At 47.1% G+C, this 57,671-nt stretch carries 51 protein-coding genes (2 of these 51 running past the window's edge); 37 read left to right on the forward strand and 14 right to left on the reverse strand.

The window, feature by feature from the left end; genetic code table 11:
- Nucleotides 1-389: the start of an inositol monophosphatase gene (locus MJ595_RS15290; RefSeq protein ID WP_263078828.1), read on the reverse strand. Its footprint begins 430 nt before the window's first position; 389 of the gene's 819 nt are visible here — the first part of the coding sequence; the start codon lies at nucleotides 387-389; the stop codon falls past the left edge of the window.
- A gap of 296 nt (nucleotides 390-685) precedes the next feature.
- Here MJ595_RS15290 and MJ595_RS15295 point away from each other — a divergent pair, with 296 nt between their 5' ends.
- From MJ595_RS15295 to MJ595_RS15405, 23 genes are all read left to right on the forward strand, one after another.
- On the forward strand, nucleotides 686-1,420 hold the full coding sequence (locus MJ595_RS15295; protein WP_263078829.1) for an RNA methyltransferase: 735 nt from the start codon (nucleotides 686-688) through the stop codon (nucleotides 1,418-1,420).
- Between the two features lie 121 nt (nucleotides 1,421-1,541).
- The gene (gene cysE, locus MJ595_RS15300; protein ID WP_263322519.1) at nucleotides 1,542-2,312 is read left to right on the forward strand and encodes a serine O-acetyltransferase; all 771 of its coding nucleotides are present in this window, start codon (nucleotides 1,542-1,544) and stop codon (nucleotides 2,310-2,312) included.
- 328 nt (nucleotides 2,313-2,640) lie between these two features.
- Nucleotides 2,641-3,129, forward strand: a complete 489-nt coding sequence (gene iscR / locus MJ595_RS15305; protein WP_263078830.1) for a Fe-S cluster assembly transcriptional regulator IscR — start codon at nucleotides 2,641-2,643, stop codon at nucleotides 3,127-3,129.
- A gap of 55 nt (nucleotides 3,130-3,184) precedes the next feature.
- Nucleotides 3,185-4,399 (forward strand): IscS subfamily cysteine desulfurase, encoded by a 1,215-nt coding sequence (locus MJ595_RS15310; protein ID WP_263322520.1) that lies wholly within the window; start codon nucleotides 3,185-3,187, stop codon nucleotides 4,397-4,399.
- A gap of 27 nt (nucleotides 4,400-4,426) precedes the next feature.
- Complete coding sequence (iscU, locus tag MJ595_RS15315; RefSeq protein WP_263078831.1) at nucleotides 4,427-4,825, forward strand: Fe-S cluster assembly scaffold IscU; 399 nt, start codon at nucleotides 4,427-4,429, stop codon at nucleotides 4,823-4,825.
- A gap of 39 nt (nucleotides 4,826-4,864) precedes the next feature.
- The gene (gene iscA, locus MJ595_RS15320; protein ID WP_263078832.1) at nucleotides 4,865-5,188 is read left to right on the forward strand and encodes an iron-sulfur cluster assembly protein IscA; all 324 of its coding nucleotides are present in this window, start codon (nucleotides 4,865-4,867) and stop codon (nucleotides 5,186-5,188) included.
- Between the two features lie 195 nt (nucleotides 5,189-5,383).
- Complete coding sequence (gene hscB, locus MJ595_RS15325) at nucleotides 5,384-5,920, forward strand: Fe-S protein assembly co-chaperone HscB (RefSeq protein WP_263078833.1); 537 nt, start codon at nucleotides 5,384-5,386, stop codon at nucleotides 5,918-5,920.
- Between the two features lie 107 nt (nucleotides 5,921-6,027).
- Nucleotides 6,028-7,905 (forward strand): Fe-S protein assembly chaperone HscA, encoded by a 1,878-nt coding sequence (gene hscA / locus MJ595_RS15330; RefSeq protein WP_263078835.1) that lies wholly within the window; start codon nucleotides 6,028-6,030, stop codon nucleotides 7,903-7,905.
- A 2-nt stretch (nucleotides 7,906-7,907) separates the two neighbouring features.
- A complete protein-coding gene (gene fdx / locus MJ595_RS15335) occupies nucleotides 7,908-8,246 on the forward strand; it encodes an ISC system 2Fe-2S type ferredoxin (protein ID WP_263078836.1) in 339 nt (112 codons plus the stop codon).
- A gap of 16 nt (nucleotides 8,247-8,262) precedes the next feature.
- Nucleotides 8,263-8,463, forward strand: coding sequence for a Fe-S cluster assembly protein IscX (iscX, locus tag MJ595_RS15340; RefSeq protein ID WP_263078837.1), 201 nt, complete (start codon nucleotides 8,263-8,265; stop codon nucleotides 8,461-8,463).
- A gap of 182 nt (nucleotides 8,464-8,645) precedes the next feature.
- On the forward strand, nucleotides 8,646-9,077 hold the full coding sequence (gene ndk, locus MJ595_RS15345; RefSeq protein ID WP_263078838.1) for a nucleoside-diphosphate kinase: 432 nt from the start codon (nucleotides 8,646-8,648) through the stop codon (nucleotides 9,075-9,077).
- Between the two features lie 57 nt (nucleotides 9,078-9,134).
- Nucleotides 9,135-10,292, forward strand: a complete 1,158-nt coding sequence (gene rlmN / locus MJ595_RS15350; protein WP_263078839.1) for a 23S rRNA (adenine(2503)-C(2))-methyltransferase RlmN — start codon at nucleotides 9,135-9,137, stop codon at nucleotides 10,290-10,292.
- A gap of 19 nt (nucleotides 10,293-10,311) precedes the next feature.
- Nucleotides 10,312-11,070, forward strand: a complete 759-nt coding sequence (gene pilW, locus MJ595_RS15355; RefSeq protein WP_263078840.1) for a type IV pilus biogenesis/stability protein PilW — start codon at nucleotides 10,312-10,314, stop codon at nucleotides 11,068-11,070.
- Nucleotides 11,063-12,028, forward strand: a complete 966-nt coding sequence (locus MJ595_RS15360; RefSeq protein WP_263078841.1) for a DUF4115 domain-containing protein — start codon at nucleotides 11,063-11,065, stop codon at nucleotides 12,026-12,028. Before pilW ends, MJ595_RS15360 begins: the two co-directional genes overlap by 8 nt.
- Before the next feature lie 280 nt (nucleotides 12,029-12,308).
- Nucleotides 12,309-13,295, forward strand: a complete 987-nt coding sequence (locus MJ595_RS15365; RefSeq protein ID WP_263078842.1) for an AAA family ATPase — start codon at nucleotides 12,309-12,311, stop codon at nucleotides 13,293-13,295.
- A gap of 367 nt (nucleotides 13,296-13,662) precedes the next feature.
- On the forward strand, nucleotides 13,663-14,940 hold the full coding sequence (hisS, locus tag MJ595_RS15370) for a histidine--tRNA ligase (RefSeq protein WP_263078844.1): 1,278 nt from the start codon (nucleotides 13,663-13,665) through the stop codon (nucleotides 14,938-14,940).
- A 3-nt stretch (nucleotides 14,941-14,943) separates the two neighbouring features.
- Nucleotides 14,944-15,618, forward strand: coding sequence for a tetratricopeptide repeat protein (locus MJ595_RS15375; protein WP_263078846.1), 675 nt, complete (start codon nucleotides 14,944-14,946; stop codon nucleotides 15,616-15,618).
- A 4-nt stretch (nucleotides 15,619-15,622) separates the two neighbouring features.
- Nucleotides 15,623-16,780, forward strand: a complete 1,158-nt coding sequence (gene bamB, locus MJ595_RS15380) for an outer membrane protein assembly factor BamB (protein ID WP_263078847.1) — start codon at nucleotides 15,623-15,625, stop codon at nucleotides 16,778-16,780.
- Between the two features lie 159 nt (nucleotides 16,781-16,939).
- Nucleotides 16,940-18,358, forward strand: coding sequence for a ribosome biogenesis GTPase Der (der, locus tag MJ595_RS15385; protein WP_263078849.1), 1,419 nt, complete (start codon nucleotides 16,940-16,942; stop codon nucleotides 18,356-18,358).
- Between the two features lie 260 nt (nucleotides 18,359-18,618).
- Nucleotides 18,619-19,140: a hypothetical protein gene (locus MJ595_RS15390; RefSeq protein WP_263078850.1), complete on the forward strand. Its 522-nt coding sequence runs from the start codon at nucleotides 18,619-18,621 to the stop codon at nucleotides 19,138-19,140.
- A 141-nt stretch (nucleotides 19,141-19,281) separates the two neighbouring features.
- On the forward strand, nucleotides 19,282-19,755 hold the full coding sequence (locus tag MJ595_RS15395; protein WP_263078037.1) for a helix-turn-helix domain-containing protein: 474 nt from the start codon (nucleotides 19,282-19,284) through the stop codon (nucleotides 19,753-19,755).
- Entirely contained in the window at nucleotides 19,677-20,330 is a 654-nt protein-coding gene (locus tag MJ595_RS15400) for an IS630 family transposase (RefSeq protein ID WP_263322427.1), read from the forward strand. The genes MJ595_RS15395 and MJ595_RS15400 overlap by 79 nt, the downstream gene beginning before the upstream one ends.
- 49 nt (nucleotides 20,331-20,379) lie before the next feature.
- Nucleotides 20,380-21,807 carry a hypothetical protein gene (locus MJ595_RS15405; RefSeq protein ID WP_263078851.1) on the forward strand — a complete coding sequence of 476 codons (1,428 nt, stop codon included), beginning with the start codon at nucleotides 20,380-20,382 and terminating at the stop codon, nucleotides 21,805-21,807.
- Nucleotides 21,808-21,810: 3 nt separating this feature from the next.
- Here the strand turns inward: MJ595_RS15405 and MJ595_RS15410 are convergent, their stop codons facing one another.
- The 6 genes from MJ595_RS15410 to brnQ form a co-directional block, all read right to left on the reverse strand.
- Entirely contained in the window at nucleotides 21,811-23,718 is a 1,908-nt protein-coding gene (locus tag MJ595_RS15410) for a hypothetical protein (RefSeq protein WP_263078853.1), read from the reverse strand.
- Nucleotides 23,719-23,765: 47 nt separating this feature from the next.
- Nucleotides 23,766-25,334, reverse strand: a complete 1,569-nt coding sequence (locus MJ595_RS15415) for a GGDEF domain-containing protein (protein WP_263078854.1) — start codon at nucleotides 25,332-25,334, stop codon at nucleotides 23,766-23,768.
- Between the two features lie 249 nt (nucleotides 25,335-25,583).
- Entirely contained in the window at nucleotides 25,584-26,567 is a 984-nt protein-coding gene (locus MJ595_RS15420) for an alpha-L-glutamate ligase-like protein (protein WP_263322521.1), read from the reverse strand.
- A 69-nt stretch (nucleotides 26,568-26,636) separates the two neighbouring features.
- Nucleotides 26,637-28,175, reverse strand: a complete 1,539-nt coding sequence (locus tag MJ595_RS15425; RefSeq protein ID WP_263078855.1) for an inactive transglutaminase family protein — start codon at nucleotides 28,173-28,175, stop codon at nucleotides 26,637-26,639.
- An 11-nt stretch (nucleotides 28,176-28,186) separates the two neighbouring features.
- A complete protein-coding gene (locus MJ595_RS15430; protein ID WP_263078856.1) occupies nucleotides 28,187-29,365 on the reverse strand; it encodes a RimK/LysX family protein in 1,179 nt (392 codons plus the stop codon).
- Between the two features lie 408 nt (nucleotides 29,366-29,773).
- Nucleotides 29,774-31,111: a branched-chain amino acid transport system II carrier protein gene (brnQ, locus tag MJ595_RS15435; RefSeq protein ID WP_263078857.1), complete on the reverse strand. Its 1,338-nt coding sequence runs from the start codon at nucleotides 31,109-31,111 to the stop codon at nucleotides 29,774-29,776.
- An 898-nt stretch (nucleotides 31,112-32,009) separates the two neighbouring features.
- Here brnQ and MJ595_RS15440 point away from each other — a divergent pair.
- Entirely contained in the window at nucleotides 32,010-34,355 is a 2,346-nt protein-coding gene (locus MJ595_RS15440; protein WP_263078858.1) for a hypothetical protein, read from the forward strand.
- 162 nt (nucleotides 34,356-34,517) lie between these two features.
- Nucleotides 34,518-35,933, forward strand: a complete 1,416-nt coding sequence (locus MJ595_RS15445) for a hypothetical protein (RefSeq protein ID WP_263078859.1) — start codon at nucleotides 34,518-34,520, stop codon at nucleotides 35,931-35,933.
- 78 nt (nucleotides 35,934-36,011) lie between these two features.
- On the opposite strand, the gene MJ595_RS15450 is transcribed toward MJ595_RS15445, so the two are convergent.
- The 7 genes from MJ595_RS15450 to MJ595_RS15480 all read right to left on the reverse strand — a co-directional run bounded on the left by MJ595_RS15450 (nucleotide 36,012) and on the right by MJ595_RS15480 (nucleotide 44,826).
- A complete protein-coding gene (locus tag MJ595_RS15450; protein ID WP_263078860.1) occupies nucleotides 36,012-36,497 on the reverse strand; it encodes a YbaK/EbsC family protein in 486 nt (161 codons plus the stop codon).
- A 224-nt stretch (nucleotides 36,498-36,721) separates the two neighbouring features.
- A complete protein-coding gene (corA, locus tag MJ595_RS15455; protein ID WP_263078862.1) occupies nucleotides 36,722-37,675 on the reverse strand; it encodes a magnesium/cobalt transporter CorA in 954 nt (317 codons plus the stop codon).
- 610 nt (nucleotides 37,676-38,285) lie between these two features.
- Nucleotides 38,286-40,991, reverse strand: coding sequence for a [protein-PII] uridylyltransferase (glnD, locus tag MJ595_RS15460; RefSeq protein WP_263078863.1), 2,706 nt, complete (start codon nucleotides 40,989-40,991; stop codon nucleotides 38,286-38,288).
- 52 nt (nucleotides 40,992-41,043) lie between these two features.
- Nucleotides 41,044-41,841, reverse strand: coding sequence for a type I methionyl aminopeptidase (map, locus tag MJ595_RS15465; RefSeq protein WP_263078864.1), 798 nt, complete (start codon nucleotides 41,839-41,841; stop codon nucleotides 41,044-41,046).
- Nucleotides 41,842-41,998: 157 nt separating this feature from the next.
- Nucleotides 41,999-42,616, reverse strand: a complete 618-nt coding sequence (locus MJ595_RS15470) for a C48 family peptidase (RefSeq protein WP_263322522.1) — start codon at nucleotides 42,614-42,616, stop codon at nucleotides 41,999-42,001.
- A gap of 272 nt (nucleotides 42,617-42,888) precedes the next feature.
- Nucleotides 42,889-44,226: an IS1380 family transposase gene (locus MJ595_RS15475; protein ID WP_263078015.1), complete on the reverse strand. Its 1,338-nt coding sequence runs from the start codon at nucleotides 44,224-44,226 to the stop codon at nucleotides 42,889-42,891.
- An 84-nt stretch (nucleotides 44,227-44,310) separates the two neighbouring features.
- Nucleotides 44,311-44,826 (reverse strand): hypothetical protein, encoded by a 516-nt coding sequence (locus MJ595_RS15480; protein ID WP_263078865.1) that lies wholly within the window; start codon nucleotides 44,824-44,826, stop codon nucleotides 44,311-44,313.
- Nucleotides 44,827-45,193: 367 nt separating this feature from the next.
- Here MJ595_RS15480 and rpsB point away from each other — a divergent pair, with 367 nt between their 5' ends.
- The 12 genes from rpsB to lpxA all read left to right on the forward strand — a co-directional run.
- Nucleotides 45,194-45,970: a 30S ribosomal protein S2 gene (gene rpsB, locus MJ595_RS15485; protein WP_263078866.1), complete on the forward strand. Its 777-nt coding sequence runs from the start codon at nucleotides 45,194-45,196 to the stop codon at nucleotides 45,968-45,970.
- Nucleotides 45,971-46,076: 106 nt separating this feature from the next.
- Complete coding sequence (gene tsf, locus MJ595_RS15490) at nucleotides 46,077-46,937, forward strand: translation elongation factor Ts (RefSeq protein ID WP_263078867.1); 861 nt, start codon at nucleotides 46,077-46,079, stop codon at nucleotides 46,935-46,937.
- 455 nt (nucleotides 46,938-47,392) lie between these two features.
- Complete coding sequence (gene pyrH, locus MJ595_RS15495; protein WP_263078868.1) at nucleotides 47,393-48,130, forward strand: UMP kinase; 738 nt, start codon at nucleotides 47,393-47,395, stop codon at nucleotides 48,128-48,130.
- On the forward strand, nucleotides 48,127-48,684 hold the full coding sequence (frr, locus tag MJ595_RS15500) for a ribosome recycling factor (protein ID WP_263078869.1): 558 nt from the start codon (nucleotides 48,127-48,129) through the stop codon (nucleotides 48,682-48,684). The genes pyrH and frr overlap by 4 nt, the downstream gene beginning before the upstream one ends.
- A 294-nt stretch (nucleotides 48,685-48,978) precedes the next feature.
- The gene (locus MJ595_RS15505; RefSeq protein WP_263078870.1) at nucleotides 48,979-49,782 is read left to right on the forward strand and encodes a phosphatidate cytidylyltransferase; all 804 of its coding nucleotides are present in this window, start codon (nucleotides 48,979-48,981) and stop codon (nucleotides 49,780-49,782) included.
- Nucleotides 49,783-49,784: 2 nt separating this feature from the next.
- Complete coding sequence (gene ispC / locus MJ595_RS15510; RefSeq protein ID WP_263078872.1) at nucleotides 49,785-50,972, forward strand: 1-deoxy-D-xylulose-5-phosphate reductoisomerase; 1,188 nt, start codon at nucleotides 49,785-49,787, stop codon at nucleotides 50,970-50,972.
- 57 nt (nucleotides 50,973-51,029) lie between these two features.
- Nucleotides 51,030-52,406, forward strand: a complete 1,377-nt coding sequence (gene rseP, locus MJ595_RS15515; protein WP_263078873.1) for a sigma E protease regulator RseP — start codon at nucleotides 51,030-51,032, stop codon at nucleotides 52,404-52,406.
- A 46-nt stretch (nucleotides 52,407-52,452) separates the two neighbouring features.
- Nucleotides 52,453-54,795 (forward strand): outer membrane protein assembly factor BamA, encoded by a 2,343-nt coding sequence (gene bamA / locus MJ595_RS15520; RefSeq protein ID WP_263078874.1) that lies wholly within the window; start codon nucleotides 52,453-52,455, stop codon nucleotides 54,793-54,795.
- Nucleotides 54,796-54,915: 120 nt separating this feature from the next.
- A complete protein-coding gene (locus MJ595_RS15525) occupies nucleotides 54,916-55,428 on the forward strand; it encodes an OmpH family outer membrane protein (protein WP_263078876.1) in 513 nt (170 codons plus the stop codon).
- Between the two features lie 3 nt (nucleotides 55,429-55,431).
- Nucleotides 55,432-56,451, forward strand: coding sequence for a UDP-3-O-(3-hydroxymyristoyl)glucosamine N-acyltransferase (gene lpxD / locus MJ595_RS15530; RefSeq protein ID WP_263078878.1), 1,020 nt, complete (start codon nucleotides 55,432-55,434; stop codon nucleotides 56,449-56,451).
- Between the two features lie 225 nt (nucleotides 56,452-56,676).
- A complete protein-coding gene (gene fabZ / locus MJ595_RS15535; protein WP_263078879.1) occupies nucleotides 56,677-57,117 on the forward strand; it encodes a 3-hydroxyacyl-ACP dehydratase FabZ in 441 nt (146 codons plus the stop codon).
- Nucleotides 57,118-57,119: 2 nt separating this feature from the next.
- Nucleotides 57,120-57,671, forward strand: partial view of an acyl-ACP--UDP-N-acetylglucosamine O-acyltransferase gene (gene lpxA / locus MJ595_RS15540; RefSeq protein WP_263078880.1) — the 5' portion only. The gene runs 252 nt beyond the window's last position; only the first 552 of its 804 coding nucleotides appear in the window; it begins with the start codon at nucleotides 57,120-57,122; the stop codon falls past the right edge of the window.

Genomic DNA, 57,671 nt, shown 5'->3' on the forward strand with positions numbered 1-57,671 from the left:
CTGGCACAGAATTCTTCGCCTTTAATGGGATCTACAACAACGGCGTGTTCAAGACGACCGCGGTACTGGCAGGCAATGGAGATGGCAAACTGTGGGATGCCGCGGATAAAGTTAGTGGTGCCATCCAGGGGGTCAATAATCCAGAGGTAGTCTTTACCTTCGCCTTTGCCAGGCTGGTGACCGGATTCTTCACCGTAAAAACCGTGATCGGGATAAGCTTTGCGGAGTGCGTCGATGATGGCTTTTTCTGATGCCCTGTCCACTTCTGTGACGAAATCGTTTCTTTCTTTGCTCTCAACCTTGAGTTTATCAAGGTCTGAAAAAGCGTGAACAATAATATCGCCGGCCACACGCGCTGCGCGCAGGGCCATGTTAACCATGGGTTGCATAAGGCTGGACTACGTCTGAAATGTGAAAGATCTGTTTAAGGGGCTGTTCATGATCGTTTGCAGCTCGCAGAAAGATCGTGGGTAGCCACTAATTAAGGCGGCGCAGTATACCAGAATATTCCAGTGCCAGTTCAACCCTTTCTTACAAAAGGGTTGTATATAAATGAAAAAGCAGGGTTTATTCTGTTGGTGGGTGATGATGATACGGGGTTTTTTGTTATTTATACTGATGGTTATTTTCTGTTTTGTATCGGGTACACTGTCCCGTTGATTCAAGATCATCAGGGAATTCGGTAGTGCTTGATAATCTCTCTATTGTGCTGGTTAAACCTTCTCACCCCGGAAATATCGGTGCAGCCGCACGTGCGATGAAAACCATGGGGCTTAAGCAACTTTGTCTGGTTGAACCTGATGACTTTCCTTCTGGCACGGCCACGGCCCTGGCCTCGGGTGCTGATGATATTCTTGCGCAGGCCCGGGTGGTTTCTTCCCTGGAAGAGGCTGTTGCGGATTGCCAGTTTGTTGTTGGTACCAGCGCCAGGGTGAGAGGGGTTTCTTTGCCGCTGGTTGATCCTCGCAGTTGTGCTAAAACAATTCTTGAAGAGTCTTCCCGGGGCTCTGTTGGTCTGGTGTTTGGTCGTGAAGATAAAGGACTCACCAATGAGCAATTGAGGCTCTGCCATCTCCAGGTGCATATTCCCACCAATCCGGATTTTAGTTCATTGAATCTGGGGGCAGCCGTGCAAGTTATGTGTTATGAGTTGCGAATGTCAGGATTGCTGGCTTCGGGCGATATTGAGCTGCCGCAGGTGAGGAGTCATGACCTGGCCACTGTTGAGGATATGGAGCGTTTTTACAGTCATCTCTATGAGACATTGATTGAAATCGGCTTTCTTGACCATAGCAGCCACGAAAAAATTATGGCGAAGCTTCGCAGGCTGTACGGACGTGTTCGTCCTGACAGGGTTGAGCTCAGTATTCTCAGGGGGGTATTGTCTGAAACCCAGCGATGTCTGGATAAGCGCTCTTGACCGTGATGAGGTCTCAGGCCGCTAGAAGTTTCGGAGAACATTGATGTAGTCGTTCAAATAGTGGCCTTTGTTGAGTGGGGAGGTTTTTCCTCTGCAATGATAACAATTGATGAATAAGGCCATGTTTGAACGAGTAAAAGAAGATATTGCCAGCGTATTTGACCGGGATCCGGCGGCCCGGAATACCTTTGAGGTGTTGACGAATTACCCGGGTTTGCATGCTTTGCTGTTGCACCGCCTTGCCCATGGTATTTGGCGGCGTGGGTTTAAGTGGTTGGCCAGGAGTATTTCTACCTTCAGCCGCTGGTTTACCGGGATTGAAATTCATCCGGGCGCGACCATTGGCAGGCGTTTCTTCATTGATCACGGTATGGGTGTGGTGATTGGGGAAACCGCAGAAATTGGTAATGATGTGACCCTTTATCAGGGGGTGACCCTGGGTGGCACCTCATGGAATAAGGGTAAGCGCCATCCGACCCTTGAAGACGGCGTGGTTGTTGGTGCCGGTGCCAAGGTGTTGGGGCCTTTTACGGTGGGTAAGAATGCCAAGGTGGGTTCCAATGCGGTGGTGGTCAAGGCGGTGCCTGAAGGCGCAACGGTTGTGGGTATTCCTGGCAGGGTGGTTAAAAAGCGGGTGTCTGAGGACGAGCGTTTGCAGGCAATGGCGGAAAAGATGGGGTTTGATGCCTATGCGGTGACCTCTGAAATGCCGGACCCCACAGCCCATGCCATATCCGCCATGCTGAATCATTTGCAGGAAGTGGATTCGAGAATTGAGGTATTGTGCAAAACCCTGAAGGAGCAGGGGGTGGATTGCAAGGTGGGTCCTTTACCTGAGCTCAAGGAAGAAGACTTTGCAGCGGTAAAGGAAGAAGCGGAGGCTTCTGTGTGAATTGAAGGGGGGATAGAAGTGGGAGAATGGAGCTCCACTCTATCTGTTCCCGGTAAGCATACCTTCTTTATTCCGGGATGTGTTTTCCACGGATGACAGGTGTTCGTGAGTTCTATATGATGGCTCACCGCTATAAAAATATTTATTTTTAATTCTTTTCATTTATCCCGCCGAATTGATGAGTAATAATAGTTGACTGTTTTACTCAGGTATTTCATAATTCTTCATAGATGACTGGGCAGGCCAGATACTTTGGTTTGTTGATTAATTCCCGTCTTTAACCTGAAATAGATTGATTGAGGCTTATTGTGCCTGAGAGAGGCCTGGCATGCGATTAACCACTAAAGGACGTTACGCTGTAACCGCAATGCTCGACCTGGCGCTCCACGCAGGTCAGGGGCCTGTGGCACTGGCGGATATTTCGGAACGTCAGGGAATTTCCCTTTCCTATCTGGAGCAGTTGTTTTCAAGGCTGCGTCGTAATGACCTGGTGTCCAGTGTGAGGGGCCCCGGAGGGGGTTACCTGCTAAGTCGGGAATGCGAAAAGATTTTTGTTGCGGAGGTCATTGATGCCGTCAATGAATCCGTAGATGCTACACGCTGCAAGGGTAACGGTGGTTGCCAGCAGGGTGCTACCTGTCTTACACACCATTTATGGCATGATTTGAGTCGGCAGATCCACACCTTTCTTGGGGGGATCAGTCTGGCTGATCTGGTAGGCAAGCGGGAAGTCCAGCATGTAGCGTGCCGTCAGGACCGACAACAGCAAGGGCCTGAGGAACTTATTAAAAAGAGTGCCGCAGATCTTATGCTTTAGGTCTGGCGGAATGAATGACACTCAAGAGTATACAGACCGCTTGGAGAAGTATCAGATGAAGCTACCTATTTACCTTGATTACTCCGCAACAACACCGGTGGATCCCCGTGTTGCTGAAAAAATGAGTCAGTGCCTGTTGATGGAGGGTAATTTTGGTAATCCTGCTTCCCGCTCCCACGTGTTTGGCTGGAAAGCTGAAGAAGCCATCGAGAATGCCCGCCGGCAGGTTGCCGATTTGATTCATGCCGACCCCCGGGAAATTGTCTGGACATCGGGGGCTACAGAGTCGGATAACCTGGCCATAAAGGGCGTTGCTCATTTTTATGCAAAACAGGGTAAGCATATCATTACCTCTAAAATTGAGCATAAGGCGGTTCTGGATCCCTGCCGCCAGTTGGAAAGAGAAGGCTTTGAGGTGACTTATCTGGAGCCTGACAGTGCAGGGTTGATTCAACCGGAAGCGGTGGCAAGTGCCCTGAGGGATGACACCATTCTGGTCAGCCTGATGCATGTTAATAATGAAATTGGTGTGATTAACGATATTGCCGCTATCGGTGAAATTACCCGTGCTCGCAAAGTACTGTTCCATGTGGATGCTGCCCAGAGTGCAGGTAAACTGCCCCTTGATATGGAAGCCATGAAAGTGGACCTGCTGTCCATTTCTGCCCATAAAATGTATGGCCCCAAAGGTATGGGAGCTTTATATGTACGCCGTAAGCCCCGGGTTCGTCTTGAGTCCCAGATGCACGGTGGCGGACATGAACGGGGAATGCGCTCTGGAACCCTGCCTACCCACCAGATTGTGGGTATGGGTGAGGCTTGCCGTATCGCATCAGAAGAGATGGCTGTAGAGAATGAGCGTTTATTAAGCCTGAGGCAACGCTTTATTGATCGCCTGGCCGAAATGGAAGAGGTTCATATTAATGGCAGTCTTGAGCAGCGTGTGGCCGGAAACCTTAATATCAGCTTCGCTTATGTAGAAGGCGAATCCCTGATGATGGCCCTGAAAGACCTTGCCGTTTCATCCGGTTCTGCCTGTACCTCTGCCAGCCTTGAGCCTTCTTATGTCTTACGGGCTTTAGGGTTGAGTGATGAACTTGCGCATAGCTCCCTTCGCTTCAGCTTTGGCCGCTTTACTACAGTTGAAGAGGTTGAATATGCGGTAGATAAAGTGTGGGATGCTGTAAACAAACTCCGTGAGCTATCTCCTTTGTGGGATATGTACCAGGACGGTGTCGATCTCGACAACGTCCAGTGGGCTGCTCATTGACAAAGGTAGGCCTTGGAGGAGATTACAATGGCATATAGTGAAAAAGTGATTGATCATTACGAAAATCCGCGTAATGTTGGCAAACTGGATCAAAACTCATCTTCAGTGGGTACGGGTATGGTTGGAGCCCCCGCTTGCGGTGATGTTATGCGCCTGCAAATTCAGGTCAGTGAGCAGGGCGTTATAGAGGATGCCCGTTTTAAGACCTATGGGTGCGGCTCGGCCATTGCTTCCAGCTCATTGGCTACTGAGTGGATGAAAGGGAAAACCCTTGATGAGGCTTCCAGTATCCGAAATACCGATATTGCTGAAGAGCTGGCACTTCCCCCGGTTAAAATCCACTGCTCACTGTTGGCGGAAGATGCGATCAAGGCGGCTATTGACGATTATCGAAAGAAGCAGGATTCGACAGACGACCAGGCCTGATCGTCAATGGAATAATGGATTCAGATGTTGGAGTAGTGCATGGCAATAACCATGACTGAGGCGGCCGCCAGGCATATCAAAAAGCAGCTTGACAAGCGGGGAAGAGGTAGAGGCATCCGCCTGGGTGTTAAAACGTCCGGGTGTTCAGGCATGGCTTATGTGCTGGAATTTGTTGATGAGCAGCTTGAGAGTGATACGGTATTTGAGAACTTTGGCGTCAAGGTTTTTATTGATCCAAAGAGTCTTGTCTATATGGATGGCACCGAGCTGGATTTTGTTAAGGAAGGCCTTAACGAAGGATTTCAGTTTAATAATCCCAATGTTGCCAGTGAATGTGGTTGCGGCGAAAGTTTCAACGTTTGATCTGACACAGAGAAAGCAATCTATATCGTCGCATTACTGCGGTTGCGATAAACGGGATTTTAATAGTCTCTTTTATTTGTGATTGTTGTTCAAACCCTCTAAAACTGTTTCCAGGCCCGAGCAGACAGCTGTCGATATGAACTGGCAGCTATCTGCCCGGGTTTTTCTTCATCTGTTTACTTAAGTAGATTCAGAGTGGATATTACGCAAAACTATTTCGAGCTTTTTCAATTACCGGTTTCATGCCAACTGGATCATGGTAAGCTGGCCCTGAAATACCGGGAGCTACAGAAAACCGTTCATCCGGATCGCTTTGCCGGTGATGCCCATCGGCAACAGCGTCTATCTGTCCAGTATGCCGCTTACGTGAATGAAGCGTTTGATACTCTGAAATTACCCCTGAAGCGATTTATTTATCTGCTGAACCTGGCGGGCCTCTCTGTGGATATGGAGCAGAACACCGTTATGGATCCGGAGTTTCTTATGGAGCAGATGGCCTTAAGAGAGCAGATGGCAGAATTGCGAGGGCTGCCTGATCCAGAAGCAGGCATTGATCGGTTGATAAATGCAGTGGAGGATTCCCTTGATGAACTTTCTGAAGAGTTTGAGCGTCTTTGGGTTCAGGGGCAATCCGAGCATCTGAAGCAGGCCGAAACAGTTGTGCAGAAGATGCAGTTCATGGTAAAGGTGGCTGCTGAGCTGGAACAGCTGGAGTCTGAGCTACTGGATTGAGCCGGGCTATCAACAGCCCCTAGCGGGCACGAAGTTTTTATGGCAGGTTTCTCTACTTTTTTAAAGAGTTCTGGTTCAATTTTCTCCCCATAGACCAAGAGGCAGAGATGGCATTACTGCAGATTTCTGAGCCGGGGCAAAGCCCTGTTCCCCATCAGCGGAAAAAAGCGGTGGGTATTGACCTGGGAACCACAAACTCTCTTGTGGCCAGTGTCAGGTCAGGTTCAGCTATAACCCTTGAGGATGAACAGGGGGAACACTTATTACCCTCCGTTGTCCGGTATGGAAAAGAGGGACTGGTAGTAGGGAAGGCGGCATGCCAGCATATTAGCCAGGACCCTCTTAATACGATTGTATCCGTCAAACGTTTAATGGGACGCGGAATTCAGGATGTGGAAACGATGGGAGGCCTTATGCCCTATCGTTTTTCTGAGTCATCAAGTGCCATGCCCTATATTGAAACCGTGGCAGGTTTCGTGAGTCCGGTAGAAGTCTCTTCCGAGATTTTGAAAGCCCTGGTGAAACGGGCAGAGGATTCTCTGGAGGGCGCACTGGACGGGGCTGTTATTACGGTTCCGGCTTACTTTGATGATGCCCAGCGGCAGGCCACCAAAGATGCGGCAAAGCTGGCGGGGGTCAATGTCTATCGCCTGCTGAATGAGCCAACAGCGGCGGCTGTCGCCTATGGCCTGGATCACTGCCCGGAAGAGGCGGCAGAAGGTGTGATTGCGGTTTACGACCTTGGCGGGGGAACCTTTGACATCTCCATTCTTCGAATGGAACAGGGGGTTTTTCAGGTCTTGGCCACAGGGGGGGATACTGCCCTGGGGGGGGATGATTTTGATAAAGCCCTGGCACACTGGATATTGCAGCAGGTGCAATTGGACGAAGGGCACCTGAATAACTCTGTGTTACGTGAAGTGCTGATGCTTGCCCGAACAGTGAAAGAGTCCCTGACGGAGAAGGATTCTGTGGATATCCGTTTTAGGCAGTGGTCAGGCAAGATTAATCGACGACAATTCAATGAAATTATTGATTCTCTGGTTAATCGAACCATTCGAACGTTTAAGCGAACCCTCCGTGATGCCGGGGTAAAAACCAAAGACATCAATGAAGTGGTCATGGTGGGTGGCTCTACCCGGGTCTTGCGAGTCCGGGAAAAGGTGGAGCAATTTGCTGGCAAGGAACCGCTGACCGCTATTGATCCGGATCGGGTTGTGGCCATTGGTGCCGCTATTCAAGCCGATGTACTGTCCGGTAACCGCTCCGGCGATGATATGTTATTGCTGGATGTGATTCCCCTGTCCCTTGGGCTTGAAACCATGGGGGGGTTGATGGAAAAGCTGGTTCATCGAAATACCACTATTCCTGTTAGCCGGGCTCAGGATTTTACCACCTGCAAAGATGGCCAGAGCGCCATGGCTATTCATGTCTTTCAGGGAGAGCGTGAGCTGGTTCAGGATAATCGCTCCCTTGCCCGGTTTGAGTTGCGAGGTATTCCGGGCTTGCCTGCGGGTTCAGCCAAAATCCGGGTTACTTTCCAGGTAGATGCCGATGGACTGCTGAATGTGTCTGCGAAAGAACTGTCAACAGGCGTCAGCAGTAGTATTCAGGTGAAGCCCTCCTATGGGTTAAACGATGATGATATTGCCCGGATGATTCGGGACTCCTATGATCATGCCGGTGAGGACCTTGATCAGCGCCGACTGAAAGAACAGGAGGTGGAGGCTGACAGGGTTATTGAAGCACTGTCAGTGGCTTTGGAAAAGGATGGCAAGGCTCTGTTAAGTGAGGATGAGAGGCTGGCCTTGAATAACGATCTGGATAGTCTGAGAACGGTCAGGCAATCCGGTGATCCGGAGGCGATAGCCCTGGAGATTGACCGGGTCAGTCAAGGCAGTGAGGAATTTGCTGCGCGTCGAATGAATCAGGGCATCCGGCAGGCACTTTCCGGGCACACTATTGATGATTTGGAGAACTCCTGACGATGACACGAATCGTATTTCTTCCCCATGAGGAAATCTGTCCTGATGGTGCGGTGGTTGAAGTTGAGCCTGGAGTCACTGTTTGTGATGCCGCCCTTGAGCATGGCATTGATATTGAGCATGCCTGTGAAAAATCCTGTGCCTGTACTACCTGTCATGTGGTGGTGCGTGAAGGGTTTGAAAGCCTTGGTGAGGCCGATGAGCTGGAAGAGGACATGCTGGATAAGGCCTGGGGCCTGGAGCCTGAGTCGCGGTTAAGTTGCCAGGCTGTTGTTAGCGATGAAGATCTTGTAGTGGAAATCCCCAGATACACTATTAATCAGGTGTCTGAACGGCACTGACGGGAGGAAAGCAACCATGGGACTGAAGTGGATAGATGTCTATGATATAGCGATTCAACTGGCAGAGGCCTTCCCGGATACAGACCCAAGGTATGTCAACTTTGTTGATCTGAGAAACTGGATTCTGGCCCTGGAAGGGTTTGATGATGATCCGGGCCATTGTGGCGAAAAAGTGCTTGAAGCAATACAAATGGCCTGGATTGAAGAGGTTGACTGACAGCAGAGGGCGAGATCGTTTACAATTTGTAAGGCGTTGTATTCTGATCCGGTGATGAAGGGGTGTTTGTCTATCTGATAGAGGGTAAACACCCCTGGCTATTAATAAAAAGAACAATTCCCACCCGTGGATAAAGCATTCCTTTGTCTACGGGTGGGGAGTGACAACGATGGAGAGTATAAATGGCTGTTGAACGTACATTGTCAATTATCAAGCCCGATGCTGTTGCCCGGAATATAATTGGTGACATTATGGGGCGCTTTGAAAAGGCCGGACTCAGGATTATTGCGACCCGGATGATGCATCTTTCCAGGGAAGAGGCAGAGGGGTTTTATGCAGAACACCGGGAGCGTCCTTTCTTTTCCGGTCTGGTGGCCTTTATGACATCAGGTCCGGTGGTGGTATCAGTGCTTGAAGGGGAAAATGCCATTATCCGGCACCGGGAACTGATGGGTGCGACTAACCCTCAGGAGGCGGATAAAGGTACGATCAGGGCTGATTTTGCCAGTACTATTGATGAAAATGCGGTTCATGGTTCTGATTCTCCCGTGTCAGCAGAGCGAGAAGTGGCTTACTTTTTTGACCAGGCAGCCATTTGTCCGAGAACCCGTTAATTGATGAGCTGCCAGATACCGCCGACCCAGTGTATCTGGCGGTGTCGAGGTAATAGAATGTCTAAATTGACTGTTAGCGCCAAAACCAATCTGCTGGGTTTGTCCAGGGAAAAAATGGAGACTTTTTTTGTCAGTATTGGCGAGAAAAAGTTCAGGGCGCAGCAGATGTTGAAGTGGATTCACCATAACGGGGTGGGTGACTTCGATGAGATGAGTAATATCAGCAAGGCCTTAAGGGAACGCTTAAAGGATATCGCTGAAATCCGGGGGCCTGAAGTGGTGAGCAGCCACTTTTCCGAGGATGGTACCTGTAAGTGGGTGATAAGGGTTGCCAGTGGTAGCTGTGTAGAAACCGTTTATATCCCTGATGGCAAGCGAGGTACTTTATGCGTGTCGTCCCAGGCGGGTTGCGCGCTGGATTGCAGCTTTTGTTCCACAGGTAAGCAAGGGTTTAACTCTGACCTTACGGTGGCTGAAATTATTGGACAGGTTTGGGTGGCGGCAAAACACTTTGGCAATGTCCCTGCCAAAATGGATCGTTCCATTACCAATGTGGTGATGATGGGAATGGGAGAGCCACTGCTTAACTTTGATAATGTCGTGGATGCCATGAACCTGATGATGGATGATCTGGGCTATGGCCTGTCAAAACGTCGTGTCACCCTCAGCACATCGGGGGTTGTACCTGCCCTGAGAAAACTGGGCTCGGTGACGGATGCCTCTTTGGCGATTTCTCTTCATGCCCCGAATAATGCCCTGCGGGATAAGCTGGTTCCCATTAACAAGAAATACCCTCTGGAAGAGCTTCTGGATGCCACGGCAGAGTATATGGGGGGGCTGTCGGATAAAAGCCGGGTGGTCACTATCGAGTATACCTTGCTGGCTGGAGTCAATGACCAGCCTGAGCATGCGAAGCAGATGGCCAGGCTGCTTAAAAATACACCGTGTAAAATTAATCTGATTCCCTTTAATCCATTCCCTTATTCCGGATATGAGCGTCCCAGTAACAATGCGGTCAGACGCTTCCAGGAGTTACTTGCACAGGCAGGCTATAACACAACGGTGCGTAAAACCCGGGGCGATGACATTGATGCGGCCTGTGGTCAGCTGGTGGGTCAGGTCAATGACCGGACCCGGCGAAGTGCCCGTTATATAGAGGCCAGGCAGCTGGATTCCACTCAGGATGTGCCGACTATAAAAAAAGGGGCAGCATAGCCATTAGCAGGAGCTACCAATGAGGTCAAGACAGGGCCTGGTTGTATATGCTTTAACGATTTTACTGGTGGGTTGTATCAGTCACTCCCCATCGGTGCCCAATGGGCAGGGCAAAGCCGTTGATAATTATATGAACCTTGCCAAGGGTTATATTCAGGAAGGCTATATTGAGAAAGCCGTGAAACCCCTGAATCGAGCGCTGGAGATTGAGCCGCGTTCCTCTGACGTCCATGGTATGCTCGGGCTGGTTTACCAACTGCAGGGGGAAACACGCCTGGCAGAAAAGTCCTTTAAAAAAGCGCTATCCTATAACTCCGGGGCAGCAGAAGTTCGCAACAACTACGGTGCGTTTTTGTTTTCCCGGGGGCGACTGGATGATGCCTATCGCGAATTTTCAAAAGCGGCAGAAAACATTGATTATGAGAAGCGAAGCCGGGCTTATGAAAATATGGGTGTTGTGGCCCATAAGCAAGGCAACCTGGTTTCTGCCCAGGCGCATTTTGAAAAGTCCCTGAGACTTAACAGTAATTTACCCCGTGCCCGCCTTGAACTTGCGACAGTGCTGCATAAAAGTGGTGATTATGGCAAGGCATGGGCACATTATCTGATGTTTGCCAAGCAGGCACGTCAGAACTCCCAAAGCCTTTGGTTAGGCGTTCAGTTGGCACGTGTCAATGGCGACAAAAATGCAGCGGCCAGTTACGGCCTACAACTGGAGCGTTTGTTTCCGGGGTCAAAGGAGTTACAAGCATATCGGAGCCTGGTAAGGCATGAATAGTGATAGAGAAACAGGTACAGGAAACGTTCAATTGGATGCTGATTTTTCCTGGGACTGTCTGGCTCGGGTCAGAGAAGAGAAGGGTCTTTCTATCGAGGATGTGGCTCGTAAACTTAAAATTACGGAATCTTATGTTGCGGCCTTGGAAAAGGGAGACTTCAAACAGTTTCCTGCGATAGCTTTTGCCCGTGGTTATATAAAAAACTATGCCCGGTTGCTGGGTTTGGATGCCGAGGTACTGGCGGCAAGTGTTGTTGATTCAGCACCTGCGGTCTCTCGCGACCGGCTGGGTTTTGGTCAGAAGTTGGAGCGTTCCACGGTAAGGTCATCCTCATTACTTCGCTACGCAGCAACGATTGTTTCGGTATTGTTAATATCCTTTCTGAGCTACTACTGGTGGAATGGCAGTAAGGAGAACAGGCTATTTTCAACCTGGTCAGAAAGCACTGTCGCTGTGGTTCAGGCGGACGCAGAGGAAGAAGTTTCTGCTGATGATGCCGCTGATGAGTCGTCAGTAACCCACAGCTCCACTGAAACCGGTTCTGCGGATACCGCAGATAACACGGCTGAAACAAAAGACCAGGATCCTATTGAAGAATCCGCAGAAGCTTCGATGGCACTGGCTGAGAATGAGGATGTGACTGAAGTGGAGGAGGTTGTGGCCAGCTCTGAAGCCAGTGAACACCCTCTAGAGCGCGCGCACCTTTATATCCGCTTTAAGGAAGATTGCTGGATGGAGGTGAAGGATCTGTCGGGTAATGTAGTGGTGGCCGGTTTGAAAAAAGCGGGCAGTGAGCTGGATCTGGAAACACCCAGCTCCGTCAAGCTCAGGCTGGGCAATGCGCCGGGGGTGGAACTGATTAAGTTTGCCGGTGAAACCATTGATATGTCGGCTCAACAGTTAAGAAAAGGGAAAAAGGTGGCCAGGCTGACGTTGAATGCCTACGAGCAGAGTTAGGAGAGTGGGTCAAAGGTGTGTTTTTGCATAAATTGTCGTTTTATGGATACCCAATATCTTGCGGATATAAGAAATGTTGCCGGATAATACTTGGGTATTGTGTAATATCCGATATTACTTGGTTGATGCTTAGTAAAGCTAAGCATTAGTTCCTATGTCGTTCGCATTAAGTTTATCGAAGTGCATTAGCCCCACCCTTCGGCAAGGCCAGGATGAGCAGAGGTAGTGCGTTCTTTAATGCTTGGCGGCACTAGCATCAATCTTCAACTATGGAGTATTAATGAAGATAATAAGTATTTTTAACAATAAAGGTGGTGTTGGTAAAACTACCTATATGTATCACATAGCACACCTGCTTGAGAAGAGGGGTAAATCTGTCCTAATTGTTGACTTGGACAGCCAGTGCAACTTATCAGCATACTCGTTATCAGATTCTGATTTAGAGCGTAGTTGGAAGCCAAGGGGTAACAGTATATGGAATGCTATTGAGCAAGTTTATGAAGGTTTGGGTGATATACGAAAAAGAAGCCCTTCTTTAATCAGAAAAGAATATCCAAAACTACATATTGTTCCTGGTGATGTTCTGCTTAGTAATTATGAAGATTCACTTGGTGATACATGGAGCAGCGCAAAAGGTGGTAATGCTCCGGCATTAAGAGTTCAGTCTGCTATTTACCGATACATAAAATGGGGGGCTGAAAAAGTCGAAGCAGATGTGGTTATGCTTGATTTAGGACCTAACCTTGGAGCATTAAACAGAGCTGTACTCGGTGCAAGCGATTACTTTATAGTTCCAATGTCTCCTGATTTGTTCTCAATAAGAGGCACAAAGAATCTTGGAGCAAAGCTAGCCACCTGGCGCCGTGAGTGGGATCAGTGTAACTCAGCATCAACCAGTAATATTGACCTACCGAAAGGGAAACCAACATTTCTTGGCTATGTAATGCAGCAACATAATGCGAGAAGAAATTCCGAAGGAATGACGCGAGGTTGGTCTATCTTTGGAAGTAGAATTGAAGCTGCCGTTAGAGAAAACATCATTGATGTTCTTGGACCTCTAAATCAAGTTCATAATTGGGGTGATGACAATTGGAATATCGGAAAAATACCAAACCTTCATAGTTTAGTTCCGTATTCCCTTGAAGCTAAGAAACCTGTTTTTGACTGCAGATCAAGAGATGGATTGAATGGTGCCCATATAACCACAGCGAAAAAATCTTCTCAGCATTTTGATCCGATTGTCCAGAAAATGCTGCGGGTGCTGTAGCTGGATAACAAATATAATTATTTACAGGTTCTCAAAATCCTACCTGAATCAAGGTGGGGTTCATTGATCGTTTACAGAGATTCTGTCTTTGGTTCACAGTGCTTCTACTCCCCCTGTGTCGGCATAGTTGCTATAGAGTCTGTAGCCTGCGAAACAAGAAGCCTTTGAGGAGCAGTCATAAACCGCTTTGCTGACCAAAGAGCTGTTCGGAAGTAACTTCCCAATTCTCTCCGTACCTAAAACCTTGTAATCACCGCATCTCAAGGTATAGTTTGCCGTTTTACTGACTTATTCCAGAGCGGCAATCGCTTTTTGCAATAAAACCACCGCCTGGATGATTTAACAGGGATTTAGAGGAATTCTGAACTTGGCTAAGCAACTCCAGGCCATTCGTGGAATGAATGATATTCTGCCAGAACAAACGCCCACCTGGCGCTACCTTGAAGATAAGGTCAGGGCGTTGCTGACGGCTTACTGTTACCGTGAAATCAGAACCCCCACGGTTGAGTCATCGGCGGTGTTTAGCCGTGGAATTGGTGCGGGTACTGATATTGTTGAAAAGGAAATGTATACCTTTCAGGACCGTAATGGCGATAGCCTGTCTTTGCGTCCTGAAGCTACGGCGGGGTGTGTGAGAGCCGGTATAGAACACGGGTTGCTGTTTAATCAGGTGCAGCGGCTCTGGACCATGGGGCCTATGTTCAGGCATGAGCGTCCTCAAAAAGGACGTTACCGGCAGTTTCATCAGGTCAGTGTTGAGGCCTTTGGTATGAAAGGGCCTGATATTGATGCCGAGCTGATTCTGCTAACCGCCCGGCTTTGGAAAGAGCTTGGCCTGGCTTCCCATGTTACACTGGAGCTGAATACTCTGGGCACCCTTGAGGCACGCCAGAAGTACCGTACTGACCTGGTTGCTTATCTATCCCGTTTTGAAGCGGAGCTGGATGAAGACAGCCGCAGGCGGCTGACCATCAACCCCCTCCGTATTCTGGATAGTAAGGATGAGAATACCCGGAAAATTGTAGCGGATGCGCCTGTGCTTCAGGATTACCTGGATGAAGAATCAAAGGAACACTTTGATGGCTTGTGCCAGAGACTTCAGGATGCAGGCATTAACTATAAAGTGAATCCAAGGCTGGTGAGAGGTCTGGATTACTATAGCCGAACCGTGTTTGAATGGGTCACTGACAGCCTTGGTGCCCAGGGCACGGTCTGTGCCGGGGGGCGTTACGATGCGCTGGTTGAACTGCTAGGAGGCAAGGCAACACCGGCTGTGGGTTTTGCCATGGGTCTTGAAAGACTGGTATTGATGCTGGAGAGCCTTGATCTGGTACCGGCTCCTGTATCACAATCAGTGGATGTTGCCCTGGTTTCCATGGGGGCCGGGGAAAAATTGATGCCATTGGTTGAGCAAATACGGGATAGCTGGCCTGAGCTGCGTATGCTGGTAGACTGTAGTGGCGGGGGCTTTAAAGGTCAAATGAAGAGGGCCGATCGTAGTGGTGCCCACTATGCACTGATCATTGGTCACGATGAACTGGACGCCGGCGTGATTACTGTCAAGTCCCTGAGGGATGACACACCTCAGAGTCAGGTTGCTGTAGCTGAGCTGGTGGATTATCTGAAAACACGTATTCAGGAGTAAGCAGTGAGTTACGATTCAGATGAAGAACAGGTAGAACAACTTAAACGCCTGTGGAAAGAGTATGGGCAGCCTGTCATCGTCGGTGTGCTGATTACCCTGGTTGGTGTTTTTGGTTATAAAGCCTGGCAAAAGAATCAGTATGAAAATGCGGTGGCTGCCTCCCAGCTATACCAGAATCTGCTGGATACGGTGGGTCAGGTGGCGGGTGGTGACCTGAGTGAAGAACAGGAATCAACCATGACCCATGTGGTTGATACGCTTCAGAAGGATTACAGTGGCAGCCGTTATGCGGCCATGGCGACATTATTCCTGGTACAGCAGCAAGTCAGGGACAATGAGCTGGATAAGGCGGAAAAGTCCCTGAACTGGATTCTGGAACAGAAGCCTGATCCTGAGGTCAATGCGCTAACCAGGATTCGCCTGGCCCGGGTATTACTTGCGCAGCCTGACAGCAAAGCGCAAAAGGCGCTGGATATTCTTGGCTCCCTGAAACCGGGGGACAAGTCTTTTGTAGCCAGTGTGGAGTCAGCCAGGGGCGATGCCTATCTGGCGCTTGGACAGCAGAAAAAGGCTCAGGAAGCTTACCAAAAGGCATTGGATTCCAGTCAGGCTGAGGGGCGACCAAGGCCTTTGCTGCAACTGAAATTGGATGATCTGGCACTGCCACAAGAGGGCTAAAGGGATGGAAAGGTTTTTCAGGGTGCTATTGCTGGGAGTCCTGGTTTCAGGTATTTCAGCATGTAGCCTGTTCAGTTCGGATGATGAAGTCGTTCGTACGCCAAAGGCACTGACCACTATCAAGGAAGAGGCTGTTCAGTTAACTGAAGTCTGGTCCAGAAGTATTGGCAAGGGGGTTGATGGCCGGTATGAGCAGCTTATTCCGGTGGTTTCCGGGGAGGCTGTTTATGTTACTGATGCGGACGGTGTTATCTCAGCCTTCAACAGTAAGGATGGAAAGCCGCTGTGGAACAGGAAACTTGAGGTTCGGGTCGGGGGTGGCGTTAATGCTGGCTATGGCCAGGTGCTTCTTGGAACCCTGAACGGTGAAGTTATCGCCCTTGATGAGAAGGACGGCAGTGAACTCTGGAAAACCCGTGTTAGCAGTGAGATTTTATCGGCTCCGGTCACCGATGGTTCTTTTGTCCTTGTTAAAAGTATTGACGATAAGTTAACAGCCCTTGATGCCAAAACCGGTAAAACCCTGTGGCAGCAGGATACGCTACAGCCGGCGTTAACCTTGCGTGGTTCTTCTGCGCCGGTGATCGAACGGGAAGCGGTTTTTAGCGGTTACTCCAATGGTGATGCCAAGGCATTTCGCATGGAAAACGGCATGCCTCTCTGGTCGTCCAGGGTTGCCATTCCCAAAGGCAGTACTGAACTTGAGCGGATGGTTGATATTGATAGCACGCCGCTGATTGTCGGGGATACTGTATTTCTTGTGAGCTACCAGGGCAACGTAGTTGCTTTGGATCTCTACAGTGGCCGGGTGCGCTGGTCTAAGGAAATGTCCAGTTACAAAGCAATGGCTGAAGGTTTTGGTTCTCTGTATATTACCGATCAGGATAGCTTCGTCAGCTCGCTGGATCAGCGAACCGGAGCTTCCAGCTGGCGGCAAGAGTCCCTGGAATACCGAGCTCTGACCGCTCCCGTCACTTTTAGCAGTTATGTCGTTGTGGGTGACTATCAGGGTTATCTGCACCTGCTTTCCCAGGTGGATGGTAGCCTGGCGGGGCGCTTTAAAGCAGGCTCTTCTGCTATAAAGGCTCAGCCGGTAGCAGATAATGATATGCTGTTTGTATTGAATGCTGATGGTAAGTTAATGGCGTTGAAAAAACGCTAGCCTAGCCAAATCAGTGATTGGATCGGGTTGTGGCCTGGGTCACAGCCCGATTTTCTATTTATGCCTACTCTATCTTGTGGCTGTTCTTAATATTCAATGGTTTTGATGATCCACAGATAGCTGTACTGCCGTTTTTTGTTGTTTAGTTGTAGATAAATCATGACTCCTGTAATTGCTCTGGTGGGCAGACCCAATGTTGGCAAATCCACCTTGTTTAACCGTTTGACCCGTTCCCGGGATGCTCTGGTGGCCAATGTTGCGGGCTTAACGCGAGACCGTAAGTATGGTGAGGGCAAACTGGGGGCCAAGCCTTATATCGTCGTTGATACGGGAGGAATCAGTGGCGATGAGGAAGGCATTGACTTTGCCATGGCAGAGCAGTCCCTGGCCGCTATTGAAGAAGCGGATATTGTGTTGTTTTTGGTGGATGCCCGTGCTGGCTTGACCGCTGCTGATGAAATGATTTCTGATCATTTAAGGCGACAGGGCAAGCAGTACCACCTGGTTCTCAATAAGGTGGATAATCTTGATGCGGATCAGGCTGAAACGGATTTTGCCGCCCTGGGGGTTGGTAATGCCTACCATATTGCTGCCGTCCATGGCCGTGGCGTGCGCAATATGATTGATGATGTCATGGAGGACATTGCCCATGAAGCGGATGATGAGGAAGAGAACGCCGTTGATGCCCGGGGCATAAAAATCAGTATTGTCGGGCGCCCTAATGTGGGTAAGTCCACTCTGGTTAACCGCCTGCTGGGAGAGGATCGGGTGGTGGTTTATGACCAGGCGGGAACCACCCGGGACAGTGTCTATATTCCTTACGAGCGATTTGGTCAGGAATACACCCTGATTGATACGGCCGGTGTCCGTCGCCGTGGCAAAATCAAGGAAGCCATTGAAAAATTTTCTGTGATCAAAACCCTGCAGGCCATAGAAGACGCCAATGTGGTGGTTATGGTTTTTGATGCCCGTGAGGGTATTGTTGACCAGGATCTTCATCTGCTTGGCTTTGTGCTGGAATCAGGTCGTGCGGTTGTGCTGGCTATTAATAAATGGGATGGTATGCAGGAGGATGAAAAAAAGCAGATTAAGGAAGAGTTAAGCCGCCGCTTGAACTTTATCAACTTCGCCCGTTTGCATATGATTTCTGCGAAACACGGTACGGGTGTTGGCCATTTATACGATTCCATTGAAGAGGCTTATGAATGTGCCACCCGCAAGCTGTCTACTAACCAGTTAACCCGAATCCTGGAAGATGCCATCAGTGAGCACCAGCCTCCCCTGGTTCATGGTCGAAGAATCAAGCTCCGTTATTGCCATGCAGGTGGTATGAATCCACCGACCCTGGTGATCCATGGTAATCAGACCGACGCAGTGCCTAATGCCTATAAGCGTTATCTGGAAAACACCTATCGCAAGGTGTTGAAGATTATGGGTACTCCGATCCGGGTGGAGTTCCGTTCCGGCGAAAATCCATTTGAAGGCCGAAAGAATAAGCTTAATGATCGACAGCTAAAGAAAAAGCGTCGTCTGATGGAGCATGTTAAAAAGGCCAAGAAGAAAAGTAAAAACCGCTAATTATCAGCTAAACCGCGCCAACTTAGAAAGTGCATGTTTTCTAATCCTTTGACTGGCGCGGTTTAGCAGCAGCTTCGCTGGATAAGCCAAATGCACATATCTGGTTTTTAAATGTACTGTGGTTTAGCAGAGTTACCGTAAATACCCGATTTTATGCCCTCCGGGTATAACTGGAGAGGTAAGAAGTAATAATTGCCATAAACTAACAGAAGCTTCTTTGTCTATAGTAGTTGATTAACGGGTTAATAAGTTGCTTGGACATGATAAAGCAGCATCGGCAGTTATTTGAAAGAGGCAGGGCAGGTTATCTTTTTCTGTTGTTATTTTGTACTGTTATATTTTTTGCCGTTCGTCAGGCTTATGCGGGGAAAAACTATCCTTGGGGCAGTGAAGTAGAGACGAAAGTGTTGTGGAAGAGCAGAGTTGATTGCACTGAAAGCAGAGCTTTTGCTATGGAAAAACTTCGTGAAAAGCCCAGGATACTCCTTTTTAAAAACAGCGGTATTGAAGACAATGCAAGCTCTAAAGAGCAGCCGCAGGTTGCAGAACTGCAATATATTTCATCCACTAAGGATCGATCATTTTGGAATCGCAGGGGGAGTGGAATGTTTCAATATGTTGGCGCTGATAACACCCTGTATTTATTGTATATGGATAATTCAAAAGCTTTTAAGCGAGCTTATGAAAGTGATGCAATAGCAAAAGCGTGTCAGTGTAAAATAACCGCATGTGAAAAACTTCAGGGAATTCCTCCAGAGATCAATTGGGATCATGTAGTCTAAGTAGGTCATAGTTTGGTTTCAAATAAACTGGATGTTCGGCCAGTACGAGAAATCTACTTCTTGATCTAACGATCAGATAGCTATTGAATGATACATTTACTCTATTATAAAGAGAGTACTGGTCTTTAAATCCCTCTCCCTATGAAGTACGTCACTACAATCACTGATGAAGCTGTTTTATTAACTTTGAAATTCGCCAAACACTACGGACCTCTGAGATGTATAAGGGAAAGAGCCCATAGCCTTTTATTGAGCAATCGTGGCTTTACCCTTGAGCAAATTGCCGAAATACTTGAAATTAGATATCAAACTGCTTCTCAGTGGATTGATGATTGGGAAGAATATGGTATTCGTGCCTTGTACAAGGGGCATGGTGGCGGTAGGCCGTGCATATATGACGAATCCGAAGTGCAACGCATAAAAGAATTAGTGGCTGAAGAGCCTCGTCGCTTATCGTATGTCAAATCCAAGATCGAGGATGAAACCGGTAAATCTTCATCAAAAATTACTCTGGCAAACATTGTAAAAAAGCAGGGCTGGTTTACAAAAGACTCCGTAAATCATGCAAACATAAACGGGACGAAGAGCAATTCCATGACTGTAAAACTGCTCTGAAAGATGCCCAGGAAGCCGAGAGCAAAGGGTTAATCAATTTATTTTATTTTGATGAGTCCGGCTTTACCCAGGAACCTTGTGTGCCATACGGTTGGCAGGAAAAAGGAAAGCAGCTCAGAATACCATCAGTCAAAAGTAAACGCATCAACGTACTGGGGTTTATGAACCGAAGCTGTGAGCTATTTCATTATCCTGTTGTGGGTTCAGTGAATAGCGATACGGTGATTGCGGCCTTTGATGACTTTGCAGAGAAAATGGCAGATGAAAAATACAGCTCAAATGATCGTTACACGGTAGTTATGGTGGATAATGCCAGCATTCACACCAGCAAAAAGTTTTGTGCCAGAATTGATGACTGGATGATTGAAAAGAAATTGCTGGTCTGCTTTCTGCCAACATATTCACCTGAGCTCAACCTGATTGAAATCCTGTGGAGGAAAATAAAGTATGAATGGCTCAACCTCTTGTCAATCAAGAGCTTTGCGGAATTTGAAAAAGAAGTTGAACGGGTGCTTTTTTCATTTGGAGAGGAGTATATGATCTCATTTTCTAATACTGTCCGACTGGATGGTTAAATTATTCGAAAGCAATCTATACACTACTTATAGCGATAGTGGATTACATATGGCTGTAAAGGAATTTTATCCAGAAAAGATTAAGACCTATCGGTATTGTAAAAAAGATAATAGCTCGTTTCCCTGGATAGAAGAACAAACGTTTCCCCGCGATAGTTCACTTAATAAATCAGGTTTTGACGAACTGAAATTTAGCCCCGATGGTCATCATTTATTTATACAGTCTAATCTGTCAGAAAATGTCATCGATACGTACTCGTTTTCTAATACTGGAGATATAGCCTCTCCTCGTTGGGTAGAGAGATTACCTATAGTTGAGGATATTTCCATTTGCCATAAACTTACAAGGGTTAGTAATGATAACGCCCTTGCGTTGATGGGTTGTTTGGATAAAAAGGATAAACCAAAGAGAGTATTGATCGATATTTTTCGAGATAGTGGTGTGAGTTGGGAACATGAATATACTATCGTAGTATTAGATGATCTGGAGCCAGCGTATGATATTCATCAACTGGAATTCAGCCCTGATGGTTCGCGGCTACTTATGGTTCAGGGCAAGCACGCAACAGGTGCAGCAGGAGTAAAAGACTGCAAGGCAATTATTTACAGGCACACCAATATCGGCCACTGGGAAGTGGAACGTACATTTAATTTGAACCGCCCTAATGGCTTCGTAAAATTTAGTCCCGAGGGCTCCCGTATAGTGGTGGTTAGCAGTACCACATGGAATCCAGTAATTCATTTATATCACTACGATACCAATGAAGAATATTGGCAGCTGGAAGAGACTATTATGAGTGGGTGGGAGTTTATTAATGATGTCAGGTTTAGTCCCGGTGGGTTATGTATTTTGATTACTGGACAGGTTTCTCAGAAAAAATTCCGAGCCATGATTTATAGGGGGGATAAAGTTGATGATAGGGTTCAGTGGAAAATAGAGAAAACTTTTGAGGTCAAAGGGCATATTTCGGCAGCAGGATTCAGTCCGGATGGATGTTATGCATTGGTTTGTGGTGAAGATGTCGTTCAGCTGTATGGAAAACGTGATGGTGTAACAGTGGAGAAAAGTTTTTCAGTTAAATTATTACCCCAATTAAAGCTTAGTTCTTCATTATTGGCTGATATTTTTGGAGCCAGAATGAAAATTAATTCAGATGAAATTAAATCACAGGGTGATATTACTGATGAGCAGAAAAAACTACCAACAATAAAATGGGTTGAAGAGACTACTCGTTTTATAGTTAATGGAAAGAGAAGAGACTTACATTATTATGAAAGAGAAATGGGTGGTTGGGATACCTATGAAAGCACCATGGAAGGTAAAGTTAAATTTGCTCAGTTTAGCCCTAATAGCACCCATTTGCTGATTGATGTGAACTATGCCGATGGTAGACATTCGCATGATTTTATTTACCCTCCTGATGAATTTGGCTGTCTCTTTTTATTTGGTCTTCAGAAACTGGATTCCACCTTTTAAAGACTATGAATTAAATGCACCCTTTATGTTGTATCGGCTTATCAATCGGCGAGCATTGTATAAATCAATTTGCCAGCTATTTTTGGCTGGAGGGACTTCAATAAGAGAAACGTTGTCCAGGGAGTAATTGGCACTCAATGGGGTTTCGTACTGTGCAATGAACTCCAGGCGTTCCCGGCTGGCATTGTAGGTTTGGGTGAGAAAATGAATGGTTTTTTCACTTAAAGGAACGCGATAATAACGAATCAGGTTTTGAGCCAGCCTTTCGGCACTGGCCGCCAGATTTTTTTCTACTGCGCTGGCCATGGCTTCCCCCAGGGCCGCCTTGGTTTTAGCGCTCATCCCCGGTTCAAGAGAGGCGAGACTGGATGCATTGGCATTTTCAATGGCACGCTGGATCTGGGGGTCATGGAGCTCGATATAGGGATCAAGAATAGTGGACACTTCAATGGCCACTTCACGGGCCCGGGTTGCTGTTAGATCTTTCTCTGCAATAGGAAGGGGGTCATCCTGTCTGAGGCTATCGCGCCTGAGTCGAGACTCCTCCAAAAAACGATTCAGGCGACGTGCTACAGCAACTCTGGCTTCGTCATCGAGTGAAATAATTTGTTCAGAGATAGTGAGACTTCGCTTCAGGCTTTCATTTTGCTTGCTTTGAAGGGTGTTGGAACGGGATTGCCACTGCTTCAGGGCACGTTTTAGCCTTTGGCTGTCACGACCCTGCTTTAGATAAGCGCGATGGCTTTCATTATAAAGCTGGAGTGCTTTATCAAGCTGCTGCGCTTTAATATTCAGAGCCATGGTATGTTTGTCTGTACGAGATGTCAGCTGTCGTGCGTCGCGTACCTGTCTACTGAGTTCATCCATTGCGGAAACAGTGGTGGAGAGTAGTTTATTGGCGCTGATCCCCTGGGCAGAGACAATCTGGGTGTTAATGCCGGTATTATTAAGGTAGTTGGTTAGAGCCTTCAATCTTGAATAGACCCGTGCCCGGCTGATTCTATAATCATTTCGTTCTTCTTCCAGTTTATCCAGTGCTTTTGCCAGGTCCCAGTGACCGGTGTATTCAATTTTCAGATAGGCAATCTCCCGGCCGCAAATAAGTTCAAAGCAGAGGGTGAGCATCTCCTCCACATCGTGAAGTGTCATTAACTCTTCGTTATCCTGTTCAATAGCAGTCAGTATTCGTTCAATAAACAGTGTTTCACGTTTTTGGCCATGGTGAGGAGTGGTTACTATACCATTCATCCTTTGTCGCATGGCTTCAGCAGTTCTTGGGTGATGCTCCTTTAACTGTTGATAGGCGTCTTCAGTTCTTTTTTTAGCATTTTCGACAACATCTCGCATGCGGTTGTATAACCCGGCCCGCCGGAAAATTTCAATTTTTTCAGCCTGTTTTGCCAGTTCTTTATCACCCGTCAGGTCTTCGATGGCCGTTGCCACCCACTCCGGGCCGAGATCCAGTTTGCGCAGTAGTATGCCAGCTGAGTGAATCCGCCTTGACTCTTCTGACAGGTTTCTTTGCACGAGGTCCCTGACAATGTAGATGATTTCGGGGATTCGGTCGATAGTGTCCAGCAGGCTAGTGCGATCTTTCTCCAGCTTGCGGCCATGGGTCATGTTATAGGTAAGTTTGGTAATTAATCCAAGAATGATGGCAATAATGGAATAGCCAACAAAGTAAAGTGCTTTTTCTGTGGGCATACTGGTACCGTAGCTAAGGTACCAACCCCCGGCGGCAGCCAATAAAGAAACCGGTCCTGCGGTCCAGGCATACTGGATAATAGTGACGCTCCAGGACTCCTGATGTGGAGCACGGGCTACTTTCTCCAGCCAGCGAAGCCCGCGTTCCTCAAGCTTCAGGTCGTCCGATTCCTGTTTTTTTCTGGATATACCGAACAGATGAGGCATGTAGTAGTTCCTGGAAAGGCGATGGTGCTACAGATTACACGTTGATTCTATGCGGTAAAAGAAATACAGTTCTTACCCTGGGCCTTGGATTGGTAAAGTGCCCGATCAGCGTCCTGGAGTGATTTTTCCAAACGGGTATTTTCACTGTTGTAGCTTGAGATTCCTATGCTAACAGTGCATGAAAGGCCATTGGCAGTAAATAGATGTTGTTGCACAGACTGTCGAAGTCGCTCTGCAACCTTCCACCCTTGCTGAGGGGTTGTACCTGGCAGGAGGACAACAAATTCTTCTCCTCCATATCGGCAAATCATATCCTGCTGTCTTAGTTTATGACGACAGAGTTTTGCCATCTCAATCAAGAAATCATCGCCTGCCTGATGGCCATAGGTATCATTCAATTGTTTAAAGTTGTCCACATCAAGAAATAGCAGGCTACATTCCGGTGGTTTTTCCGCACACTCTTCCTGAAATAAGTGATTGGCCTGGTGAAAAAAAGCCTTGCGATTCAATAACCCCGTCAATGGATCAAGGCTTGCCTGTTTTTCCCAAAAGCGCGATTGCTTGCTGGCGTAGTAAAGCGTTCTTGCGTGACTTGCCAGGTCGCAGGCTGTCTGCCACTGCTGGTCATAAGAATGGGTATTGCCTGGTGTGAGGATTAATAGTATTTGCTCATCCTCTGTAACATCTAGGGGAAAAAGCCAGAATGTTTTTTGGCCTTTATTATCTTTTACTGTGATTTCAGCCTCCTGGTTCAACTCAATCACTTTAAACATCTCTTGTCGGATACCAGGTAAGTCGTTTATTAAATCATCGGTAGGGAAAGTGGTTGAATTTGGAAACAAGCACTCTTTATCTTTATAGGAAATAATATTGGCTGGGATATGGGGTAATACTGCCTTAAATGTTGATAATACCCGCTCAGGTATATCTTCTGTTTTAAGAGGGGTCTGTGGTTTCTGCAAATGTTCTCTCAAGGCAGCCTCAAAGATGGGTCTCCTTGCTGGAACTGTTTTGTTAATAGCTAGGGTGGTTATTTTCTGATGACTTGATTGATTAAAATGCCAATACAATACGCTTAGCAGAACCGCCTGAACCAGCAGAGGAATGTGATAATGATTGCTTTCTGACAGCAATAGGAAAGAAAGGAGGGTAGCGGAGAGTAATGCACTGATAAATAAAGAGGGAGTGGTAATGGTTTTTCTGTATAGATGGTAGCTAATAGTGGCAGTCAGGGTAGCTATTGTGAATAAGAGCGTGAGTTGGCTTATATCAACCAGTGTTTCCCGCTGCAGAGGATAAATAATAGGTTCGATAATGAGTCCAATAGCTAAAATGCAGCCGAAAATTATGATTTTGTCCATGGCTGGGGCAATGGCAGGCAGGCGGGAGAGTTGCCGGTAACAGGCCAGAACTGAAACAGCGACAATGGTTTTAGTCAGAACAAGCCAATAGTCTCCTTCAATAGGTAGTGACCAGCTGTTTAATACAATCTTATGGCTTGTCATTAGAAGACTCACAGAGCCAAGATGAGCCATTAATAATAGCCAGGCTGTACTTTTTGTAATGATAGAGCGGGCCACAGCGAAGGCCAGAAGAGTGAATAGTGCAGCCTGCAAGGCGCGGCCCCCCTATGATGTAGGTTTTGTGCTCCACTAACGTCTTGATGCAAATAGAAAATGCTGCTTTTTACCATTGAAAAAAATCAATAGTCCCTTAAGCGAAAGTCCTGACTGATTGATTATTGGGCACAAGCTTGGAATTATTCTTCTTGATTTTGGCATAAATAATCTTGCAATTGAATAGGGTATAGAGAATGAGTGGTGTAGCATTCCATTCCCCATTCCCCATTCCCTATCAACAGTCTGTTATTTTATGCTGGCAAAATGTTTTTTGGTAAACTGCACCCGTTGGTCAATAGCAAGGTCATGCTTGGGGAGTGCCTCCACTGCTTCCAGCCTGGGTTGAATGCCACAACCGTTAGCTATTTGGATAGCCAGTCCAGGCCTGGCATTGAGTTCCAGAATCTGCGGACCAAGATTTTTATCGAGCACCATATCAACACCCAGGTAACCTAGTCCGGTCATCTCATAACAGGCTGCCGCCAGTGTCAGAATTTTTTCCCAGTGTGGAATATGGAGCTTGGTAAAGTCATGGTGGGTATCAGGATGAACGTGTACCGGTTTATCAAACTGAACGGCCCTGAGACTTTTTCCTGAACCGAGATCAACACCAACACCAACGGCACCCTGGTGTAAGTTGGCTTTGCCATCAGAGGACTTGGTGGCTAGCCGAAGCATCGCCATCACGGGAAACCCTCTAAAGACAATAATACGGATATCGGGAACGCCTTTATAACTGTACTCATTGAAAATGGGGTCTGCCTCAATGCGGCCCTCAATCATGGCAACATCCGTTTTGCCGCCCAGACTGTATAGCCCACCAAGAATATTGGACACATGACGATCCACATCCTCTTTACTGAGGGTGTCGCCACTGGCTTTTACATAGGCGTCACCATCTTTGCCGGTGATAACCAGAATGCCTTTGCCGCCACTGCCTTTTGATGGTTTGATAACAAAGTCATCATTGCCTTCCAGTAACTTTCCCAGGTGTTTGATATCTGACTGGTATTCGATAACGCCGATAAGCCGGGGAACATCAACCCCGGCCTGTTCTGCCATGTGCTTGGTGGACAGCTTGTTATCCACTAAAGGCAATAATCGCCTGGGATTATATCGGGTAACATACTCCAGGTTACGGGCATTCATGCTGAGAATGCCTGCCTGCCGCAAACTGGCGGGAGAGGCAAAATATTTTTGCAACCCTGTTTTCTTAAGCAGTTGTTCCATTCGGGAAACAGGCTTTTGATCAGCCTCAGGGGGTAGCAAGGTATTTTTTGTATAAACGCCCATTGTTTGCTACTCCACTGCCGCTAATGGCTTAAATCTGCGTAATTCAAGCAGTCGGTATCCAGTATATTGACCAAGCATCAAGGTGAAACCAAGTACTGAAAGCAGCAGTTCCGGGAAGTTAAAGGTCAGGTGCTCCACCAGACTGTTGGTCATGAGTAAATAGCTGATGCTTGCAACCAGCAGGCTACCAAATCCTTCTATAAGAACGTCTTTAGGGCCTTCTTCCTCCCATAGGATAGACATGCGCTCAATAGTCCAGGCTAAGATAATCATGGGGAAGAAGGTGATTGTCAGCGCCTGTGAGATGCCCAGTTTCCAGCTGAGAATACTCATGGCTGCCATGATGCCGATAACTACGATAATGACTGCGGCTAGCCGGGCCACAAGAAGCATATTCATTTGACTCAATATGGATCGTATCCACAAGCCAATGGAGACAATGGCAATGAATATAGCCAGGCCGGGTAGCAGCTGGGTATGAAGAAAGGCAACAGCAATCAGGACCGGCATAAAGGTTCCGGAGGTCCGGAGGCCAACCAGCACACGCATAATAAGAACCACCAGGGTTCCAATAGGAATCAAAAGGATGGTTTTAAATGCATTTTGGGCTTCCAGGGGGAGGGAATAGATAGAAAAGTCAACAATTGCTGCATCATCAGCCTTGGCTTCTGTGATGGCCAGCTCCCTTGCCGGTACTGATTGGGAGATAATAGAAAAGCTCACTCGTGAGTTGCTGCCACCCATGACGTCAAGCAGGGATTTACCCCCTCGCTGCCACAGGAAGAAATTAGCCGGGTTGCCCGCTTTACCGGTCATGGGATCAAAAAGAATCCAGCCCTTATCGGTATAGACTTCGAGCATATCTACAATAGGCTGTCGGCGACGCCCATCTTCCAGATAAAGGCCACGCACCATCCTTGCAGGGATATTAGACATGGTGAGCAAATCTATGAGCAGCCGGGTCTTGCTTTCCCTGTTTTCGGCCATGTCCATCAACATATTGGCGTTTTGGCTGGGTTCCTTGGCAATAAATTCTCCCACCAGGGTTCCTGCAAAGCTCCGGGCATCAGCAGATCGCTCTTTTACTTTGTCCAGCAAACTATAAGCTGCGGTTTGGTAGGGTTCTGGCAAAACCGGTTTGTTTTTATTTGGAACGGGTTGTGTATCATCAGGGTTGTTGAGTGTTGAGCCGGACTGCGGGTGTAGTTTTACCTTGTAGAAGATATCCTGTTGTCCATTGGCTTTCCGAATGCTCCACTCGGCCCGTCTTTGTCCCTGTTCATCAAATTGATTAATACCATAGCCTGGAGATGCAAAAGATTCATCCAGAATGCGAACACCGGGCTGGTGGTCTGGTAAAGAGAGAGTAGCCTGGGCAGGCTCACCATGGGCCATAAACTCAACCCGCGCTTCAATGCTCCAAACGGTACTTTCTTCACCACGAAGTAATGGAAATCCCAAGGCAAAATGTTTATAGAGGGCCAAGCCAAGCCCTACGAGAATGAGAAAAATAACAGCGAAGCTGAATTGAAAACGACCTTTCATAAAATACCCCCTTAGCCTTTTTTATCCACCTTGGTGTGGTCAGCCATAAATTTTTTTGACACATCAACAATGGCAGATTGCTTTAGAAAACGGGTGCCAATAAGGACGGGAAATTCATAGTCACTCCGGTCTCTCAAGGTGAACTCCGTAGGGAGTTTTATATTACCTATTTGTGCCTGCATTATAATGACGGGGCGTTCTTCTGACTCAAGTCCATGTCGTTTAATATGAACAAAACGAACCACCGGGAACTCAGTGGTTACTGGTGGTTCATTATTCTTATCGGTTGGAGGTAAGGTAAAGCGAACCCAGTCCTGGCCATTTTTCTTAAACACTTCCAGATCCCGGGCATCCAGGGATGATGTCTTGGCTCCTGTATCAATACGGGCCTTAAGTCGTGTTCCTGTTTCCGTAAAGAGAACGTGTTCAATAGCGCCGATTGTTACCAGGCCTGAGGTATCCACAGGTTTCTTGATAATCTTTACCTGGTTTTGGGGTGAGGACTGTGTGGCTACAGTCACTTTACGAGTAATGCTCTTTAAGGGTTTCTCCTCTGCGATGTTTTCCTGATTAACATCCACAATAGCCAGGTCTCTGATAAAATTCCGGCCGATCAGTAAAGGGTAGGTAAAGTCATCCCTGTCGTTGAGGGTAACCCTAACCTGTTGGGTGATATTACCGATACGAATCGTCATTTCAATCACTGCCCTCTCCATGGAATCTTCGCCAGGGCGTTTAATTTTAATGGTATCCTTAACAGGGTACTCCAGAGGTAAAGGCCCTTTACTGGTGCGGTGAAGTTCAAATTTGACCCATTTTTTTCCATCCCGTTCAAATATCTGGGCATTACGGGCATCAATGGAGCTGTGATCTGCCCCGGTATCCATTTTTGCATCAATAAATACATTATGGCGAACTAAAAAGCCGGTTTCTGTGACGCCAAGGATAAGTCGACCATCAACAACGGAAGGAGTCTGGATGATTTTCTCGCGAACAAGTACCTGTTTAACTGAATCCTCTGGTTGTGCCTTATCAGCTTTTATATCAGGTTTTTTTTCTGGTTTAGCAGGTTGTTCAGTTGGCTGTTGTGTTGCTTCTTCGCTGGTTTTGGATTGTGGATAGGGTAATAGCTGACAGCCTGTCATCATAACAGCCACTAACACCGCGGGGACAGCGGGGAAACGGATCATGGAATTTGTACTTGCTTACCTGGTGAATGGATGCAACCGTTTAGTAGAAAGTGTGCTGAGCCACGGAACCTATCACATGCTGCCTGACGGAGACTGACAAGCCGGGAGTTAAAATATACACCCTGTAATAAGCACTTTTACTACCAAATTAAACGATCAGGAGCAAATAAGCTTACTTGATGTTGATGCTCTTGCCAATTGGCATAAGAGTTTGTGCAGAAAGGTTTTTACAATCCTGTGCAGCATATCAATGGGAATGATAGATAGAGTTTTTCCCTTTCGATCCCAGTGTCCCGAGGGTGGTGCAAAACTCTGAATTATCTCCCTCGCCATCCCCAGCAGGATGACGATGTTGAGCCTGGGAACGAGTCATGAAGCAGAAGAGCCAGTTGTATTGAAATATCCGGGTTAGTCCTCTGATAAGGATGGCTCTGCCGTTTTTTGCTTCCGCCCTAAAAGGATACTGACAAGAAGGCACAGAGTGCTGGGTATTAACCAGCCCATGTGGGTATTAAATCCCGGCAGAAAATTGAAGGTATCAAGGTATATATCCAGGCTATTAATGTTCGAACTCTTAAGGGCATCAAACAGGCTGAATAAAAAAGCTATGGCGAGTGTGGCTCTGTAGGTCAGATAAGGGTTTGGAAGAAGATGTCTGATAAGGCCCAGTAAAATAAGAATGATACAGATGGGGTAAAGTAAAAACAGGACTGGAATAAAAAGGTCGATGATTTGATTAAGGCCAAGATTAGCGAAGAAAACACATGAGAGGCTTATGATAGACACCAGCTGGGCATAGCTTAAGCGTTCAGATAACTCCTCAAAATATTCACTGGCTGCGGTAATGCAGCCGATGGCTGTTGTCAGGCAGGCGAGGATCACTACGGCAGCAAGCAAGATGTTGCCAAACGGCCCGAATAACTGCTCAACATACAGGGCAAGAGCCTGTGCTCCATTATCGGGCATTTCAATCAAGCCCCTGCTGCTGGCACCCAGATAGAATAAAGAGAGGTAGACAAGCCCAAGACCCGTTGCTGCAATAACTCCTGTGGAAATACTATAGCGAAAAAGTTTTCCGGGGTCGGTTATGCCATGGGATTTTAAGTTTGTCATGATGACCACACCAAACATGAGTGCCGCTAATGCATCCATGGTGAGATAGCCATCCAGGAAACCACTGATAAAAGGGGTTTGACTATAGTTTTCCAGGGCGTCTCCCGGCGAGTCTGAGGAAATAACGAAAGGAGATACGCCAAGAATAAAAAGCAGAATAATCAGGGCGGGAGTAATCAGTTCACCTACCGTTTCTAACAGTTTTCCTGGCTTCAGACAGAGATACCAGGCTATAAGGAAAAAGCACAGGCAAAAGGCCAGCCTGCTGGTGGTATTGGCGCTTTCACTGAGGAAGGGCAGGATGCCCACTTCATAAGCTACCATTGCGGTGCGGGGTACGGCATAAAGGGGGCCAATAATCAAAAATATAGTGCTACCCAACAGAATAACCAGCCAACGGGGTAGCTCTTCAGTGATGGAGTTAAAACCCCCGCCAACCTTGGAAATAGTCACAATACCCAGCAGGGGAAGTCCTACTCCGGTGATCAGGAAGCCGGCCGCTGCCTGCCAGACAGCCTCTCCGGCAAGATAGCCAGCCATTGGCGGGAATATCAGGTTTCCGGCACCCAGGAACATGGCAAATGCCATGAATCCCATTCCCATCTGGTTTTGAATACTTAAATGCTGTTTCATAGGAACTCACCTGCTCCTGAGTGGATATCTATATTTAACAACTGGCAATGACCTTCATTTTTAGTATGGATGTAATTTTCAATTCTGGTAATCCAGAGTGCACTTTATTCTTGGCTATTTACTTTTTCAGTGATTCCATAGGGAATTAGACATGATTCAGGGGTTAGAGGTTCCTGAGTTTTGAGGATGGGGTTGTTTCGATGATACAGAGCGCTCTTTTATGCCGTTTTTCAGAAAGTTGCAGAGTGGGTATAGAGGTATGCATGTTCCGGTCCCTGGAAGGGAAAATATGCAGGCTATTGGTTGCAGTGATAAATAAGATATTCATGAATACCTTTTGTAGCCACTATGAGGTAGTGGGTGCAGCTTATAGCTCGTTTATTTTATGATGGAAAGACTGGATAAAAGTGAATTGTTATAATTGTTAATCTGTGTCGTATATTTTGGCAGGGTATTAATGAATAGGTGGGTCTTATATAAATAGTTAGTCGTGTAGTGAAATATTGGATGAAAAAAATAGTGCAGTTACTGTCTTTTATTTTGTTTTTTTGTGGAAAGAACTATAATAATGACTTCAGCTCATACACATATCTTGAATCTCTAAATTTATTGTATTTTTTAAAAATGGAGGCATAAGCTATGAAAGGTTGTTTTGGCACGATGATATTGAATAAATAACTATCCAGCTGATTATTGTTCAGGTTTTCTCGAAAATAGAGCTGTGTTGTGCAAAACAAATGAATTAAAGGTTTTTGGCTTTATTTATACAAGCGTTTGTAGGTTTTTCTTTATCGTGTGTAGTGTTTCACTTTGATAGTAGAGTGTGTAGTTCTTCCGGTTATATTCTGTAGCCAATGATTAACCAGTCTTATTTATCGTAAATGGGTGAGGAAGTGTCATGAATAGAATAACTAGTTTTTTAATTATATCGATTGCTATTATAGCTTTTTCCCCTATCTATAACTTTAGTTTTTCAGCTGATGATCCTGGACTGCAAAAAAAAATAGGGGAAAAAGAGTTGCTAAGGATAGCTGAAGGGTTTTCACAAAGTTATGAGATGGCTGAAAATCGTAGCGAAAGAGAAGCTAAACATAATTTAACTGTGGATTTTATCGCTGGCTCTAGGAAACAAGACAGAGCAATAACTTCAAATGCTATAAGAAGAGTTTTTCAAAAAATATGCCCTTCGTATAGTACTATGGAATTTACGTTTAAATCGAGAATATTTTTGAGTGATGAAGATAAAATAAAAAAAGAGTTAGGGAAATTCTTGCTTCATTTGAATCAAAGTGACCAGGTTTCTCATAGTGAGGCCTCAGCTATAGCGAAAGATTTTTTGGACGAGAGTGCTCGTATTTCCAAAGTTTTCAGAAATAAATGGAATTCTGCTTATTATGAATATTTTTATAAAAAACCTGTTCATAAAGTTGTAGCACAAGGTAAAGGTTTTGAAGAGCAAGAATTAGACAGTGGTTTTGACTTTTCTGGAAGCCAAAAAGCTGTTGACATTCAGTCTGACCTGACGATGCAGTTTTCTAGCATGGCGCTTAGCAAGGAAGAAGATCATGTCAGAATCCAACTCCAGGCAGAAGAGCAGGGAAAGGCTAGAGAGGAAGAAGACAGGCTCCAACTCCAGGCAGAAGAGCAGAGAAAGGCTAGAGAGGAAGAAGACAGGCTCAAACTCCAGGCAGAAGAGCAGAGAAAGGCTAGAGAGGAAGAAGACAGGCTCCAACTCCAGGCAGAAGAGCAGAGAAAGGCTAGAGAGGAAGAAGACAGGCTCAAACTCCAGGCAGAAGAGCAGAGAAAGGCTAGAGAGGAAGAAGACAGGCTCCAGCGCCTGGCAGAAGAGCAGAAATCTCCGAAGTTAAATAACTCGACACTGGAGAGCCAGTTATTAGAAAAGTTGGCTACGTTAGGAGATAAAAACCAGTTATTAGAAAAGTTGGCTAAATTTGAAGATAAAAATAAGCAAAAGGAACAGAACCCTCCTCCTGCTCCTCCTGCTCCTCCTGTTGCGGTTAATAAGGCAGCAAAAAGCTCAGTTTTAAAATCCAATACTCAAGAAGCTAAGGGTGATGATTTGACTAAGCAATTTAATCTTACACTTATAGATAAATTTAAGAAAGCACGAGACGACGTTAAAGATAATGACAGTGATAATGATAGTAGTAGTACACTTGAATCTAAGGTTGACGATCAGTCACTTATTTCTGATGCTTCGAAGATGACAGGTGCAGTAGATGATGTAGGTCGTTTGGCTGATTTCGCGGATGAGTCATTTTCTATTGAGAAGAATATCATCGACAGATCTAAGAAAGATTTTGGGGGGCAAATTGTGATAGATATTAGGGCAAATCCCGAAGAAGGTGGCGTCCGTTTTGATCCAGGCTTAGATCATCTGACAGAAGGTCAATATTTAATCAAAGCGCCGTCAGGTAGTGCCTTGCACTACGGTAATCTGCTGCATCAACGCTTTGATAATGATGCTGGCTCAAACAGTGATATTGTTTTTAAAGTCGTTGCTAATAGGACTCTTATGGATGGTTCAGCAACAGTCCAAAAAATGCTTCAAACACTAGTAACAACCTCTTCAACAGTATACTTTTCATACGTACCTGTACTTTTATTGTTTTATGGTGATTTTCACTATGAGCATTCATATGAGGATTATAAGGAGAGGAAACCTTTTGATGAGTCAGCAGGCCCAGAAGGGGTGACCAAGCTTATAACTGAAGCTTTGGATGTAGCGGATGCAGTTATACATGAGGGAGGAGAAGGTGAGGTTGAAGAAGACAAGAACAAGACGAAGCCTGCTGCTTATCGGATTCAGAGGAGACAAACAAAAAATTGCCCTGTTAGAGTGATGGAACCTAAACTATCTGCTTTTAAAAAAGAAGAAATAAAACGAGAAGTAAATATAAAACTTAATAAGCTAGGAAGGCTTCCAGGAATGACATGGAATTCATATTTATGCCAACATATTTATGAGAGTGATGATGCTGTTGCCTTTAAGAAAACAAGACGTTGGGGGTTAAGAGAAGAGCTTAAGGATCTCTTTTCTCAAGAAAAACTTATGATAATGGCTGATGAAAATTTTAGTAGTGTTTATCTGAGAGGTGGCGTTATATTTACCTCAGTACAGCTAATAAAAGGTGAAGGGGTTAAGCATATTTTGCACATATTACATTTGGACTTCTTTATTTTGACAAAGGCAAAGATCGGTGAAGAAGAAAGTGGTGAGTAGGAATAATTTATAGAAAAAATTTATTTTAAGTAGGTTCTTTTAGAAGAAATACAAACTACTTAATATTTAGTAAAGCTGTTTAGGAAGATTAAAAAGGCGGTGTTTAACATAAAACTGAATGGTTGTTTTTTTGTAGCACTAAGCATTGAGAGGTTTAATATAATGCATCATAAATTATTGGTTAAAGTGCTTTTTTTGTGTTTTTTTTCAATTCAGACTTCTCTAGTTTATGGTATAGTGCTGCACCGTCTTTATATTACATCCAATAATGAAGATGGATGTCGATATCTTGCTGGGGCTTTTAAAATAGTTGAAGAGAGTCCTGGTTATCCTGATATTTTGAAAAGAACTAGCCGTAAGGTTAAGGTGGAGGATTATGATATCATTCCATCATTGCTGCACTCTGAAAATAAAAGCAGAAATTATTTCTTAATGAAAAAAAGTATGGTTTATTTACAAATTCAGGGAGGTGATGGGAGTGTTGAAGACCTACGTGAAGTGACTAGAGAAGTTGAGGTTTACTCATTGTTATTTCATATACCTGATTTAGATGATTGGGATTTGCAACCATCCATTAAATATGGGGTTAGGTATAAACCTATGGAAAAGATTGAGGCCTGTTGGTTTGCTGATGAGGATCTTTTTTTAGAATCTCTGCCATTAAAAAAAGGCAATAGTAGAATAAATGCAAAAATAATAGTCCATCGTTGTCAGGGACCAGAAATAGCTATCAACTGGCCTGGCGAAAGTAAAGGGGCTAAAGAAGACTTTGTTTTAGCATTGCATAAGGATATGAGCGGGGATGAATTTATTACTCCTTCCTTTATTTCTAAGGATAAAGAAAATACGGTAGTTTCTTTATCGCCAGTTAAAATACCAGAAGAGCAAAAAGCCCATCTTAGACAGTCGGGAGGACAAGAGAGAGGGTGTTGGACATTGGTCTTTCCCGATTTTCCAAGAAAAGAAGGTGAGGATATAGTGTTTCGGGCAAAAAATGAGAAGGATCTGATTAACGAGAGGCAGGCTAATATAGTTAATTGTCAGCCAGTCATGATGGAAATTCTCTCTAAAAATTACAGCTTGAGGCTGCCAACGCAACAGCCCAGCGTCTTTGTTGCCATACCGTTGATGACAAAAACAAGGCCGTGTTGGACGGTTTCACTTAAATCTAAATCTGATGCAGGACTAACTTCGGAAAAAAAGCTTAATTTAAAGAAATTCGATCCCTGGTTGAATATTCTGGAGTGGGATCTTCCTAAAGGCTTTACCAGTGACGATAGTAGCATTGAAATTCATGAAACGAGGGGTTCCTGTCCAAATCCTGTTAAGGTAGTTCCCTGGCTGGCTCAATGGATAGGGAGACTGGTCATAAATCCAGGGCGGCTGACTTCTTCGGTTAGTTTGGGAAATACATCTGCTGAAGATCAATTTATTATAATAAAACTTTTTAAAAAAGATGGTTTTGATGATGAGTCCAGTGAAGATGAGCAGCATTTTATGAAGAATGCTGGCGTAATTGATGATAGTGGCAAAGGTACCGTGTTGAGGTTAAGAAATGCTCAAAATGAAGGTAAGTAATTCGAAATAAGCCTGCTGTTCTGATATAAACAAGGCTCGCGTACTCCTTATTTTTTAAGTCTGCGAACTATCTCTTATTTATTCTTCATGCCGGGGCGAGATACATAAATCATCATGCAAGGTATCAGCCACAACTTGTTGAAAGGCTTGCTGGGTAAGATGGATCAGTGTCTGGTGGTCACCTGCCTCCATAAACAGGTCGGTTGTTTCGCTTAGGCGGTTATCCCATATCATCTCCATGTTATACACCTGCCCAAAAGGTGGAATGGCACCTGATTCACAGTCACTGAACCTATGGCGAACCTCTTTTTCAGATGCCATTTTTAAGGGGGTTGCGGTAACGGCACTCACTTGCTTGACTTGAACCCGGCTGGAGGCGGGGATGACCGCCATTAAATAATTCTCCAGCGAATCCTTCAGAATGACGGCTTTGGCAACGGAGTGCAAAGGTATCTGTGCCGCAATAGCGCTTTGCACCGAGCTGTGGCTCGTGGAGTGCTGAAGGGTGTCGAAAGGGATGCACTGGTCATTAAGGAACTGATTGACACGTGGAGAAATACTCATGATGTACCCCCGAGAAAATGAAAGCGTCCCTGCTGGAGGTTGGGTCACAGGGGTTATTATAGGTAATAGCTTCTGTTGTGTAGTAGATTTTTGTCACAAAAGCTTATCTGCATATATCTTTTGGGGTTAAAGTTACGGAACTGCCAACAAAGGGGAATGGTTAATGGGCAGAGTAGTTGCCCAGTAGAAAGCCACGCTACCCCCATCAACCATCAACCATCAACCTATAGCCAACCTTTGCGCTTAAAGAAGAGGAAGGTTCCCACGGCGCTCATCAACATAAGTACCAGTGCCATAGGGTATCCCCAGCTGCTATGAAGTTCTGGCATGTAATCAAAGTTCATACCATAAATACTGGCAATTAATGTGGGGGGAAGAAAGATGACGGCAGCTACCGAAAAGATTTTTATAATGCTGTTCTGCTCGAGATTGATAAATCCCATGGTGGCTTCCATCAGAAAATTTATTTTTTCAAACAGGAATGCTGTGTGGGGGGTTAAGGACTCAATATCTCTTAACATATCCCTGATCTGGTCTTTTTGGTTTTCATCAAGGCTTTTATTACATGCCCTCATTAAATAGCGCAGTGACCGTTGAGTGTCCAGGAGGTTCAAGCGCACCTTGCCGTTCAGGTCTTCCTGGAGAGTGATTGTTCGCAGTAACTCATCCGCATCAGCGGTTTCTTCAGACAGTGCATTCTGGCTGGCCTCTTCCAGTTCCTCATAAATCTCTTCCAGGATATCGGCAAGATACTCCACTTTGGCACTGAATAAAGAAATAGTAACATCAAGGGGGGTGTTGGCCTGTACGTGCTGAGTGTTCAGGTAATTCCGCATTAGCCGGAATAGCGCAGTGGGCTCATCCTGCAGGGTAATCAGTTTGTCAGCTCTTAATTCAAAAGCAATGTTGACATTTCTTAGTTCGTGGCCAGACCGGTGGGGGAACAGTGACCTTACGTGCACGCCATGTTCTGACTCAAAGAAACGGGATGAAACTTCGATTTCATGAAGTTCGTTTTCATCGGGAAGGCAGCCAGGGTAGTTATTGATTAGCCACTGATGTTCTTCGGCGCAGGGTTCCACCACATCAAGCCATATAGTCCCTGAACCGGGTGGAATATCCGTGTGGACACGGTCGACGGAAAATTGGCTGTTGTTTACGCTGTAGGCATTGATCATAGTGCCTGACCCTGATGATGATAAAAAACTGGATGAAAGATGTTGCCTGACCTTTTGGCAGCCGCTCCCGGTTAAAGGGGGCTGGTCATATCTTGCAACAAGCTGGCAGAAACCGGGTTTGCACCGGCCTTAAGGAGTCTGTTTTTGGACAGCCTCAATATAGAGAGGGAGTAGCATGCTGGAGGGCTGGTGTTCAATGCACCTCAACAGCCCCTAAACCTTGAAGCTTTTCCCGGGGTGGGGGGAGTATATAGTAGTTCGCCCCAAGTTCGAAATATCCAGCTTTCTCGCAGTAGGTCAGAGCTAAGTCCGACAGGCTGTCAGTGCAGGGAAGCGTGTATATCTATACTGCTATTGAATAAGTTAAAACATTCGTATGTATTCCCGGCGGGGAGAGGCTGTCGCGAAACCCAATCCTGTAGATAAAAAGTAGGGTTTTTTACTCTTTTTCTATCACAGAGGCACAGAGAACACAGAGCTTTTATTGCTCTTAAAAAATAATTCTCCGTGCTCTCTGTGCCTCTGTGGTGAAAAAAGTGTCTTTTGCGACAGTCCCTAAAGCGCGCCCTTCACAGTTCCATCAGATGACGGTTTTCTAACTGGGCGCGGTTTAGAGAGAATCCCTTTCTGCTGCCGTTTTGAGAACTTCCGTTATTCGGGTGTAAATCATCTGGCAGTAGTCAACCGTATTCAGTTTTTCTGTGGGACTTGATGAAATTAAAAAACTGTCTTCCACCTTTTCACCGAAGGTGGCAATTTTTGCACTGTGCACTTCAATCCCAAGCTCCATAAAGGTTTTGCCGATTAAGGCCAGTAAACCAGGCCGGTCAGTGGCAATCAGGGTCAGCTCGGGCCTTTTGCTGTCAGTCTGGCAGCTGAGCAGAACCTCCGGGGGACGGGAAAAATGGCGTAGTTGCCTGGGGGTTCTACGTTTAATTAATTCCGGGAATCGCTGCGGTGAGGTCAGTACTTTGCTGAGATGCTGCTGGATTTGTTTTATACGCCCGACATTATTGCCGATGGCTGAGCCATCACGCTCAAGTACTGTAAAGGTATCCAGGCCGAAATTATTATTTGAGGTGAAAATTTTGGCATCCTGAATCAGCAGGTTTAGTTGGTCTAACGCGTTTACTGTTGCGGCAAACAGGTGTGGTTGGTCAGGAATATAGATAAATATCTTTGATCCCCCGTGTTCTTCTCCATCATGGGGTTCGCCGATAATGATCAAAGGCTTTTTGTCGGTGTGTCCGAGAATACCTGTTAGCTGCCAGGCCAGTTCAACCGGTTCGTGGCGAATAAAATAGTCCGGCTCCATGCGTTGCCACAGTTGAGCGGCCTGCTTGTGGGTGATGCCCTGGCTGGCAAGAAGAGAAAGTGCTTTTGATTGTACTTCGGCAATAAGCTCAGCTTGCAAAGGGGGATTGTCTAACCCTCTCTTGAATAAATTACGGGTATGCCGGTATAGCTGTTGAAGCAGGGAGGCTCGCCAGCCATTCCACAGATTGGGGTTGGTGGCATTGATGTCAGCGACAGTCAGCGTGTACAGGTAGTCAAGTCTTTCCGGTGTACTGACTTTTCGTGCAAAGTCCTGAATAACAGCCGGATCAGAAATATCTTGCTTTTGGGCTGTGAGAGACATGGTTAGATGTTCTTTTACCAGCCAGGTAATAAGGCTGGTATCCTCAGTGTCCAGTCCATGACGGCGACAGAACTTTTCTGCTTCTATTGCGCCAAGCTGGGAGTGGTCTCCGTGCTGCCCCTTGGCAATGTCATGATACAGTCCTGCGATATACAATAATCGTTTTTTGGGTATTTTTTTAATGACCCTGGATGCGATGGGGTAAAGGTGCTCGCTTTCTTTATAGTTAAAACGCCTGAGTTGTTTGATTAGCAGCAGGGTATGGGCATCCACCGTGTGGGTATGGAACAGGTCGAACTGCATTTGCCCAATTATTTTGCGGTATTCCGGTAGATATCGACCCAGGATGCCATAGCGAGCCATGCGGCGCAGAGTGGCTGTTAAGTTATAAGGCGCACGCATCAGTTCAAGAAAAAGCCGGGTGCAGCGAGGGTCATTTTGGAATTTTTTGTCAACCAAATGCCGGTGTTCTCTTAATAACCGGATGGTATTGGCACGGACTCCCTGAATATCGGGGGATCGGGTCATGAGCACAAAAATTTCCAGGATCGCAGGAGGATGTTCAACAAAGACCTGGTTGTGGGTTGTTTCAATATAATTGTTGCGCATTCGGAAATGCTGATTGATGGGGGCGATGCTGCAAGATTCGTTAATCTTCAATATATCGTCATCAAAATGCTGAAGCAGCATATCCTTAAGCTGTGCAACAGTCATTACTGTACGAAAATACTGCTGCATAAACTGTTCTACTGCCAGAGAATGTTTCTGGTCAGAAAAGCCGAAAAGGATTGCCAGGTTTTTCTGATAGTCAAACAACAAGCGGTCTTCACAGCGGTTCTGCTGGTTATGCAAAGCCCAGCGGACCTGCCAGAGAAATGTACGACATCTAATTAATAATCCATATTCGGCTTTAGTGAGAAAGCCAAGGTCAACCAGCTCTGCCGGATCATGAGTGCCATAGTGCCTTTTTGCCACCCAGCCCAGCATGTGAAGATCCCTTAAACCACCAGGAGAGCCTTTGATGCTGGGTTCCAGGCTGTGCTCTGTATTGCTGTATTTGCGATGCCGGATTCGTTGCTCTTCGAATTTGGCTTGCAGGTAGGCATCGCTGGGCCACATGTACCGGGTATCTATACATTCCAGCAGCTCTGAGTGCAGCGCCGTTGGGCCGCTAATAAGCCGTGATTCCATCAGGTTGGTAACGATGGATAGATCCTGCCTGGCCTGTCTGGCGGATTCGTCCAGGGAGCGAACGCTGGAGCCTACCTTGAGGCCAATATCCCAAAGCAGGGTGAGAAAGGCTTCAATATTATCTTTGTGCTGGTCATAGTGATCCGTTGCCAGAAGGATCAGAATATCAATATCTGAGCAGGGATGTAGCTCTCCCCGGCCATAGCCTCCCACAGCAAGCAAGGCTATTTTTGTTTCCCGGTTCCAGTGGTAATGCTCCCAGGCCAGGGTCAGCACCTGGTCGATAACCCAGGCATGGGCATTGACCAGCATTTCAATGCTTTTTTTTTCAGTGAACCATTGATTTAGCAGGGTTCTGGCTTGGCGCAGGCACTTTTTGTAGGCGGGTATAGGGCTGTTTGAAAGGGTGAGGTCAGCCCTGAACTGGCTTCTGTCAAATAGTGCATCTTTATAAGCTTGAGGTATAGCCTGGAATAAAGCAGTCATTTTCTTTTAAATTATACGAATAAAAAACCCCGCTGGGACGGGGTGCTGTGTATTATGGCGCTTGTTCGTCTTTCCTGAGGGTCAGGATTTCATAACCATCGGCGGTCACCAAAATAGTATGCTCCCATTGGGCAGAAGGCCGGCGATCCCTGGTGACTGCCGTCCAGCCATCACCCAGTAGCTTGGTGCCTTTTTTTCCGGCATTGATCATAGGTTCAATGGTAAAGGTCATGCCTTCCTGGAGAACGCAGTCGTTCCGATTGCCGTAACCTTCATAGTGGAGCACCTGTGGATCTTCATGGAAGCCCCGGCCAATGCCGTGACCGCAGTACTCTTCAACCACACTGAAGTGGTTGGCATGGGCATGGCGGGCAATCACCTGGCCGATGTCGCTCAACCTGGCTCCCGGTTTAACCTGTTGAATGCCCTTATACATGCACTCCCGGGTAACCTGAACCAATCGCTGATTGAATGGTTGAACATCACCCACCAGAAACATTTTGCTGGTGTCGCCATGGTAACCCTCCTTGATCACGGTGATATCGATATTCAGAATATCGCCATTTTTCAGGATTTTCTTTTCATTGGGAATGCCGTGGCAAACCACCTGGTTGATAGAGGTGCAGATTGACTTAGGGAAACCTGCCCGCCCGGGGGCTGCCCCATAGTTGAGAGGCGCCGGGATGGCCTTTTGCTCATTGACAATGTAATCGTGACAGATGCGATTCAGCTCTCCGGTTGAAACGCCGGGCTTGACATAGGGTTCAATCATTTCCAGCACTTCAGCAGCCAGACGGCCTGCAATGCGCATTTTTTCGATATCTTCCCGGGTTTTGATAATTACATTCATTCTTTCAGTGCTTTTGACAGCTGCACACAGGTGTGTAGCTTGCAGAGTTTAAGATAAGTGAATTAAAGCCATTCTAGCTTATAACAAGCGTTAGTCTCTATAGGGTAGTGGTTTATCGGCGAAATTAATACGACTATTGTCCTGGGGCTGCTGCCGATTAATTTGCAGTGCGTAATATGGACAATAAAGGGTCAATATTGTTTTCTTGAATAGCTCTTTTTATTACTGCTCGTACTTTACCAAGGCCCTCTTGATTTAGCCCCTTTTCCTGTATGGTTTTTGTGGGGGGGAGGCCATGGGGAATGCAGGTGGCAACTAGACTTGCTACCACTCCACAGTCATTGCTGCCTTCGGCTTGGCGGATTTTATGGTGATAAATGACTGGGCAGCTTGCAACGTCTGTATCGGTATCATAGAGTTCACTGCTATACCAGAGCCACCAGTTAGTTATTTGATCCACTTCTTTTTCTACCGAGTGGCCAGGTAGTGAATTATAGATTTCGATACGGTCTTCTGGAATATCAATCACCGCTATAAACCAATGTTTGCGGGCGTTGGCAGGAATAATCAAGTACTCCAAATCTTTGATATGGAAGCCTTGTGTTGCAAGCCAGCGATCATAATAGCATCTATCTGATGTTCCTATGGTTTGTATTTTAATAAAAAACTGAGAGTGAAGAATTGCGGCTGTTATTGGGGTGCTTTGCGAAGCGCGAAGTTGTTTGTGACTTTTCTGTGCCATCGTAAAACAGGCATTGAGGATCTGGTCATTAATATATGCTTTAGGGTTTAGTGTACGCAGGTCATCACTGCTTACTTTAACCTGAATCCGTGATTTCTTGATTTGCCCGGCAGTTTTGAAAATGTGCTGATTAATTTTTTCCTTTGAAAATAACTCGGGTTATTGATTGAAGTGTTTTTATGTCGTTTTTAAGCATAAATGCTGATCAAAATATCATCAAACTTGAAGACAGGTTGAAAGAAGCCCTACCGTTATCAATACAGTACTTTCTCATTTATGGCATTTTTTTCTATCTCGCTATTCAATCAACAAAGTGCATGCTGGCTTATTAATTGATGGAAAGACCTGAAACCAGGACAGTAACGACCAAAGCGTAGCCGGTATTGATGTCCTTTTTTCAGAAGACGGGCAGCCAGGTAGATGAGTTCCTGTATCACGGTTTTTAACCGGCGTCGTTTGGCTTTATGACGTACCGGCGCATCTGGCCCGAGCAAGCAACTCTGCCCCATGTAGCGCAGAATGTTATAGACCAGTGCACCCAAACACATCACCAGGTCGTTGGTGTCAAACTTGCCTGAAGGCAGGCGCTCTAAATCCATATCAGTCTTCAACTCACTGTGAAACTGCTCGCTGGTCGCATGATCCTCATAAAGATTAATGATCTGATCATCGCTGTAGTCAGCTTCGCTGAGTGTTGTCCACCATCCTTCCAGCTCATAATCGGGTGTCAGAAATCTCTGCCCTACAGTATCAGTGGTACGCTTGATAATGCGAATAATCAGACGCTGGTTACCATAGTTGGTTTCATAGACGGTTGAGAGTGTCGCATAACTCTTTCCTGGACGCGACTCCTCCCATTTGACTTGCTTTTCTTCAAAAATGGGGAGCCAGTGTTCCTTGGTGTGATACTTTCTTGGGTTGAGCTTGATAATGTGATTCACACCTTTGAACCCGGCGATTTCCCGGCGCGATTCCTCAGCATCGTGGCCACTATCAAGGCGAACCAGAATAGGCGCTCGGGTCAAACGTCGGCTGCGGTGCAGCACTGCTTGTAAAAAGCCAATAAAATCATTCTGGGAGTGCTGAGAGCCTGGGCGTAATTCACATCCCAGGCACCAGCCTTCGCAGCCAAAGTAAGCGGCAATAGGGGCATAACCAAAGAATTTTTTATACGTGTACTCGACCCCCTCCTTTTTGGTATTGCTGTTATCCATAGGGAATACGTCGATATCCAGTGGTATGTGCTGCTTCTTATCGAGTTTTTTCGGAAGGGGTGTGACGGGCACCTGAAGATTAACCAGGACATCGGTAAGGCTGTCCTCGATGAAAGGAATCAGTTGGGCGGCATCTTCATTGAAACGCTGTCTTAAGCGGCTGGCTGAAGGCATTTGTTTAATGCCCATTGCCAACCGGAACCAGTCGTTATCCCGGTTATTATCAACATTATCAAAATCACTTTTACCCTGAGCCAGTTGGCCGCAGTAAGCTCTGATCAGGTCGATATGAGTGATACGGTGCCTTTTTTTTATTTTGCGCAGGGATTTGCTTAACGCTGTCTTTTTGTTGAGTGCATGACCAACGAAATAAAGCCCTGCGACCGGTGTATAAAATTCCGTCTGTGATTGTTCAATTTTCAGTTTCACAAAAATGCACCCAGGTGGTGAAAATTAGAGTGGGTGCATTTTAACTTGGAACTTACGTTTTGTGGTTGATCCAGAGGAGTTGGGCTACAGTGAACTCACGGATTCAGGTTTAAGTTTGCCAATTTTCCATACTGTCTGCTCTGTTTCTTGCTCTCTTTCCTGTTCTCTTTCCTGTTCTCTTTTCTGTTCTCTTTCCTGTTCTCTTTTCTGTTCTCTTTTCTGTTCTCTTTTCTGTTCTCTTTTCTGTTCTCTTTTCTGTTCTACTTCCTGTTTTTTTTGTGGGAAGAAGGGAGCTAATAAGCTGGCTATTTTGTTGAGGGCTATATTTAAAATGCCAAACCTGAAGGGCTTGGGAGAAAAAGGCTCTGTCAAATCATTAGCAGGGCTTGCCTGTCTTGTGTATGTTGTTGGTGTTATTGTTTCATTTTCTTCTAAGGTTTCATCCTCAAAAACAGGCAGTACCCTGGTCTGTTCGCTGTATTGGTCAAGTTCCCAGTCTTCCTGGTATTGCACAGGATCTCTATAGACCTTAAAGCTCTCTTTATCCCATGGGTCATGGGGTTCCTTGTCCAGGGGGGTGTGGATAGAGAGTCTTTTCATTAAATAGGTTAGAACACCTGTGTCAATCTCCCCCGTATTAACAATGGGTGTAAAGAGGGAGGGTAAAAGAAAAAGCAGATAATAAATCACAATAATTGCTCTCTCTCACTTGCTAGAGGGGGAACCGGGAGAATAACAGTCGATAAAAAAGAACTCAAAATCCATCCTATTATAGGCTTGCTCTTTCAGATTATCTGAAAATATGGTATAAAGCGCCGCTCAATTGCCGCTATTGTCGGCTTTTGTTTTTTTAATTGTGCTTACAGACTCACATATACCGTCACATGGCTCCGGGTGCCCGCTGGTTAATCAGGGGGTCGAGATCATGGGGTATATGGAGGCTTAACCCTATCTCAGGAGAGAATACATGACTCAAGTCACTATGCGTGACATGCTCAAGGCGGGCGTACACTTCGGTCACCAGACCCGTTACTGGAACCCAAAGATGAACAAGTTCATCTTCGGTGCCCGCAACAAGATTCATATCATCAACCTTGAGCACACTCTGCCTGCTTTCAACAACGCCCTGTCTTTCATTCGCAAGCTGGCTGAAGGCAAGAACAAGCTCCTGTTTGTTGGTACCAAGCGTGCTGCTGGCAAGATCATCCGTGAAGAAGCTTCCCGTTGCTCCATGCCCTATGTGGATCACCGCTGGTTGGGTGGTATGCTGACCAACTACAAGACTATTCGTCAGTCCATTCGTCGCCTGCGTGACCTGGAGTCCCAGCGTGAAGATGGTACTTTCGAAAAGCTGACCAAGAAAGAAGCCCTGATGCGTAGCCGTGATCTGGAAAAGCTGGATCGCAGCCTAGGTGGTATCAAGGACATGGGCGGCCTGCCTGACGCACTGTTCGTTATCGACGTAGAACACGAGCGCATTGCGATTCAGGAAGCCAATAAGCTGGGTATCCCTGTTATCGGTATCGTTGACACCAACTCCAGCCCTGAAGGTGTTGACTACGTTATTCCTGGTAACGACGACGCCATTCGTGCTATCCAACTGTACATCAAGGCAGCTGCCGATGTTGTAATGGAAGGACGTGCTGCTGCCAAGACCGGCGCTGAAGAAGAGCCTGTTGAAGTTGAGAAGGCTGAAGCAGACAAGGCTGAAGCCGCTGAAGGCAAGGATGGAGCAGAAGCCTGATAGGTTGCTGTCCTGAGTTTTTAGAAGGGGGCTCCGGCCCCCTTTTTTAGAGTATCGCCCTGCTCCGGTTCCGGAGCAAGAATGTCAATTGTGAGAGGTTTTAATCATGGCGGCAATTACTGCAGCAATGGTGAAGGAGCTGCGTGAGCGCACCGGTCTTGGCATGATGGAGTGCAAGAAGGCACTGGTCGCGGTAGAAGGTGATATCGAGAAAGCCATCGAAGAGCTGCGTAAGTCCGGTCAGGCTAAAGCTGCTAAAAAAGCCGGTCGTACTGCAGCTGAAGGTGTAGTGGTCACCAAAATTGCTGAAGATAACAGCTATGGTGTCCTGGTTGAGGTTAACAGTGAAACTGACTTCGTAGCCCGTGATGAAAACTTCCTGGGCTATGTTGAGAAAGTAGTTGCTGCCGCTTTCGAACGTAAAGAAGCTGATGTTGCCAGCCTGATGGCCGGTGAGCTGGAAGAAGCCCGCCTGGCCCTGGTTCAGAAGATCGGTGAAAACATCAATGTACGTCGCATTCATATCGTAGAAGGCGGTGTAGTGGGTGGTTATGTTCACGGTAACAAGCGTATTGCTGTTCTGGTTAGCCAGGAAGGTGGCGATGCCGAACTGGCCCGTGATGTAGCGATGCATGTTGCTGCCGTTAACCCTCAGGTGGTTAGCAAGGAAGACATGCCTGCTGACCTGGTAGAGAAAGAAAAGGCTATCTTCAAGGCGCAGGCTGAACAGTCTGGCAAGCCTGCTGAAATCATCGAAAAGATGATTGTCGGTCGCATCAACAAGTTCCTGTCTGAAAACAGCCTGCTGGAACAGCCTTTTGTTAAGGATCCTGATGTGAAAGTGGGCGCCCTGGCCAAGAAAGCCGGTGCTACTATTTCCAGCTTTGTCCGTTTCGAAGTCGGTGAAGGCATCGAGAAGGAAGAAGTTGATTTCGCTGCTGAGGTTCGTGCCCAGGCTGGCCTGTAATCGCTGAAATAGTTTTGTTGGCTGCTAGGTTTCTTCATAAGTAAAGTAGCAGCTGGCTTGGCACTCTGTTTCTTGTTGTGTGTTTAGGCCTTGTTGGTGGTAATCTTGCAGCAAGGCAAAAACTACTCGGGTTCAGAGTGCTGTATCTAGTACATCATTTCAATGTGTTTGACTCGTTTCCAGGCTGAACACGTCAAACACATTGAAATGATGTACTAGGAGGCTGACCAGGAATAGACTGCTCTATACAGTCGCAGAAAATGGGTCTAAAAATCCGATTTTGTTCAGCAAATAGAACCGCTACGGTGTGCCCCCTGGGTATTCACTTCGCAAAAGCGAATTTTTATCCCCCGATTTTCTGCGATCGTCGATATGGATGCTGTTCCTGGTTGGCCTCTTGCCCGGTTTGTCCGGGCTTAATTGAATCCACCAACCGCAGATGCAGGATTTAGAATATGCCGGCAAGTGATCGACAACCGAAATACAAGCGCATACTCCTTAAGCTTAGTGGTGAAGCCCTTCAGGGTGATGGAGACTTCGGCATTGACCCCAGTGTTCTGGATCGCATGGCATTGGAGATCGGTCAGCTGGTAGGTATTGGTGTGCAGGTTGGCATTGTGGTAGGCGGTGGTAACCTGTTCCGTGGTGCAGCCCTGAATGCCGCCGGTCTTGACCGTGTGACGGGAGACCATATGGGGATGCTGGCAACCGTTATGAATGCGCTGGCCATGCGGGATGCCCTCGAGCGATCCAATATCAATACCCGGGTCATGTCAGCCATTCCCATGAGCGGTGTGGTGGAGCATTATGACCGTCGCCGGGGCTTGAGATACCTGAATTCTGGTGATGTGGTTATCTTTTCTGCTGGCACCGGTAATCCTTTTTTTACAACAGATTCTGCAGCCTGTCTCCGTGGTATTGAGGTCGAGGCGGATATTGTCCTGAAAGCCACCAAGGTGGATGGCGTTTATGACAAGGATCCCGTGAAGCATGAAGATGCAGTGAAGTTCGAAGAACTGAGCTACGATGAGGTGCTGGCTCGTAAGTTAGGTGTGATGGACTTGACGGCCATTTGTCTGGTCAGGGATCAGCAAATGCCGGTGAGGGTGTTTAATATGAACAAGCCCGGTGCCCTGTTGAATCTTGTTGTTGGTGGTAACGAAGGAACACTTATTTTTGGGGGTGACCAATGATTAATGAAATTAAACAAGATGCACAGGAGCGTATGGCCAAGAGTGTTGACTCCCTGGCTGTAGCTTTTGCCAAAATTCGTACTGGCCGTGCTCATCCAAGCCTGCTTGATGGTATCAAGGTATCCTATTACGGTTCTGAAACTCCGCTGGCCCAGGTGGCTAACATCAGTACTGACGATGCCCGTACACTGTCCATTCGTGCCTGGGAAAAAAATCTGGTGCCTGAGATTGAGAAGGCTATCCTGAAATCCGAGCTGGGGTTGAATCCTTCTACAGCGGGTGAAGTCATTCGGATTCCTCTGCCGCCTCTAACAGAAGAAACCCGTAAGGGCTTTATTCGCCAGGCGCGTCAGGAGGCTGAAAATGCCCGTATCGCTGTCCGGAATATTCGTCGTGATGCCATGGCGGATTTGAAAGAGCTGGAGAAAGAGAAAGAAATCAGCGAAGATGATGAGCGTCGTGGTCAGGATGATGTTCAGAAGCTCACTGATCGTTATATTGCAGAAGTTGACAAAGCGCTGGCTGTCAAAGAAGGTGACCTGATGGAAATCTAGTTTCCATCAGCTATTGGTGTGCAGGTTATGAAAGACGCCAATAGGTATCCCGTAAGCCAGGGGTTGCACTGTTAACAGGTGCACTCCTGGCCGGGTGCTTTTATAGGGTCACTAAAGGCCATAAGTAAAATGGCTAAAAAGTCTCAAATTGATAATGTTCAGTAAATCAACTTTGATTGCCGATACCTTATGTCCCGGGAAGAGGATGGGGGAGTGTCGTTACACTCCTGGAAAAAGTGCTGGAGCACATTGTCAGCTTGACATTATGAGAGAACAGCTGGGGAGCTGGGTATCGTGTTAAAACAACGTATTCTGACCGGGCTGGTTCTGGCACCGGTTGCTTTGGCGGCGGTATTTCTGTTACCTGTTAAAGCCTTTTCTGTATTTATAGGGCTTGTTATCATGCTGGGCGCATGGGAATGGGCTAATCTCGCGGGATTTCAACATCCGTTTTCAAGAGTGGCCTATGCACTGGTGATAGGCGGCCTGTGTCTTTTTGTTTATCAGTTTTCAGTACCCGAGACCTTTGTGTTGGTTGTTGGTGTCCTATGGTGGTGTGCTGCCTTTGTATTAGTAAAAAACTATCCTTCCTCCACCCGAATCTATGACTCTTCCCTGGTCAGGTTGCTTATGGGTGTCTGTACACTGATTCCCGCCTGGCTTGCCATGACTGTGCTGAAGAGCCACTATGGGGCTTCGGCCATTATGTTAGTGCTATTTCTGGTTTGGGCGGCCGATGTGGGGGCTTATTTTTCAGGAAAGCGTTTTGGCAAGAATAAGCTGGCTTCCAGGGTGAGTCCGAAGAAGACCATTGAAGGTGTTGTTGGGGGCATCGTGCTTGCGCTTGTGGTGGCACTGGCTTTTGGGACAGTCCTGGATTTAAGCCTGACCAGGCGATTGGGTCTGATGATTCTGACTGTACTGGTTGTGCTGGCTTCTGTGCTGGGTGATTTGATAGAAAGCCTGTTAAAGCGGGAAAGAGGTATTAAGGACAGTAGCAACCTGTTGCCAGGTCATGGCGGTGTCATGGATCGTATTGATAGCCTGACGGCGGCGCTGCCTGTGTTTGCTCTTGCGCTGGTCGTAAGTGGGAGTTGAAAATGCAACAAATATGTGTGCTGGGTTCAACCGGCTCCATTGGTAAAAGCACCCTGGATGTGATTGCCCGGAATAGTGATCGCTATCATGTGAGATCGCTGGTGGCCGGGAAAAATCATCAGCTGATGTTGGAGCAGGTTCGCCAGTTCAGGCCAGAGATAGCTGTTATGGCGGATACGGCCGCAGCTGATAAGCTGAGACTGGCGGTGAAAAATGAAAAGCTGAAGACCGAAGTGCTGTCCGGTGCCCATGAAATCGCTCTGGCAGCGGCAGAGAGTGCCGTTGACACTGTTATGGCAGCCATTGTGGGTGCCGCCGGTTTATTACCGACCCTGGCTGCGGTGAAGGCTGGCAAAAAGGTACTGCTTGCCAATAAAGAAGCGTTGGTTATGACGGGTTCCCTGTTCATGGAGTCGGTAAAACAGTCGGGTGCTGTGCTACTGCCAATAGATAGTGAACATAATGCCATTTTTCAGTGCATGCCCCGAAATTATGGGGAAGGCCTCGGTAAAGTGGGTGTTCGTCGTATACTGCTAACCGCTTCCGGTGGACCATTCAGGGAGACACCAATAGACGTATTCCCTGAAATTACACCGGCTCAGGCTTGTGCCCACCCAAACTGGAGCATGGGTCGTAAAATTTCTGTAGACTCGGCCACCATGATGAATAAGGGGCTGGAGTTTATTGAAGCCTGCTGGCTGTTTGGGGCAAAATCCTCCCAGGTTGAAGTGGTTATTCATCCCCAGAGTATTATTCATTCATTGGTGGATTATGCCGATGGCTCGGTATTGGCCCAGATGGGTAATCCTGATATGAGAACCCCCATTGCCCACGCCCTGGCCTGGCCGGAACGGATAGACTCCGGTGTTGCCCCTTTGGCGCTGGCGGATATTGGCCATCTTGATTTTTATGAGCCATGCATGAGACGCTATCAATGTTTGCGTCTGGCCACTGAAGCAGCTTCAGCAGGCGGTACGGCTGCGGCTATGCTTAATGCAGCCAATGAAGAGGCTGTGGACGCATTCCTGGTAAAACACCTCCGCTTTGACAAAATTGCCGAGGTGGTTGACTTTACCTTGCAGTCATTGCCAGTGGCGCGAGCGGACAGTGTGGATCAGGTTCTGGATGTTGATCGTCAGGCAAGGATCCTGGCAAAGCAGCAGATTCATCGATTGAGTCATATAGCATGATATTGGAGTGCCAAATCGGTGCTTTTGTCTAAAAAAAGGCACTGACGGGAAACCAGCATGATTTTGGATACATTACAGACAGCGTTGGCGTTTATTTTAACGCTGGGCATTTTGGTGAGCATACATGAGTTTGGCCATTTTTGGGTGGCTCGACGCTGTGGTGTAAAGGTTCTGCGTTTTTCCGTGGGCTTTGGCAAGCCATTATGGACCTGGGTGGATCGGCATGGTACTGAGTTCTCCCTGGCCCTGATCCCTCTTGGGGGCTATGTGAAGATGCTGGATGAGCGGGAGGGGCCCGTTAAGCCGGAAGAGCAGCATCTGTCGTTTAATAGTCAGTCGGTGATGTCACGCATTGCCATTGTTGCAGCAGGCCCTGTTGCCAATTTTCTGCTGGCAATTGCGGCACTCTGGCTTATGTATATGGTAGGGGTGAGAACCATCCTGCCACAGATCGGTGAGGTTCGGCCTGCATCACCCGCAGCACTGGCCGGATTGCAGGCTGGTGATGAAATCGTCAGTATTGATGGGCAGGAAACCTCCAGCTGGCAAATGGTGAGTATGGCCTTGTTGCCCTCCCTGGGTGAAAGTCGGTCAATAGCATTATCTGTCCGCCCGGGTGAGCCCGGTCTTACTCCTGTCAGTGAACCTGTAAAGTACAGGATTGCAGTGAAAGACTGGCTCGTCAATGATGAGCAGCCGGATCCCATCCATTCATTAGGGATTATGCCTTATACGCCACCAGTGCCTGCGGTTGTGGGGGAGGTGGTGGAGGGTGGCGCTGCCCGGAAAGCCGGCCTGGTCACGGGTGATCATATTATCAGTGCTAACGGCGAGCCTGTTCGTGACTGGTTTCACTGGGTAGAGCTGATTCGTGCCAACCCGGGAGCTGAGTTGGCTACCACCGTGCTGAGAGATCATCGGCAGGTATCGGTGTTGCTCACACCGGCAGTTAAAACAGTCAATGGCCAGGAAGTAGGCTATATTGGGGCTGGTGTTGAATCAGTGAGCTGGCCGGAAGAAATGGTCAGAACCTTGCAGCTTGGCCCTGTGGCAGCCTTTGTCAAAGGTGTTGATACTACCTGGTCATTGACGTCTATGACACTGCAGTCACTTTGGAAGATGGTGGTGGGTCTGATTTCAGTGAAGAATTTGGGTGGCCCAATTACTATTGCCAAGGTGGCGGGTGCATCATTGCAATCAGGCCTAGAGAATTTTTTGTATTTTCTCGGTATGCTTAGTGTTAGTCTCGGTGTCCTGAATCTACTGCCTATCCCGGTACTGGATGGGGGGCACCTGTTGTTCTATATAGTAGAGCTGGTCAGGGGAAGGCCCCTGTCTGAAAAGATCCAGATGCTGGGTCTTAAACTTGGGGTAACTTTGGTAGTGTGTGTAATGATGCTGGCTATCTATAATGATTTGAGCCGGTTATTCTGAAGCAGTATGCCAGGGTAAAAGATGAACACGGATAAGAACGGATTCCATGAATCGATCACTGTTATCTCTACTGATTGGCTCAGTGGCTTATGTTTCAAGCGCTCACGCGTTTGTTGTTACTGATATTCGAATTGATGGTCTCCAACGGGTTTCCGCCGGTACAGTCTTTAATGCGCTGCCCATTGAGGTGGGCGATGATGTGGGTAATCAGGCGGTAGCCGATGCCGCTAAAGCGCTGTTCCGGACCGGGTACTTTAAGGATGTCCAGATGGGGCAGGACGGCAAGGTACTTGTGGTCACTGTGGTTGAGCGGCCCTCCATCAGTGAAATTGTTATCAAGGGTAACAAGGCCATCAAGACCGATGATCTCAAGTCCGGGTTAGCAAAGTCCGGCCTCTCTGACGGCGAGATTTTCCAGCAGGCAACCCTGGAGGCCATCCGCCTGGAGCTTGAGCGCCAATATGTAGCACAGGGGCGCTATAGTGCCCGTATTACCACAGACCTGGAGGCTCAGCCAAGAAACCGGGTCAAGCTTTCCATAAACATTAAGGAAGGCAAGGTAGCCACCATCAAGCACGTCAATGTGGTGGGCAATAAGGTATTCCCCAACAAGGAACTGATTGACCTGTTTGAACTGAAAGAAAGTGGCTGGTTCTCTTTCTTCGGATCCAGTGACAAGTATTCCAGGGAAAAACTGTCCGGTGACCTTGAACGCTTGCGTTCCTACTATCTGGATCGTGGCTTTATCAACTTCAATATTACCTCGACCCAGGTCTCCATCAGTCCGGATAAAGACAGTGTCTACATTACGGTAAACGTGGATGAAGGGGATAAGTACACAATCAGCGACGTTAAATTAGCGGGCGACCTGATTATTCCGGAAGAAGAGGCCAAAAAACTGTTGCTGGCCAAGTCTGACCAGACATTTTCCAGAAAGGTTATCACCACCACGGAGGAAGTGCTAAGCCGGCGTCTGGGTAATGAGGGTTATACCTTTGCCAATGTGACGGGAATTCCCAGGCCTGATCATGACAATAAAACCGTGGCATTGACCTTTTTTGTTGATCCCGGTCGTCGTGCCTATGTCCGTCGAATTAACTTTACCGGTAATACCAAGACGGATGATGAAGTGCTGCGCCGTGAAATGCGCCAGCTTGAAGGGGCTTCCGCCAATACCCAGAAAATTGAGCAGTCCAAGGTTCGCCTTGAGCGGCTGGGTTACTTCCGGGAGGTTAATGTTGAAACACCACCGGTGCCAGGCACCAGTGACCAGATTGATGTGAACTATACCGTTGAGGAACAGCCTTCCGGCAGCATTACCGCCAGTGTGGGTTACTCCCAGTCTGATGGTCTGTTACTGGGTGGCTCCATTAGCCAGAGTAACTTCCTCGGCACCGGTAATAAGGTATCTGTCGGGCTGAATAAAAGTGATATCAGTCAGCTGTATAACTTCAGCTATACCAACCCTTATTACACCGTGGATGGGGTCAGTCGTGGTTTTGGTATGTACTACCGGACCTATGACTACAAGGATTCCGATATCTCCAGCTATGCTGCGGATACCTGGGGTGGTGATGTGCGCTTTGGTTATCCCTTGTCTGAAACCCAGTCCATTAACTTTAGTATGGGGGTTGAGGGAACCAAGATATCCACCGGGACTTCCACGCCAAAAATCATTAAAGACTACCTGAAGGAGGAGGATGATAACTTCACCAACTTCAAGGCGAGTCTTGGCTGGTCTGAATCCGAGCTTAACAGGGGACTGCTGCCAACGCGAGGTTACTCCCAGAGTGTCTCTCTGCAGGCGGCGGTGCCGGGTTCTTCCACCACCTTCTATAAGTTGATTTACCGTGGCCAGTATTTCCAACCCCTGACCCAGTCACTGACCGCACGTTTTGCCACCCGGTTGGGCTATGGCGGTGCCTATGGCGGCACCAGTGATATGCCGTTCTTCGAGCATTTCTATGCAGGCGGCTTTGGTTCTGTCCGGGGCTATAAGGACAACACCCTGGGTCCTAAAGCCAAGGAAGACAAGGTGGATAATGCTGATTGGAACAGTATGGGGGGGGATGTTGTGGTTGAAGGTACGGTGGAAGTGCTGTTCCCCCTGCCTTTTGTTAAAGACCAGCGCTCACTGCGTACCAGTGTGTTCTTTGATTTTGGTAACGTGTTTGATGCATCCTGTGATGGCAATAAGAAGGATGCAAACGGCGATAATTATTACGAGTGCTCAAAGCCAAAACTGGATGAACTTCGGTACAGTGCCGGTGTTGGCCTCACCTGGATTACGCCACTGGGTCCGTTAACATTCAGTCTGGCCCAGGCCCTGAACTCCAAGGATAAGGATGAAACCCAGGTGTTCCAGTTCTCCCTGGGTACCCCTTTCTAGGTGTAAATATCTGACAAAACCTGAAAAAACAGGTGTTTGAAAGGGTGCGGTGACGCGCCTTTTCATTATAATAAGCCGTTTTTAAGATCAAAACAGTTAAAAACCATCAGGAGAACTCACTTGAAACAAATTAGACTGGCTTTATTGTCTGTAATGATGCTGCTCCCTCTGGTTGGGCATGCAAAGGATGCAGGAATGCGCATTGCTGTAATTGACTCCGAAATGGCGGTGCTGGAGTCTGACTCGGCTAAAAAGTATGCCAAGGACTCTGAGGCCCTGTTTGCGCCACGCATCAAAAAGCTGAAGACCCTCCAGGAAGATATTAAGAAGATTGAACAACAGTTGCAGAAAGATGGCCCTGCCATGACTGAGGCACAAAGGGAAAGCAAGCAACTGGAAATTAAACGTAAATATGAAGACTTTCAACTTCAGGATCGTCAGCTGCGGATGGATAAGGCCAAGTCAGACCAGGCCGAGCTAGGCAAGTTGCGTCCCAAGCTGGACCAGGCTGTTGAGAAAGTCTCTCAGGAGCTGAACTATGATATGGTGCTTGAACGTGGCGCAGTGCGTTATGTTAAGGCTGAATTTGATATTACCAGGAAGGTTATTGAGCGCCTGAACCAGATGAAGTAATTGATGAAGCAACATACTATTTACACGCTGGCAGACCTGGCAGAACAAAGTGGAGCCTCCCTGCAAGGGGAGGCTGCCAAGGTGATTACCGGACTAAATACCCTTCAGGATGCCGGTGATACGGAATTAAGTTTTCTAGCCAATCCCGCGTATGCCCGCTATTTGCAGTCAACAGCTGCCGGGGCGGTGATTCTTGCCCCTGATAATGCTGTGGGGTTTGATGGTAATGCCCTGATAATGGATAACCCTTATCTTGGTTATGCCAGGCTGTCTCACCTGTTTGATCCGGCCAAGGGGGCAGGTGAAGGTGTTCATCCCAGTGCTGTAATCAGTCCGGATGCCAGGGTTCATCCTGATGTGATTGTCGGTGCGAATGCAGTGATTGAGGCTGGTGTGGAGATAGCCGAGGGCGTTCATATCGAGGCGGGTGTGGTGATCGGCCATGATTCAATAATTGGCAGGGATACGCATCTGGCGCGTAATGTTACCATTTGTCACGGTGTCAGTATTGGTGAACGGGTTATAATCCACTGTGGTGCCGTGATTGGCAGTGATGGCTTTGGCAATGCCCGGGATAAGGGCCGCTGGTTCAAGATTGCCCAGATTGGTGGCGTGGTTATTGGTGACGACGTTGAAATCGGCTCATGTACCTGTATTGATCGTGGCGCCCTTGGCAATACCGTTATTGGGGATGGTGTGAGGCTTGATAACCTGATTCAGATCGCCCATAACGTGGTCATTGGCAAAAATACCGCCATTGCGGCCCTGACCGGCATTTCAGGAAGTACCCATATTGGCGAAAACTGCACTATTGCCGGTGCTGCCGGTTTTGCAGGTCACCTTGAAATTGCTGATAATGTGCATATTGCAGGAATGGCCATGGTGACCCGCTCTATCAGTGAGCCGGGGGCCTATGCCTCCGGTACTGGCTTTATGGCAGTGAGGGACTGGCGGAAAAATGTCGTTCGGTTCCGACAGCTGGATGATATGGCCAGGCGATTGAGGCGTCTTGAAAAACAGTGATCTTGCTTTCTGTGAAAGCACTGCCTGTTTTTCTCAGAGGCTGTTCATGATCGTTTGCAGCTCGCAGAAAGATCATGAACAGCCTCTCAAGGGCTAACTTCCGGTGATGTGACGCCTGAGTGCTTATATTGCCACTGGTAGTTTGGCTATGAGCGAATCCGTGTTTTGTAAAAAGGCTGGTTTTACCAGCCTTTTTCAGTATTTGATTATTTGAGTTGGTAACACATGATCAGAATTGATGAAATCAGGGAGATTTTACCCCATCGGTATCCCTTCTTGCTGGTAGACCGGGTGGTTAATGTTAATCTGGATGACAATACGATTGAGTGTATCAAAAACGTTACTATCAATGAGCCATTTTTTAATGGACACTTTCCCAACCATCCGATTATGCCGGGTGTTTTGATTATCGAGGCTATGGCACAGGCGGCAGGCATCCTGGGTTACCAGATTGTGGACAGTGAGCCTGAGGAAAATTCCATCTATTACTTTGCCGGTGCCGACAAGGTTCGATTTAAGCAGCCGGTGGTACCGGGTGATCAGGTGATTTTGAAGGCGCAGTACCTGGTTCGCAAAAGGAATATCTGGAAATTTTCCTGTGAAGCAGTGGTTGATGGTAAGATAGTCTGTTCTGCTGAAATTACCTGTGCGAGAAAGGAGCTTTAGACTTGAACGATTCCCGTTTCAGTAACGATTCAAAAACCGGGATTCATCCGACAGCCATTGTGGACCCCAGTGCAAGGCTGGCTGATGATGTGCAAGTAGGCCCCTGGACATATATAGGCCCGGATGTGGAAATTGCATCGGGTACTGTGATTCATTCCCATGTTGTTATAAAAGGCCCTACCCGTATTGGCCGCAACAATCGTATATTCCAGTTCGCCAGTGTGGGTGAAGCCTGTCAGGATAAAAAATTTGCTGATGAGCCCACCCGTCTGGAGATAGGGGATAATAATATTATTCGTGAAGGCTGTACGCTTCACCGGGGAACTGTTCAGGATGAAGGGGTAACCCGGATTGGTAGCAATAACCTGTTTATGGCGTATGTCCATATTGCCCATGACTGTATTATTGGGAACCACTGTGTATTGGCCAATAACTCGACCCTGGGTGGCCATGTGGTGATTGGTGACGGAGTCATTCTGGGGGGCTTTACCGGTGTCCATCAGTTTGCCGTGGTTGGCTCTTACAGTATGAGCGCAGGCAACTCCACTATTTTT

Source organism: Endozoicomonas sp. Mp262, assembly GCF_025643335.1.
Taxonomy (GTDB): domain Bacteria; phylum Pseudomonadota; class Gammaproteobacteria; order Pseudomonadales; family Endozoicomonadaceae; genus Endonucleibacter.

What these genes read in the sequence shown, in the direction of transcription:
- pyrH (WP_263078868.1), top strand. Translation starts at nt 47,393, where the DNA reads ATGCCGGCAAGTGATCGACAACCGAAATACAAGCGCATACTCCTTAAG.
- MJ595_RS15425 (WP_263078855.1), bottom strand. Translation starts at nt 28,175, where the DNA reads ATGAAAGGTCGTTTTCAATTCAGCTTCGCTGTTATTTTTCTCATTCTC.
- MJ595_RS15390 (WP_263078850.1), top strand. Translation starts at nt 18,619, where the DNA reads ATGATAAAGCAGCATCGGCAGTTATTTGAAAGAGGCAGGGCAGGTTAT.
- map (WP_263078864.1), bottom strand. Translation starts at nt 41,841, where the DNA reads ATGAATGTAATTATCAAAACCCGGGAAGATATCGAAAAAATGCGCATT.
- bamA (WP_263078874.1), top strand. Translation starts at nt 52,453, where the DNA reads ATGAATCGATCACTGTTATCTCTACTGATTGGCTCAGTGGCTTATGTT.
- ispC (WP_263078872.1), top strand. Translation starts at nt 49,785, where the DNA reads ATGCAACAAATATGTGTGCTGGGTTCAACCGGCTCCATTGGTAAAAGC.
- ndk (WP_263078838.1), top strand. Translation starts at nt 8,646, where the DNA reads ATGGCTGTTGAACGTACATTGTCAATTATCAAGCCCGATGCTGTTGCC.
- cysE (WP_263322519.1), top strand. Translation starts at nt 1,542, where the DNA reads ATGTTTGAACGAGTAAAAGAAGATATTGCCAGCGTATTTGACCGGGAT.
- der (WP_263078849.1), top strand. Translation starts at nt 16,940, where the DNA reads ATGACTCCTGTAATTGCTCTGGTGGGCAGACCCAATGTTGGCAAATCC.
- MJ595_RS15480 (WP_263078865.1), bottom strand. Translation starts at nt 44,826, where the DNA reads ATGAAAAGACTCTCTATCCACACCCCCCTGGACAAGGAACCCCATGAC.
- frr (WP_263078869.1), top strand. Translation starts at nt 48,127, where the DNA reads ATGATTAATGAAATTAAACAAGATGCACAGGAGCGTATGGCCAAGAGT.
- fabZ (WP_263078879.1), top strand. Translation starts at nt 56,677, where the DNA reads ATGATCAGAATTGATGAAATCAGGGAGATTTTACCCCATCGGTATCCC.
- MJ595_RS15360 (WP_263078841.1), top strand. Translation starts at nt 11,063, where the DNA reads ATGAATAGTGATAGAGAAACAGGTACAGGAAACGTTCAATTGGATGCT.
- iscX (WP_263078837.1), top strand. Translation starts at nt 8,263, where the DNA reads ATGGGACTGAAGTGGATAGATGTCTATGATATAGCGATTCAACTGGCA.
- bamB (WP_263078847.1), top strand. Translation starts at nt 15,623, where the DNA reads ATGGAAAGGTTTTTCAGGGTGCTATTGCTGGGAGTCCTGGTTTCAGGT.
- MJ595_RS15310 (WP_263322520.1), top strand. Translation starts at nt 3,185, where the DNA reads ATGAAGCTACCTATTTACCTTGATTACTCCGCAACAACACCGGTGGAT.
- lpxD (WP_263078878.1), top strand. Translation starts at nt 55,432, where the DNA reads ATGAAGCAACATACTATTTACACGCTGGCAGACCTGGCAGAACAAAGT.
- MJ595_RS15365 (WP_263078842.1), top strand. Translation starts at nt 12,309, where the DNA reads ATGAAGATAATAAGTATTTTTAACAATAAAGGTGGTGTTGGTAAAACT.
- iscA (WP_263078832.1), top strand. Translation starts at nt 4,865, where the DNA reads ATGGCAATAACCATGACTGAGGCGGCCGCCAGGCATATCAAAAAGCAG.
- iscR (WP_263078830.1), top strand. Translation starts at nt 2,641, where the DNA reads ATGCGATTAACCACTAAAGGACGTTACGCTGTAACCGCAATGCTCGAC.
- rlmN (WP_263078839.1), top strand. Translation starts at nt 9,135, where the DNA reads ATGTCTAAATTGACTGTTAGCGCCAAAACCAATCTGCTGGGTTTGTCC.
- pilW (WP_263078840.1), top strand. Translation starts at nt 10,312, where the DNA reads ATGAGGTCAAGACAGGGCCTGGTTGTATATGCTTTAACGATTTTACTG.
- corA (WP_263078862.1), bottom strand. Translation starts at nt 37,675, where the DNA reads ATGATCAATGCCTACAGCGTAAACAACAGCCAATTTTCCGTCGACCGT.
- rseP (WP_263078873.1), top strand. Translation starts at nt 51,030, where the DNA reads ATGATTTTGGATACATTACAGACAGCGTTGGCGTTTATTTTAACGCTG.
- hscA (WP_263078835.1), top strand. Translation starts at nt 6,028, where the DNA reads ATGGCATTACTGCAGATTTCTGAGCCGGGGCAAAGCCCTGTTCCCCAT.
- fdx (WP_263078836.1), top strand. Translation starts at nt 7,908, where the DNA reads ATGACACGAATCGTATTTCTTCCCCATGAGGAAATCTGTCCTGATGGT.
- MJ595_RS15405 (WP_263078851.1), top strand. Translation starts at nt 20,380, where the DNA reads ATGGCTGTAAAGGAATTTTATCCAGAAAAGATTAAGACCTATCGGTAT.
- MJ595_RS15430 (WP_263078856.1), bottom strand. Translation starts at nt 29,365, where the DNA reads ATGATCCGTTTCCCCGCTGTCCCCGCGGTGTTAGTGGCTGTTATGATG.
- glnD (WP_263078863.1), bottom strand. Translation starts at nt 40,991, where the DNA reads ATGACTGCTTTATTCCAGGCTATACCTCAAGCTTATAAAGATGCACTA.
- MJ595_RS15410 (WP_263078853.1), bottom strand. Translation starts at nt 23,718, where the DNA reads ATGCCTCATCTGTTCGGTATATCCAGAAAAAAACAGGAATCGGACGAC.
- MJ595_RS15395 (WP_263078037.1), top strand. Translation starts at nt 19,282, where the DNA reads ATGAAGTACGTCACTACAATCACTGATGAAGCTGTTTTATTAACTTTG.
- MJ595_RS15450 (WP_263078860.1), bottom strand. Translation starts at nt 36,497, where the DNA reads ATGAGTATTTCTCCACGTGTCAATCAGTTCCTTAATGACCAGTGCATC.
- tsf (WP_263078867.1), top strand. Translation starts at nt 46,077, where the DNA reads ATGGCGGCAATTACTGCAGCAATGGTGAAGGAGCTGCGTGAGCGCACC.
- MJ595_RS15445 (WP_263078859.1), top strand. Translation starts at nt 34,518, where the DNA reads ATGCATCATAAATTATTGGTTAAAGTGCTTTTTTTGTGTTTTTTTTCA.
- MJ595_RS15420 (WP_263322521.1), bottom strand. Translation starts at nt 26,567, where the DNA reads ATGGAACAACTGCTTAAGAAAACAGGGTTGCAAAAATATTTTGCCTCT.
- MJ595_RS15440 (WP_263078858.1), top strand. Translation starts at nt 32,010, where the DNA reads ATGAATAGAATAACTAGTTTTTTAATTATATCGATTGCTATTATAGCT.
- brnQ (WP_263078857.1), bottom strand. Translation starts at nt 31,111, where the DNA reads ATGAAACAGCATTTAAGTATTCAAAACCAGATGGGAATGGGATTCATG.
- iscU (WP_263078831.1), top strand. Translation starts at nt 4,427, where the DNA reads ATGGCATATAGTGAAAAAGTGATTGATCATTACGAAAATCCGCGTAAT.
- rpsB (WP_263078866.1), top strand. Translation starts at nt 45,194, where the DNA reads ATGACTCAAGTCACTATGCGTGACATGCTCAAGGCGGGCGTACACTTC.